Here is a 56,166-nt window from a genome sequence, read left to right as displayed (position 1 = left end):
GTACCGCAGACGTCCCACGGGGACGGCGACCACGAGCGCTTCGCGCACTACGTGAAGCGCGACAAGATCATGGACAGCGCGCTGTCCGGGTCCCCGGTGGTCGCGCTGTGCGGCAAGGTCTGGGTACCCGGGCGTGACCCGAAGAAGTACCCCGTCTGTCCGATGTGCAAGGAGATCTTCGAGGGGCTTGACGGGGGCGGGGACAAGGACAAGAAGTAGGGCGCAGCGGGGGCGGGGTCTGGTTCGGTCGGCGCTCTACCTTGGCGCGGGGCCGGCCGCGCAGTTCCCCGCGCCCCTGGCGGGGCCGGCCCGAAGTTTGGTCTGGACCAATGGGCGTGGGCGGGGCAGGATGATTCGTCATGGACCTCATACCTGCCCCGGTCAGCTTTGGCGCCGATGCCGATCAGTTCTTCCCGCTCGACGCCGGTACCGGGCTGGACGGCGGTCCCGGTACCGAGGGCGTGCAGCGCTGGCTGCGGGACACCGTCGGGGCGGCCACCGGACTGCCGCTGTCGTCGGGGCCCGGCGCGGCCGGGATCGCACTGGCCCTGGCGCCGGAGGAGCTCGAACCGGAGGCGTACCGCCTGCGGGTGTCGGCCACCGGGGTCGTGCTCACCGGTGGCGGCCCGGCCGGGCTGTTCTGGGGGGCGCAGACGCTGCGCCAGCTGCTGGGCGCCGAGGCCTTCCGGCGCGCCCCGCTGAAGCGCGAGGGCTGGCGGCTGCCCTGCCTGACCGTCGAGGACGCCCCCCGCTTCGGCTGGCGCGGGGTGCTGCTGGACGTCTCCCGGCACTTCCTGCCCAAGGCGGACGTGCTGCGCTACCTCGACCTGCTCGCGGCGCACAAGCTCAATGTGCTGCATCTGCACCTCACCGACGACCAGGGTTGGCGCGTCGAGATCAAGCGCTACCCGAAGCTGACCGAGGTCGGCGGCTGGCGCGACCGGTCCATGGTCGGCTACCGCTCCGCGGGGAACCGGGACAACCGTCCGCACGGCGGCTTCTACACCCAGGACGACCTGCGCGAGATCGTCGCCTACGCCGCCGAGCGGCAGATCACCGTCGTCCCCGAGATCGACATCCCCGGCCACGCCCAGGCAGCCATCGCCGCCTACCCCGAGCTGGGGAACCACGACGTCGTCGACACCGCCGCCCTGTCCACCTGGACGGACTGGGGGGTCAACGCCAATGTGCTGAACGTCGAGGACGGCACGCTGCGCTTCTACGAGAACGTCCTGGACGAGGTGCTGGAGATCTTCCCGTCCCGCTTCGTCCACCTGGGCGGCGACGAGTGCCCCAAGGAGCAGTGGAAGGCCAGCCCCTCCGCCCAGGCCCGGATCAAGGAGCAGGAGCTGGCCGACGAGGACGAGCTGCAGAGCTGGTTCCTGCGGCACTTCGACAGCTGGCTGGCCGCGCGCGGGCGTCGCCTGATCGGGTGGGACGAGATCCTCGAAGGGGGGCTCGCCCCCGGCGCCGCGGTCTCGTCCTGGCGCGGCTACGCGGGCGGCGTCGCCGCGGCCAAGGCCGGCCACGACGTGGTGATGTGCCCGGAGCAGTACGTCTACCTGGACCACCGGCAGGCCCCCGGCGACGACGAGCCGGCCCCGGTGGGCTGGGTGCGCACCCTGGAGGACGTCTACCGGTTCGAGCCGCTGCCCCCGGCGCTGCGTCAGGACCCGGAGGCCGCCGCCCATGTGATCGGGACTCAGGCCAACCTCTGGACCGAGTTCATGGACGACGTCCGCGAGGTGGACTACCACGCCTTCCCCAGGCTGGCGGCATTCGCCGAGGTCGCCTGGTCACGGCTGCCGCAGGAGCCGGCCGAGCGGGACTGGGCCGGGTTCGACGCCCGGATGGCCGTCCACCGCGCCCGGTTGGACGCGCTCGGGGTGGAGTACCGCCCGGAGGACGGCCCGCGGCCGTGGCAGCGGCGGCCCGGGGTGGCGGGGCGTCCGATCGAGGGCGCGCCGCCGGAGGCGTGACCGGGTCAGGGTGGGGCAGAGCGGTGCAGAGTGTGTCAGTGCGGAGTCGAACACCGAAGGATTGGAGCAATAAAAGGCATCAATTCGGGCAATAAGGGCGACTGGTGGGCTCCTTCGGCTGTCACCACGCGGTCGGGGGAGCGGGAGGGTGCGCCAGCCACCCGTTTGCACGTACCGTACGGGCGCAAGCTCTAAAAAAGCAGCGGCGTGTGCGGAACCCGAGCACGGTGGGACACAGGTGAACCAAACGATCATGCTCCCGGCCTCGCTGGACGAGGCCGTCACGGCGCTGGCGGCCTCCCCGGCGGCCGTCCCCGTGGCCGGCGGGACCGACCTCATGGGGGCGGTCAACGCAGGTCTGCTGCGCCCGATGGCGCTGATCGGCCTGGGGCGGATCAACGAGCTGCGCGGTTGGCAGTACCAGGACGGCACCGCCCAACTGGGTGCCGGTCTGACCCACGCCCGGATGGGCCGGCCCGACTTCGCGGCACTGATGCCCGCACTGGCCGAGGCCGCCCGCAGCGCCGGACCGCCGCAGGTGCGCAACGCCGGCACGCTGGGCGGCAACATCGTCACCGCCGACCCGGCCGGGGACACCCTGCCGGTGCTGGCCGCGCTGGAGGCCACGGTCACCCTGGTCGGCCCGGAGGGCGGCCGCGAGGTTCCGGTCAGCCATCTGCTCACCGGCCTGGACCCGATGCGCGGCGGCGAACTCCTCGGCTACGTCCGGGTACCGCTGCTGCACGCACCCCAGGTGTTCCTCAAGGCGACCGGGCGCACCGGCCCGTCCCGGGCCGTCGCCTCCGTCGCCCTGGTGCTCGACCCCGGTCGGCGCGCGGTGCGCTGCGCGGTCGGCGCGGTCGCCCCGGTGCCGCTGCGGCCGCTGGAGGCCGAGCAGTGGGTCTCGGGCTGCATCGACTGGGACGGCGACCGGGCCATAGACCCCGCGGCGGCAGCGGCCTTCGGCGAGTACGTTGCCGCGGCCTGCGTGCCCGAACCGCAGCCGGCGGGACTGCCGGACAGCCAGCCGGACGGGATGGAAGGGGGCCCGGCCGCGGCGGCGGCACGACTCCGTCGTACCGTTTCCGTACTGGCCCGCCGCGCACTCGGGAGGGCGTTGAAGTGACGGACGCTGTGACGACCAACGCTGTGACATCCAATGCCGTGACGTCCCCCTACGGCACCGACCCGCAGGAGCCGGGCTCCGAGCTGTCCGGCTTCGGCGGCGCGGACGGATCTCCGCGGGTCTCCTACCTGCTGCGGGTCAACGGGGTCGACCGCCCGGTGAACGGCGCCTGGATCGGCGAGAGCCTGCTGTACGTGCTGCGCGAGCGGCTCGGCCTGGCCGGCGCCAAGGGCGGCTGCGACCAGGGCGAGTGCGGAGCCTGCTCGGTGCAGCTGGACGGGCAGCTGACCGCGGCCTGCCTGGTCCCGGCAGCCCTGGCGGCCGACAGCGAGATCCGCACCGTCGAGGGGCTGGCCGCCGACGGCAGCGCCTCCGACGTGCAGCGGGCCTTGGCCGAGAGCGGTGCGGTGCAGTGCGGCTACTGCATCCCCGGCATGGCGATGGCCGTCCACGACCTGCTGGAGCGCAACCACCAGCCGACCGAGCTGCAGGCCCGGGAGGCGCTGTGCGGCAACCTGTGCCGCTGCACCGGGTACCAGGGCGCGCTGGCCGCGATCGAGAAGGTGGCCCAGTCCCGGGCCGAGGCGGCGGAAGCCGCGGAGGCGGCCGCTGAGGCAGCGGCGGAGGCGGCGGACGCGGCCGATGCGGCCGGCCCCGGGGAGCAGGCCGAGACGGCCGACGCAGCCGACCCGGACAGCCTGGCCGACGACAGCCTGGCCGACGACCTCGCGGGCGAGCAGTTCGGCCGGGACGAGTACCCGGGCGACGGGTACCCGGTGGACGAGTACCCGGTCTACTCCGACGTGGAGATCCCCGGCCAGCAGCAGGGCGAGGCCCAGCACATCGACCACCACCACCCCGACCACCACCACCCCGAGCCGCAGGCGGACCCGCTGTTCGGGCCGATGGACGGGCTGAACACCGAGCAGCCGCCCGCCGAGCAGCAGTACGCCTACCCGGTCTACGCCCAGCAGCCGCAGCCCGAGCCCTACCAGGCCGGCTTCCAGCCGCAGGCGTACCCGCAGGCCGAGTACCCGCTGCCGGGCACGCAGCCGCCCGGCGCGCCCGAGGGCGCCGAGCCCGGCGTCTACGTCCTGCCGCATCAGGGCACGCACCAGGGCACGCACCAGAACACCCACGCGCCGGAGGCCGGAGCATGACCCTGCCCTCCAGCTCCGGCGACGACAACAACCTGACCGCACCGGGCCCCGGCGTCCGGCAGGGCGATCCGGGCAGCGCCACCGGCGCGGCCCTGGGCGGGGGCACCGCCACGGCCGCGACCACCACCGCCACCACGGTCGGTGGCGGCACGCTCACCCAGCCGCGGATCCCCGCGCAGGTCGCCGAGCGCGGCGAGGGCGCCGACGGGACCGAGGCCGCCGAGCCGGTCGGACTCGGCACCTCGCCGATCCGCGCCGACGCGCTGGCGAAGGCCATGGGGACGTTCCCCTACGCCGCCGACCTCTGGGCCGAGGGCCTGCTCTGGGGCGCGGTCGCGCGTTCGCCGTACGCCCACGCCCGGATCCTCTCCATCGACTACGGCCCGGCCCTGGCGATCCCCGGGGTGTACGCCGTGGTCACCGCCGCCGACCTGCGGCTCGGCCCGACCGGGCAGCCGGACGGCGCGCCCAGCGGACCGATCGTGCAGGACCGCCCGGTGTTTGCCGCCGACGTGGTGCGGCACTTCGGCGAGCCGGTCGCGGCCGTCGCCGCCGACCACCCCGACACCGCCCGCCTCGCCGCCGCCGCGATCACCGTCGCCTACGAGCCGCTGGAGCCGCTGACCGACCCGGAGGCGGCGTTCACCGCCCCGCCGATCCACCCCGACGGCAACCTCTTCCGGCACCAGCCGGTGCGCTTCGGCGACCCCGAGGTGGTCGGCGACGTCGTCGTCGAGGGCCTCTACAAGGTCGGCCGGCAGGACCCCGCCCCGATCGGCGCCGAGGCCGGCCTCGCCGTGCCGCGCCCGGACGGCGGCGTGGAACTGCATGTCGCCAGCACCGACCCGCACGGCGACCGGGACCGCGCCGCGCACTGCCTCGGCCTGGAGCCCGACCGGGTCCGACTGGTCGTCAGCGGCGTCCCCGGCGCCACCGCGGACCGGGAGGACGTCGGTTTCCAGGTCGCCCTGGGGCTGCTGGCGATCCGCACTGGGCATCCGGTGAAGATGGCGCTGACCAGGGAGGAGTCCTTCCTGACGCACCCTCACCGGCACCCGGCGCTGCTCCGCTACCGGCACCACGCCGACGCCGAGGGCCGGCTGCTCAAGGTCGAGGCCCAGCTGCTGCTGGACGGCGGCGCCTACGCCGAGGTGTCCAGCGAGGCACTGGCGGCGGCCGCGGCGATGGCCGCGGGCCCCTATGTGGTCCCGCACGTCTTCGTGGACGCCTGGGCGGTGCGCACCAACAACCCGCCGGCCGGGCGGATGCGCGGCGAGGGCTCGCTGCAGACCTGCTTCGCCTACGAGTCCCAGCTGGACCGGCTGGCCGCGGCGCTGGACCTGGACCGGTTGGAGATTCGTCGACGCAACGCCATGTCGACCGGCGACCTGCTGCCCACCGGCCAGGCCGTCACCTGCCCGGCCCCGGTCAGCGAGCTGCTGGACGCGCTGGCCGCCGAGCCGCTGCCGCCGCTGCCGGTGGACCAGCCCGACGACGAGTGGCTGCTGCCCGGCGGCCCCGGCGGCGCGGGCGACCCGGCCGCGGTGCGGCGCGGCATCGGCTACGCCGTCGGCATGGTGCACATCCTGGGCGCCGAGGGCGCGGACGAGGTCTCCACGGCCTCGGTACGGGTCAGCGGCTCGCAGGCCTCGGTGATGTGCACGGCCGTGGACACCGGCACCGGCTTCTCCACCCTGGCCCGGCAGATCGTCCAGGACGTGCTGGGCATCACCGACGTCTACATCGCGCCGGTGGACACCGACCAGCCCCCGGCCGGTCCGTCCGCGCGCGGACGGCAGACCTGGGTCTCCGGCGGCGCGGTCGAGCGTGCGGCGCTGATGGTGCGGCACCAGCTGCTGCAGCCGCTGGCGATGCAGTTCGGGATGTCGCCGGAGCTGCTCACCATCAGCGACGGCAAGATCACCTCCTACGACGGGGTGCTGGGCATGCCGGTGCTCCAGGCCCTGGAGGGCAAGGACCTGTGGGCCACGGCGCAGTGCCGCCCGCACCCCACCGAGCCGCTGGACTCGGAGACCGGGCAGGGCGACGCCTTCGTCGGCCTGGCCTTCTGCGCGATGCGCGCCGTGGTGGACGTGGACGTGGAGCTGGGCACGGTCCGGGTGGTGGAACTGGCGGTGGCCCAGGACGTGGGCCGGGCGCTCAACCCCGAGCAGATCGAGGCCAGGATCGAGGCCGGTGCCACCCAGGGTCTCGGCCTGGCGCTGATGGAGGACCTGGTCAGCGAGGGCGGTCGGATCTCCAACGCCTCCTTCACCCGGTACCGGCTGCCCACCTCCCTGGACGCCCCCGCGATCAGGGTGGTGGCCCTGCTGGAGGAGCGCGACGTGGTCGCTCCCTTCGGCGCCAAGGCCGTCGGCGCGGCCCCGGCCACGGTCGCCCCGGCGGCGGTCGCCGCGGCGGTCAGGGCGGCCACCGGGCGGCAGGTCAACCGGCTGCCGATACCGGCGGAGGACGTCGCCCTCTGACAGGTGACTTCGCACCTGAGGGCGTGGGTCTCCGGTCGGCCAGGCCGGTCATTGTGCGATGAGGCCAGTCAGGTGCCGTGCCTCGCGCGTCGCACCTATGCGCTCCAGCGCTGTGATCGCTTCGGGCACGTGCGCATCGCGCGCGAAGGTCCGGGTGACTTCGCGTAGGTCGCAGATCTGTGCAAGTGCCGTCCTGACCAGGTGCATAGCCGGATCGTTTGTCAGTTCGCGCTCGGCCACACGTACGGCCTGCGCGAGAACGACCCACTGCACGCTGTCCCGCGCCGAGGACAGATTGAGTCGGATGGCTTCTGCGAGTGTGCGGGCGCCTTCCTCCCGCTGTTCGGAGGCGAGCAGGAGGCGGGCCTTGCGCTGCAGGGCGGTGAACCGGGCGGCGCCGACGCCTGCGATGTACGTGTCACTCCTGCGCCATCCGGCGACATCCTGCTCGAGTCTTCGATCGATAGTGGCGATCTCCTCGGGTATGTTCAGGTCCCGCAGGGTCGTCGGCGCCCTGCCCACCACCTCCGAGCTGCGGAAGGCGGGGTCCATCGGTTCGACGTCGTAGACAGCCCAGCCGTCGAGCAGGAGGTCGAGCGCGTTGTGCATGACCCAGTTCGGATTCCGGTAGTACTGATTGAGCTGGAACCGTCGGTAGGTCAGGTTCGTCCAGTCCGCCACCAGGAGCAGGATGGCGCTGTTCGCATCGACCTCCACGGTGATCTCGACGTCCACGGCCTCCTGCGTCGCTGGAAACCTGACCGTGCCGATCTCGACATCCTCGTCCGCCGTCTTCGACTTCTCGATGACAGGGATGACGACCTCCTCCCCCGGACCGCCCACGAACCGGAACCAATCGCTGCGTTTCGTCGGAATGGTGGTCAGGCGCTCCAAGACGACATGGGTCCTGGCATGCGAGTCCGGCGCTTTCCTCACCCGCCGTTCAAGGTAGGTAGCCTGGTCCGGTGCCTTGTGCGACGGGGCGGTGGCGTCCGAGCAGACGACCCCGATGCCGCGGTGGCTGAGGTCGAGCAGTAGCGGGACTGCCCCCTCCCGCGCGCTGCGGGCGCCTGCGAGTAGAGAGGAGTAGAGCGCCAGCCCGTATGCCACGGCGAAGTCCTGGTAGGCGGTGACGAACTCGACGCCGTCGAGCATGTCCTCAAGGGCCTCGCGCACGGTGAAGATCTTCCCGCCCTGGCCGCTGAGCAGCACCACGCCGACGGGTCCGCGGTCGCTGTCGTCCATGGCCGTTCTCACGATCTTTGCGAACCTCTCCGTGAGACCACGGCAGACCTCCCGGAACTCGGAGCGGTCGACCGTGAGGCTGAACGTCAGCACCTGCGGTCCGACCTCAATGTTCTGCAGCGAGGCCACGGCCGTCTCGTGGTCGGTAAGTACTTCCTTGGTGCGTTCCGCCTCACGCAGGATCCGGGCCTCCAATTCGGAGTCCAGTGCCACCGCGGGATTCCAGGCGAGCAGCCGCTCCTTGAAGACCTCGGCGAGGGCGATGTCGAAGTCAAGGCCGCCGAGATGGTTGTCGCCGAAGACGGAGATGATCTCGTGGACGTTGTCGCCGACTTCCGCGACCGCCACGTCGAGCGTCCCGCCGCCCAGATCGACCACGAGGGCGACGCCCTCCCACTCCGGGCGGTCGAGGTGCAGTAGCACGCAGGCGATGTTGGGCTCTCCCACCATCCGGTGCACACGCAGCCCGGTGAGTTCGAACGCCCGCAGCAGGCTGTTGGCCTGGCTGATGCTGAAATTCGCCGGATAGGCGATCATCGCCTCTGCCGGAAGCCGGCCGAGCACATCCTCGGCGTTGGTGCGCAGGCTCCTGATCACCAGTGAGGACAGCAGTTCGGCAGAGAGTTCCTTTCCATCAAGTTGGAAGGCGTATCCGGTCCCCAGCCGCCGCTTGACCGACCGGGCCGTGCGGCCCGGGCTGTAGCGATCGAGGTCCACCGCGCGCGAGCCCACCAGGTAGTCCAGGTCCGACACGAAGGTGATCACCGAAGGAACCAGACGGCGTCCGTCACCGGCCGGGATGAAGTGGACTTTCGAGTCGTCGTCCGCCACGGCGATGACCGAGTTGGTGGTCCCGAAGTCGATGGCAAAGAGCGCTCGGTCAGGGATCACGGCGTTGACGGCTCGGCTGACGGAGCGTTGCCGAAGCTCCTGGCCCACGCTCGCCGAGGCCCGCCACTCGTTCCGCTTGCGCGGTGACACGATCTCCAGTTCGGCGAGGGCCAGCGGTTCCACCCGCGAGTAGGGCTGCTGGGTCGGCTTCTCGAACTCCCTGGCCAGCTTGGGGACACAATGCGTGAGATAGGAGTCGAGGTCGGCGACGGTGACGCATCTGCCCTCGTCACTCAGGGCCCGGCAGAGGGCCTCAGAGAAGATACCGGACTGCAGCCGGGCGCTCTCGTAGGAGGTCGACTCCGGGGCACAGGAGCAGAAGGACACCATGCCCGGCGGGCAGAGGCGCTCGACATGAACCTTCGCTGGGGCGCCGAAGGTCTTGCCACCGCCGAGGGGCGTCCTGCAGGCGTCGAGCAGTAGCACGACATGCTTGGCCCCGGTCGCCCTAAGCATGCGCGCCAGGAGCTCGAACTCGAGGCTGGTGTGTTCGAGTTCCGAGGTGATCGAGTCCCTGGTGATCAGGTAGTCACTGCCGTCCGAGCTCGAGTGAAAGCCGTGTCCGCTGAAAAAGAAGAAAAGGCGGTCGATCTGCGCGCCGCTGGACTTGGCCAGGGCGGACAGGGTACGGATCACGTTGTGGCGGGTGGGTAGTTGGCCCGGAGGCAGTCCGTCGGCGAAAGTGAGCACCGCCTCCGGCGCCACATCGACTGAGGCGGTGAAGGCGTCGCCGACGCGCATCGCGTCGAGGTGGGCGAATCTGAGGTTCGCGATGTCCTCATCCTCGTAGTACGAGCAGCCGACGATCACTGCCACGTTCAAGACGAGGGCCCGACCTTCTTCTGGAAGATCAGCTTCATGCCCCCGCTGATCTCTGTGGAAGTGGCCCCGACGAGGCGGACCTCACCCTTGGCTGTGACCTGTACTTGTACCTCCAGCCCGGTCAGCTCAAGGGCGTCCGACGCCGTGGATGCCTGTTCGAACACCTTGCCCACGTACTGGCACAGGTGCGCTACGCTCAGGGCCAGTGTGTCGGAGCTGATGCGGGTTACCTGGGTCACAGCCGCCCGCGTGCGCGAGAATACGGACTTCTCGCCCTCCTCGGCGTCAAACTCGACGGTGATCACGGGCAGCTGTGTCGGGTCGGTCATGGGCTCCCCTGCGCTCATTCCAAGCCACTACGAGCAGCAATGTTCCGCTGTGATGCGAGCCTACGCGTGCGACTGGTCGGCCCGTGGTCGCTTCGCCTGATTACCCGCTCCCGACCCGATGCGGCACCAGTCCGCATCGGCCGCAGCGTATCAAGGAAAATAACGGGCCGATCACGGCGGAACGCTCAGGCGCAGCTCATAGCTCTCTCACAAATCCGCCGCAGGGTGGTGGACGACGGACCGAGGTCCGCACCATTCGAGCGAAGGGAGCAGCGTGATGGCACGGAAGGCAGGTCGTACCCCCGAAGCCGCGCGCAAGGGGGCGAACAGAACCACGGCGGTGAGCGCCGGCGTGGCGGTGGTGAGCGTGGCGGGGACGCTGGCGCTCATGGCGTCGATGCCGGCCAGTTCGACCACGGCGAGCACGAGCACCGCAAGCACCAGCACGACGACGACCACGACGCCGACCCCCACTGCGTCGGCGTCGTCCTCGTCGTCCGCAGCCTCGACGTCGACCTCGTCCGGTACGAGCGCGTTGTCCACGCCCAGCTCCAGCCCGACCGCGAGCAAGACCAGCGCGGCGAGCTCCAGCACCACTTCGAGCTCCAGCAGCAGCTCCCACTCCACCTCGGGCGGCTCCTGATGACCGCCGCCGCCGACTGGCGCGCCCTCGGCTGTGCCGTCCGGCTGGTGGTCACCGACCCGCTCCGGCTGGACGACTGCCGTGACGCGCTGGCGCACTGGCTCGACGAGGTCGACGCCGCCTGCAGCCGCTTCCGCGACGACTCCCACCTGGTCGGCCTGAACACCGCGGCCGGCTACGCCGACGGGCACCCGGTCCCGGTGGTCCCGCTGCTCGCCGAGGCCCTGGCCGCCGCGCTCCGGGCGGCCGAGCTCACCGACGGCGACGTCGACCCCACCGTCGGCTCGGCGATGGCTGCCATCGGCTACGACCGCGACTTCCAGCTGGTCGAACGCGACGGCCGGCCGGTGCGGCTGCTGGTTCGGCCGGTGCCGGGCTGGCGCAAGGTCGTGCTGGACCCGGACGCCTGCACCGTCGCCATGCCCCCGGGCGTGGAGCTCGACCTCGGCGCCACCGCCAAGGCCTGGGCCGCGGACCGGGCCGCCGCCCGGCTCGCCGCCGACGCCGGCTGCGGCGTCCTGGTCAGCCTGGGCGGCGACACCGCCGTGGCCGGGAGCGCCCCCGAGGGCGGCTGGCGAATACGGGTCCAGGACGCCACCGGACCCGTCGACGCGGCCGCCGAGGGCCCGCACGCGCTGGTCACCATCCGCGACGGCGGCCTGGCCAGCTCGGGCATCAGCGCCCGGCGCTGGCGGCGCGGCAGCCGTCCGATGCACCACCTGGTCGACCCGCGCACCGGCCTTCCGGCGGAGACGCCCTGGCGCACCGTCAGCGTCGCGGCCGGCACCTGCCTGGACGCCAACACCGCCAGCACCGCCGCGATGGTGCGCGGCACCTCGGCCCCGCAGTGGCTGGCCGACCACCGCCTCCCGGCCCGGCTGGTCGCCGCCGACGGCACCGTCACCGCGGTGGCCGACTGGCCCGCCGAGGCGGAAGTGCAGCAGGAGGTGGCGGCATGAGTTCGTCCTCCCCCGTGCTCTGGTACGCGGGACAGGCCACCGGCGTGGTCTCGCTGGTGCTGTTCTCCGCGGTCACCGTGCTGGGTGTGACGGTGCAGATGAGGGGTCGGCTCCCGGGCCTGCCCCGGTTCGGCACGGTCACCCTGCACCGCACCCTCTCCATGCTGGCGATGGTGTTCCTGGCGATCCACATCGTCACCGCCGTCGCCGACTCCTACGTCAACATCAGCCTGGTCGACAGCGTGGTGCCGTTCGTCAGCGACTTCCAGCCGCTCTGGCTCGGCCTGGGCACGGTCGGCTTCGACCTGCTGCTCGCCGTGATCGTCACCAGCGTGCTGCGGGCCAGGATCGGGCACCGGGTCTGGCGCGCGGTGCACTGGCTGGCCTACGCGTCCTGGCCGGTGGCCGTGGTGCACGGGCTCACGCTGGGCTCCGGCACCGGTGGGATGGCCTCCGGCGTGGCCCTGTGGCTGACCGTGGTCTGCGTGGCCGCCGTCCTGGCCGCCGTCGCGGTACGGATCCGGGTGGCGCTGCGGCCCTCGGCGCCGGACACCCCGGCCGCGCTGCTGGCGCGCTCCGAATCGGTCGACGCCGCGCACCGCACCGCGGCTGCCGCCCCGGCCCGCGAGTACGCCGACACCCGGAAGGGAGCCTGACGGCCATGACGACCATCCCTCAGCCCGCCGGCGCCGTCCTGCACGACGCCCTGCCCCGGCTGCTGCCGCGGACCCCGCTGGACCTGGCCGCCCACACTGCGCAGTACGGCCCCCGGGCCGGCACGCAGGGGCTGTCGGCGATGCTCGCCGAGGCCGGGCTGACCGGGCGCGGCGGTGCCGCCTTCCCGGTGCACCGCAAGCTGGAGGCCGTCGCCGCGGCGGCCGGACGCAGCGGACGGACCCCCGTCGCCGTGGCCAACGGCTGCGAGGGCGAACCCGCCAGCCACAAGGACGCGACGCTGCTGCGGCTGGCCCCGCACCTGGTCCTGGACGGGCTGCTGACCGCCGCCGAGGCGATCGGCGCCCGGACCGCGCACCTGGCCGTGGAGCAGGGCAGCGGCCTGCTGCCCGGGCTGCGCGCCGCACTGGCCGAGCGCGGCGGCGACCGGGTTGAGCTGACCGAGGTGCCGCGCCGGTTCCTCTCCGGCGAGTCCTCCGCGCTCACCGGCTACCTCTCCGGCGGCAGCGGTCTGCCCCGCTTCCCGCAGCCGCCGACCCGCGAACGCGGCGTCGGCGGGGCGCCCACCCTGGTGCAGAACGTGGAGACGCTGGCCCAGCTGGCACTGGTCTCCCGCTACGGCCCCGGCTGGTTCCGCACCGCGGGCACTGCGGCGGAGCCCGGCTCCATGCTGTGCACCGTCCACACCGCCGGGACGGCCCCCCGGGTTTTCGAGGCCTCCACCGGGACTCCGCTGCGGCGGCTGTTCGGTCCGCTCCCGTCGCCGGTCCAGGCGGTGCTGGTGGGCGGCTACCACGGCAGCTGGCTGCCGGCGGCCGCGCTGGACCGGCGCCTGGCTGCGGCCGACCTGGGCGTGCCGCTGGGCGCGGGCGTGCTGGCGGCGCTGCCGGCCGACCGCTGCGGGCTGGTCGAGACCGCCCGGGTGCTGCGCTACCTGGCGCTGGAGTCGGCCGGACAGTGCGGCCCCTGCCTCAACGGGCTGCCGCGGATCGCCGCGGCCTTCGCCGATCTGGCCTCGCCGCTGCGGGCCGTCGGCTCGCCCCGGCTGCTCGACGACCTGGCCCGCTGGTCCGGCCTGGTCGAGGGCCGCGGCGTGTGCCACCACCCGGACGGAACGGTGCGGCTGGTGCGCAGCGCCCTCACCGTCTTCGCCGCCGAGGCCTCCGCCCACCAGGTCGGCTACTGCACCGGCAGCAACCCGGCGCCGCTGCTGCCGGTCCCGTCCGACCCCGCACCGGAGGGCCTGCGATGAACACCGACCTGCGACTCGCCGTCGACTGGACCGCCTGCACCGCCCACGGCCTGTGCGCGGAACTGCTCCCGGAGCGGATCACCCTGGACGAGTGGGGCTACCCCCTGGTCGAGGGCACCCCGCTCCCACCCGAAGCCGTCCGCCGCGCCAAGCGGGCCGCCGCCGACTGCCCGGTACTGGCCCTGAAACTGCAGTGAGAATCCGTGCGTGAATGCGTCATGAATTCACGCACGGCAATAAAAACGCAATGGGAGGAAATCCCACGGAAGGACTGGAGGCCATGACCGGATTCGAACCGGCGTAAACCGCTTTGCAGGCGGTCCCCTCAACCACTCGGGCACACGGCCGTGACAGGGGTGACGCAGAGATCGGGCAGACAGTACTTCAGCAGACTCTGCTTCAGCTGACGGCGGGACAACAACACGCCGTACAGCGGCTCCGGGTGCGACAGGTGCCGATGCGAACCATGCTGCTGGTGTTCATCGGTCCTCCTTCGGGTCGCTATTCCGGTGCTGCTCGATGCATTTGACTCTACGGTATTCACCCCCGTGTCAGTCAACAGATTCTCGGAAAAGAATGCGGACCTAGGGCGGAAGGACCAGTGGCACTAGGTCGCACGACAGGGGTCAACCCAGCAGATGACCCTTACACTCGCTTCAGTGACCACCCACACCACCCACCCCGCCGCGACCGGAGCCGAGCCCGCCCAGGAGACCGTGCTGAGCGGTCCGTACCGGGCGCTGACCTTCGGCATCGTGTCCACCGTGCTGCTCGTGGCCTTCGAGGCGACGGCCGTGAACACCGCGATGCCGGTCGCCGCCCGGGCCCTGCACGGGCTCGGGCTCTACGCCTTCGCCTTCTCCGGCTTCTTCACCGCCAGCCTGCTCGCCATGGTGGTCTCGGGGGAGTGGTGCGACAAGCGCGGACCGCTGGGACCGCTCAGCGCCGGCATCGCCGCCTTCGGCGCCGGTCTGCTGGTCGCGGGCACCGCGCAGGACATGGGCGTCTTCGTCGCCGGCCGGGCCGTGCAGGGGCTGGGCGGCGGGCTGGTGATCGTGGCCCTGTACGTGGTCGTCGGCCGGGCCTACCCGGAGCGGCTGCGGCCCTCCGTCTTCGCGGCCTTCTCGGCGGCCTGGGTGCTCCCCTCGATCGTCGGCCCGGTGGTCTCCGGGACGGTCACCCAGCACCTGGGCTGGCGCTGGGTGTTCCTGTCCATCCCGGTGCTGGTGCTGCTGCCGGTCTCGCTGATGCTCCCTCAGCTGCGCCGGCTGCAGGCCGGCGACGGCTCAGGGCGCAGCTGGGCGCTGAACCGCGGCCGGCTGCTGTTCGCCCTGGCCCTGGCCGTCGGCGCGGGGCTGCTCCAGTACGCGGGGCAGCTGCTGGACGGCTACGCGCTGATCCCGGCGGCGGCCGGGCTGCTGCTGCTCGTCCCCGCCGTCCGCAGGCTGCTGCCGCACGGGACCTTCCGCGCCGCGCGCGGCCTGCCCACGGTGATCCTGCTGCGCGGCCTCGCGGCCGGCACCTTCTTCGCCGCCGAGTCCTTCATCCCGCTGATGCTGGTCACCCAGCGCGGCCTGTCGCCGACCCTGGCCGGGCTCTCGCTCACCAGCGGCGGGCTGAGCTGGGCGCTCGGCTCCTGGGTCCAGGGCCGCTCCTGGGCCGACCGGCACCGCGGGCTGCTGATCCGCACCGGCTTCCTGATGTCGGCCGCGGCCATCGCCGGCGCCGGGCTCGCCCTGGTCCCGGCCGTCCCGCCGTACGCCGTCGCGTTCGCCTGGGCGGTCGGCGGCATGGGCATGGGACTGACCATCGCCAGCGTCGGGGTGCTGATGCTGGGCCTCTCGGACCCCGACGACACCGGTGAGAACTCCGCCTCGCTCCAGGTCAGCGACGCGCTCGGGAACGTGCTCCTGGTCGGCTTCGCCGGCGTGCTCTTCTCGGTGGTGGGCACCGGGACCAAGGGCGGTTTCGCCGCCATCTTCGCCGTGATGGCGGCGATTGCGCTGGTCGGAGCGGTGGTGAGCGGACGCACCGCGAAACGGCACGGCTGAAGACGCGGGTACGACACATCGCCCCGGTAGGGTAGGCGGGTTGTCCGAAGACCCTCGAAGTACGTCCAGCCGAAGCTCGTCCAGCCGAAGTGCATCCTGCCGCCGACCCTGCCGGAGACCGTGAGTACTGCAACCGCCTCCCACCACCTGTCCCCTGCCTTCCCCGGCCGGGCCCCCTGGGGTACCGCGGGGAAGCTGCGCGCCTGGCAGCAGGCCGCCATGGAGCGCTACATCGAGGCGCAGCCGCGTGACTTCCTGGCCGTGGCGACGCCCGGCGCCGGGAAGACCACCTTCGCGCTGACGCTGGCGTCGTACCTGCTGCACAACCACGTGGTGCAGCAGATCACCGTGGTCGCGCCGACCGAGCACCTGAAGAAGCAGTGGGCGGAGGCGGCGGCGCGGATAGGGATCCGGCTGGATCCGACCTACAGCAGCGGCCGGCTGTCGCCCGACTACCAGGGCATCGTCATCACCTACGCCGGCGTGGGCGTCAACCCGATGCTGCACCGCAACCGGGTCGAGCAGCGCAAGACCCTGGTGATCCTGGACGAGATCCACCACGCCGGCGACTCCAAGTCCTGGGGCGAGGCCTGCGCCGAGGCCTTCGAGCCGGCGACCCGGCGGCTCGCGCTGACCGGGACGCCGTTCCGCTCCGACACCAACCCGATCCCCTTCGTCAGCTACGAGGCCGGCAACGACGGGGTCCGCAAGAGCGTCGCCGACTACACCTACGGCTACGGCCACGCGCTGGACGACCATGTGGTCCGGCCGGTGATCTTCCTCTCCTACAGCGGCAACATGCGCTGGCGCACCAAGGCCGGGGACGAGGTCGCGGCGCGGCTCGGCGAGCCGATGACCAAGGACGCCATCGCCCAGGCCTGGCGGACCGCACTGGCGCCGCAGGGCGAGTGGATGCCCAATGTGCTGCGGGCGGCCGACAAGCGGCTGACCGAGGTGCGCAAGGGGATCCCGGACGCCGGCGGGCTGGTGATCGCCACCGACCAGAACGTGGCCCGCGCCTACGCCAAGATGATCAGGGAGATCACCGGGGAGAAGGTCACCCTGGTGCTGTCCGACGAGGCCGAGGCCTCCCAGCGGATCTCCGACTTCTCCGAGGGCACCCAGCGCTGGATGGTCGCGGTGCGGATGGTGTCCGAGGGCGTGGACGTGCCGCGCCTGGCCGTCGGCGTCTACGCCACCTCGATCTCCACACCGCTGTTCTTCGCCCAGGCGGTGGGCCGCTTCGTCCGGGCCAGGAAGCGCGGCGAGACGGCCTCGGTCTTCCTGCCCTCGGTGCCGACCCTGCTGACCTTCGCCAACGAGATGGAACTGCAGCGCGACCACGTCCTGGACCGGAAGAAGAGCAAGGAGGACGGCCTCTTCGACGAGGAGGACGCGCTGCTCGCCGAGGCCGAGAAGACCAAGGACGAGGCCGACGGCGGCATGGACGAGCTGCCCTGGGAGGCGCTGGAGTCCGATGCGGTCTTCGACCGGGTGCTCTACGACGGCCATGAGTTCGGCATGCAGGCGCACGCCGGCTCGGAGGAGGAAGAGGAGTACCTCGGCATCCCCGGCCTGCTGGAACCGGACCAGGTGCAGATACTGCTGCAGAAGCGGCAGACCCGGCAGATCCAGCGCAGCAAGGCCAAGCCGGCCGAGGAGGCCGACCTGATCGAGCTGCCGGCCGAGAAGCGTCCGGTGGTCACCCACAAGCAGCTGCAGGAGCTGCGCAAGGAGCTGAACGGGCTGGTCGGCGCCTGGCACCACCGCACCGGCCAGCCGCACGGCACCATCCACAACGAGCTGCGGCGGGTCTGCGGCGGGCCGCTCACCGCGCAGGCGACGGCGGGTCAGCTGCAGGCGAGGATCAAGAAGATCCAGGAGTGGGCCACGAAGATCACCTGACGGCCGGTCGGCGGCCGGCCGGGGTGTCCGGTCAGGGCGCCGCCGGGCCGGTGATGTAGGTGCCCGAGGCGCTGTAGGGCCAGCCGTTGTCGACGCAGCCCTTCATCCCCTTGAGCTGCTGCATCATCACCGGCGCCGGATCCCCGACGCCGGCGCAGGTGACGTGGTTGTGGCCGAGCGAGTGGCCGACCTCGTGGTTGATCGCCAGTGCGTGGTAGAGGTCGGCCTGCCCCTTGTAGGCAGGGGTCAGGTCGATCCAGCGGGCCACGTTCTCGGCCACCTGGTTGCCGCTGTTGCTGCAGTTCACCCCGCCCTTCAGCACTTCGAAGATGGTGGTGATGCCGAAGGTCTGGCAGCGGCGGTCGGTGGTCTCCGGCGAGGCCAGGTAGATGGTGAAGGCCACCGGGCCGGAGTCCACCCGCTGGAACGACCACAGGCCGCCGGCGCTCCAGCCCTGCTTGGTGTTGTCCAGGACGGCGTCCACCTCGGAGGCGAACAGCGCGGCGCTGATCCCCAGGCCGTTCTCCACGGCGACCTTGTAGCGCTTGAGGGTGCCCGTCCCGTAGCGCTTGGTGGTGCCGGTCGCGTAGGTGTAGGTCCCCGGGCCCGAGGAGGGCCAGCTGGTCGGCAGCAGGGCGGCCGTGGAGGCTGACGCCGAGGTCGAAGCCGGGGTGGACTTCGAGGCCGAGGGCGAGGCCGCCGAGCGGGGGGCGCCGGGGGAGCTGCTGCCCGCCGTCGAAGCGCCGCCGCTGCCCGCGGCCGACGGGGTCGACGGGTTCGACTCGGCGGCGGTGGCCCTGGTGTTGCCCGAGCCGTTCAGCAGGTAGCCGCCGACCCCGAGCACCGCCACCAGTGCCATCGCGCCCAGGGCCTTGGGCGCGGAGCTCCGTCTCGGTCTGCGCCGCCCCCGCCCGGACGCGCGTCTGCGCCCGCCGCTCGGGGGAGCGGAGCGGGCTGACGCGCGACGGGAGCCAGGGGACATGGGTCAGGAACTCTCTGTGCGGGAAGGGAACCGAGGTGCACCAGCGAATACATCTGGGTCACGCGGATGGTTGCACACGTTCCTGAAGTCCCTGACAGCAAAATGGATTCGGTCACGGTTCGGTAAGGCGAGATGTCCGGTTGCCCCGCCTTGCCCCGATCGGTTCCTCGCTCAGCGATGAATCCTGACCGAATTCTGGACAACCCCTTCCGCTGGGCGGTATCGGCTCACTAGCGTCCACCCTCACCACACATCCGGCGGAAGAGGAGCACAGGCGGTGACCGCCGAGACTTCACAGACCCTGGACCGGGGTGTCCAGGTCCTCAAACTCCTCGCCGACTCCGAGCGGGGCCTCACCGTCACCGAGCTCGCCGGGCGCCTCGGGGTCAACCGCACCGTGGTCTACCGGCTGCTGGCGACCCTGGAGCAGCACGGTCTGGTCCGCCGGGACATCGGCGGCCGGGCCCGGGTCGGCCTCGGCGTGCTGCGGCTCGCCCACCGGGTGCACCCGCTGCTGCGCGAGGCCGCGCTGCCGGCGCTGCGGAGCCTGGCCGAGGACCTCGGCGCGACGGCGCACCTGACGCTGGTGGACGGGAACGACGCGCTGGTGGTCGCGGTGGTGGAGCCGAGCTGGACCGACTTCCACGTGGCCTACCGGACCGGGCTGCGGCACCAGCTGGACGAGAACGCCGCGGGCCGGGCGATCCTCGCTGCGCGGGCGCTGCCGTACGGGGCCCGGCCGGAGCCGCCGTTCGTCGCGACCGGGGCCGAGGAGCGGTCCGGGGCCTGCGGGGCGGCGGCGGCGTTGCTGGGGTTGAGCGGGATCGAGGGGTGTGTCGGGGTGGTGATGCTCGGGGGGATGGTGCCGGAGCGGGTCGGTCCCCGGGTGGTGGAGGCGGCGGCGGACGTGGCGGAAGCGCTCCGGTGAGGTGGTTGGGGTCTGTGGACGGCCCTACGTCGGTGGAGGGTTGGCCGCGCAGTTCCCCGCGCCCCTGACGGCTCGCTCCGCGAGCCGATGAGGGGTCGGCGACGGCGGTGTGTTTTGATGCGCGGTGTGCTGTTCACTCTGCCTTCGTCGATGTCCCGTCGTTCCGTCGTCCTGACGGTGTGCGCCGCTGTGGTGGTGGCGCTGCTCGGGGTGGCGGCGTTCGCGCCGTTGCCGTTCACGATCATGTATCCCGGGATCACCGCCAACACGCTGGGGAGCTACCCGGAGAAGGCGTCGGACGGGCAGCAGCCGCAGCAGGTGATCACCATCACCGGTGCGACGGTTCGGCAGACCAGCGGTGCGCTGCGGATGACCACGATCGAGGCGACCGCGCCGCAGGACTCGGTCAGCCTGCTGCAGGCGGTCCGGGCCTGGCCGAACCCGCGCGAGGCGGTCGTGCCGCACGACGCGGTGTATCCGGCCGGCCAGAACGTGCAGCAGGTCAATGCGACCAACCAGCAGGAGATGACCGAGTCGCAGTCGGACGCCACCACGGCCGCGCTGAGCTACCTGCACCTGGACGCGGCCAAGGTGAAGGTGACCATCAACCTCGCCAGCGTGGGCGGTCCCAGCGCCGGGCTGATGTTCACCCTGGGGATCGTCGACCTGCTCGACGGCAACGGCACCGGCAAGGCGGGTGCGGCCGGTGACCTGACCAACGGCGCGAACATCGCCGGTACCGGGGCGATCGACGGCGCGGGCAAGGTCTCCGAGGTCGGCGGGGTGGCGCTGAAGACCAAGGCGGCGGCCAGGGACGGCGCCACGGTGTTCCTGGTGCCCAGCTCCGAGTGCTCGGACGCGCGGGCGAACACCCCGGCCGGTCTGCGGCTGGTCCCGGTGGACACCCTGGGCCAGGCGGTCAACGCGCTGAAGGCGCTGCAGCAGGGGACCGGCACCGTCCCGTCCTGCTGACCGGCCGGACCGAACGGTCAGACGCGGCTCAGGGCTTGCGGTAGAAGGTGCCGGTCAGCGTGCCCTCGCCGATGGCGTGGGCGTGCAGTCCGGTCGGGTCGAAGGCGATGACCTTGCCGATCTTCGTGGGGGAGTAGCCCTTCGGCAGGGCGTAGACCGTGAAGACGTAGTCGTCCTCGGTGCCGCCCTCAGGGCACGGCGGCAGGTACGTGGTGACGATGTGCCCCTGCGGCTGCTGCCCCTCGGTGACCCCGGTGGTGCCCGCGGGTATCTCGACGGTGTACCAGTGCGTCAGGTCGGCGGCGCTGGTGTCCTCCATGTAGAGGGCCAGCCAGGCGGTGTCCTTGGGGACGCCGGTCCAGCTCAGCGGCGGGATGGTGCCGGTGCCCGAGCAGGTGTACTGGGTCGGGATGGTCTGCGAGTCGGCGAAGGCGCTGCTGGTCAGGGTGATCGCCGCCGGGGTGGAGCTCTGGGCCGGGGCGGAACTGCTGCCGCAGCCGGCCAGGGCCAGCAGCGGTGCGACGAGCGCGGCGGTGCGGACGGTGGTGCGGTGCACGGCGGATTCCCCCAGTGATGCGATCCGATGATGCGATCCGACAGGTATGGACCAGTGGCCTTGCTGTGAAGACCATAGGTACGGACCAATGATCGATCAAGGGTTGAGGGAGGATCAGCTCTTGGGCTTCACGAAGCCCTGGTCGATCAGCCACTGCCGGGCCACCGCCCGCGGGTCCTGGCCGTCCACGTCCACCTTGCCGTTGAGGCTCTGGGCGACGGTGTTGTCCAGCTTCGCCGAGAGCGGGTTCAGCAGCGCCGGGATCTGCGGGTACCTCTGCACCGTCCTGGTGGGCAGCACCGGGGCCGCGTTGTAGTTGGGGAAGAAGTGCTTGTCGTCGTCGAGCACCTTCAGCCCCAGCGCCGGGATCCGGCCGTCGGTGCTGTAGACGTCGCCGAGCAGGCAGGCGCTGCCGGCGGACAGGGTGGTGTAGACGATCCCGGCGTCCATCGTCCTGATGTTGGACTTGGGGATGCTCATGCCGTACGCCTTCTCCATGCCGGTGAGGCCGTCGTCGCGGACGGCGAACTCGTTGTCGACGCAGAGCGTCACCGCCGAGGGGTTGGAGTGGGACAGGGCGGCGACGTCGGACAGCGTCTTCAGGTGGTACTTGGCGATGTTGGTCGCGTTGCCGCCCAGTGCGTAGGTGTCGTTGAGCCGGGACTGGGGCAGCCAGGTGACGCCGTTCTTCAGGTCCGCGTCGTGGACCGCCTGCCACTGCTTCTGCGGGTCGGTGATCGGCTCGGTGTTGCCGAGGTAGGTGATCCACCCGGTGCCGGTGTACTCGTACATGGCGTCAGCGGTGCCGGAGACGATGGCCTGCCGGGCTCCGATGGAGCCGGAGATGTTGGTCTTGTCGATCACATGGGCCCCGGCGGCCGTCCAGACCAGCCCGATCATCTCGGCGAGGATGACGTTCTCGGTGAAGTTCTTGGACGCGATGGTCAGGTTGACGCCCTTGAGCGGCTGGCCCTGGCCCAGCGACCCCGGCACCAGGTCCTCGGGGATCTCGGTGCCGCTGTGCAGGCCGCAGCCGGAGAGGGCGAAGGGGAGCAGCAGCGCGAGCGGGAGGGCCAGGGTGCGGGGCCTCACTGGTGCACCTCCAGGCCGCGCGGGCTGAGCTGGAGCTCGGCGAGCGAGGCGAGCCAGTCCACCAGCAGGGCCAGACAGACCGTCAGCACCGCGCCGACGATCAGCACCCGGGTGCGCTGGGTGGTGATCCCGGCGGTGATCAGATTGCCCAGACCGCCGCCGCCGGCGAAGGCGGCCAGGGTGCCGGTGCCGACGTTGAGGATCAGCGCGGTGCGGACCCCGGCCAGGATCAGCGGCACCGCCAGCGGCAGCTCCACCCGGCCGAGCACCCCCACCGGGGACATCCCGATGCCCCGGGCGGCGTCCAGCAGGGTGGGGTCGATGGCCCGCAGTCCGGCCATGGTGTTGCTGAGCACCGGCAGCACCGCGTAGGCGACCATGCCGATCAGGGCGGTGCGCTGGCCGATGCCCAGCCAGAAGGTGAGCAGCGCCAGCAGGCCGATGGCGGGGGTGGCCTGGCCGAGGTTGGCCAGTGCGATGGCCACCGGGGCGGCCGGGCGGGCGAACCCGCGGCTCAGCAGGATGCCCAGCGGCAGCGCGATGACCAGCACGAAGAAGGTGGAGATCGCGGTCAGTTCGATCTGCTGCCAGAGGTAGAGCCGGACCTGGCCGCCGTTGAGCGAGTTCTTCTCGATGGAGTCCAGGCTGACGTTGGTGATCCACAGGTACAGCGCCAGCAGCAGCGCGAGCAGCACCAGCGGGGTGACCAGCAGCTTGCCCTTGGTGATCCGGTCCCACTTCACGGGTGCTCACCCCCCGCTCCGTCGGCCGCACCGCCCCCGGGCCCGCCCTCCAGGGCGGACCGCTGGTGCTGCTGCGACTCCTGGAGCTCGGCCAGCTCCTCGCGGTGCTCCAGGGCGGTGAGCCGGTCCGCCTCCAGCAGCTCGTGGACCGAGTTCAGCAGGGTCTCCATGTCGACCACGCCGACGTACTCGCCGCGCCGTCCGGTGATCGCGACCCGGCCGCCGTTGTCGGTGAGGACCGCCTCCAGCGCGTCGCGCAGCGTGGCGTCCGCGCTGACGGTGTGGCTGACCAGTGCGCCGGCCCGGGCCAGCGAGCCCCGGGCCCGCATCAGGTCGCCGCGGCGCAGCCACTTGTAGGGCCGGGATCTGCGGTCCAGCAGCAGGATCTCGTTGGAGCCGCCGCTGCGGAACCGGTCGAACAGGTCCTGCAGCGGCTCGTCCACGGTCACGGCGGGGAAGTCGACGATGCCGACGTCGCGCACCCGGGTGAGGTTGAGCCGTTTGAGCGCCGCGCCGGCGCCGACGAATCCGGAGACGAAGTCGTCGGCGGGGTTGGTGAGGATCGCCTCGGGGGTGTCGAACTGGGCGATGTGGGACTGCTCGCGCAGCACCGCGATGCGGTCGCCCAGCTTGATGGCCTCGTCGAAGTCATGGGTGACGAAGACGATGGTCTTGTGCAGTTCGTGCTGGAGCCGGATCAGCTCGTCCTGGAGGTGGTCCCTGGTGATCGGGTCCACCGCGCCGAAGGGCTCGTCCATCAGCAGCACCGGCGGGTCGGCGGCCAGGGCGCGGGCCACGCCGACGCGCTGCTGCTGGCCGCCGGAGAGCCGGCGCGGGTAGCGGTCGTGGAACTCCCGGGGGTCCAGACCGACCAGGTCCAGCATCTCCTCGACCCGGTCCTTGATCCGCTGCTTGCCCCAGCCAATCATCCGCGGCACCTGGGCGATGTTCTCGGCGACGGTGAGGTGCGGGAACAGTCCGGAGGACTGGATGGCGTAGCCGATCCGGCGGCGCAGCTTCACCGGGTCGATGTCGGTGACGTCCTCGCCGTTGATCCTGATCCGTCCGGAGCTGGGCTCGATCAGCCGGTTGATCATGCGCAGGGTGGTGCTCTTGCCGCAGCCGGACGGGCCGACCAGGATCACCGTCTCGCCGGCGCCGATCTCCATGCTGACCGAGTCCACCGAGGGGTTGGGGTTGCCCGGGTAGCGCTTGGTCAGGTTCTCCAGCTCGATGGTCGCCCCGGTGATCGGCGCGTCATTGGTGACCACGGGGGCGGCCGCGCGCTCGTTTGTCGAAGGGCGTGACGAGGCGTCAGGCACGGATACCCGCCGATACGGTCAGGCGCCCCAGCAGCACCAGGGCGGCGTCGAAGATGAACGCGAGCAGGACGATGCCCACCGTTCCGGCGACCACCTCGTTGAGTGCGTTGGCGCTGCCGAGGCTGGCGATCCCGCTGAAGATCTCGTTGCCGAGCCCCGGGCCCGAGGCGTAGGCGGCGATGGCCAGGATGCCCATGCTCATCTGGGTGGAGACCCGGATGCCGGTGAGGATGGTGGGCCAGGCGATCGGCAGTTCCACCCGGACCAGCCGGGCCAGCCCGGTCATCCCGATCCCGCGCGCGGCGTCCACCAGCGCCGGGTCCACCCCGCGCAGCCCGACCACCGAGTTGCGCACGATCGGCAGCAGCGCGTAGAGCACCAGGGCGGTGACGGTCGGCGGCACGCCGAGGCCCAGCACCGGGATCAGCAGGCCGAGCAGGGCGTAGGAGGGGATGGTGAGGATGGTGCCGGTGGCCAGTGTGGCGATCCGGCCGGCCCGGTCGCTGCGGTAGGTCAGCGCGCCGATGCCGACCCCGAGGACCACGGCGACGACCATGCACTGGAACACCGCGCTGGCGTGCTGGAAGGTGTCCGAGATCAGCTGGTCCTGGCGGCTGCTGACGTAGTCCCAGAAGTTCACTCGGCCCTCCCTCCCGTCTCTCTGCCGTGTCGTCAGTCCCCGGCGGCCTGTTCCACCAGTGGAAGCACGCGGAACGGAACCGGATTCTCCAGGGCAATCGCGGTGGAAGCCCGGACAATGCCATCAAACCCCACAACCCGGTCGATCACCCGCTGGAGATCGGCGTTGGAGCGGGCCACGATGCGGCAGAGCATGTCGCCCTGGCCGGTGATGGTGTGCAGTTCCAGCACCTCCGGCACGGAGGCCAGATGGGCCCGGACATCGGCGCCCTGACCTTGGGAGATCTCCAGGGTGGCGAAGGCGGTGACCGGGTAGCCGAGGGCGGCCGGGTCCAGCTGCGGGGCCGTGCTGCGGATCACCCCGTTGGCCCGCAGCCGATCGAGTCGGGCCTGGACGGTGCCGCGCGCGACCCCGAGCCGGCGCGAGCACTCCAGCACCCCGGGCCGGGGCTCCTCGGCGAGCAGCGCCAGCAGCGCGGCGTCCAGCGGGTCGATTCCGGGTGCGGTGGGCATGGGTGGCTCCAGGTGGGCAGAATGTACACAGAGAATGGGGTATAGCTGGCCCAGCTGTACAGCGTGTTCAGTGTTTCGCGGGACGGTTGCGCAGTCCCCACCGGGGCGAGACGGTACCGGCATCCGCACCCCACAGCTGGAGGACGCCATGACTGACGAGTTTCCCGTGAAGGGCATGGACGCGATCGTCTTCGCGGTCGGCAACGCCAAGCAGGCCGCGCACTACTACTCCACGGCCTTCGGCATGCGGCTGGTCGCCTACCAGGGGCCGGAGACCGGCGAGCGGGAGACCGCCTCGTACGTGCTGGAGTCGGGCTCGGCCCGTTTCGTCTTCACCTCGGTGGTGAAGGCGGCCACCGAGCGCGGGGTCTTCCTGGCCCAGCACGTCGCCGCGCACGGGGACGGCGTGGTCGACCTGGCCATCGAGGTCCCCGACGTCTACGCGGCCCACGCCTATGCCGTCGGCCACGGCGCGACCAGCCTGGCGGAGCCGTACGAGCTCAAGGACGACCACGGCACGGTGGTGCTGGCCGCCATCGCCACCTACGGCGAGACCCGGCACACCCTGGTCGACCGCAGCGGCTACGACGGCCCCTACCTGCCCGGCTTCTTGGGGCGCGGACCGCTGGTGGAGCCGCCGGCGCGAAGCGGGGGTTCGGGGGTGTCCCCCGAAGGGCGCTGGTTCCAGGCGGTGGACCACTGCGTGGGCAATGTGGAGCTGGGGCGGATGGACGAGTGGGTGTCCTTCTACAACCGGGTCATGGGCTTCACCAATATGAAGGAGTTCGTCGGCGACGACATCGCCACCGAGTACTCCGCGCTGATGTCCAAGGTGGTCGCGGACGGCAGCCGCAAGGTGAAGTTCCCGCTGAACGAGCCGGCCGCGGCCAAGAAGAAGTCGCAGATCGACGAGTACCTGGAGTTCTACGGCGGCCCCGGCGTCCAGCACCTGGCCCTGGCGACCAACGACATCGTGGCGACGGTACGGGCCATGCGCCTGGCCGGGGTGGAGTTCCTGGACACCCCGGACTCCTACTACGACACCCTGGGCGAGTGGGTCGGCGAGACCCGGGTGCCGCTGGCGCAGCTGCGCGAGCTGAAGATCCTGGCCGACCGGGACGAGGACGGCTACCTGCTGCAGATCTTCACCAAGCCGGTGCAGGACCGGCCGACGGTCTTCTTCGAGCTGATCGAGCGCCATGGCTCGATGGGCTTCGGCAAGGGCAACTTCAAGGCGCTGTTCGAGGCGATCGAGCGGGAGCAGGAGCGCCGCGGCAATCTGTGACGTCCCTTCAGGCGCGGCCGTTCAGAGGGTCATTCAGGTGAACCTGCGGGCGATGACAGATCATCAGTTCTAGGCTGCACAGATGATCGCTCGCCGCCTCCTCGCCCTCGCCGCGACTCCCGTGCTCGCCGCCCTCCTGGCAGGTGCCTCCCAGGGGGGCGGCGCCACGCCCGGCGCCCCCACCGCCGGGGATCCCTACTTCCCGCAGTCCGGGGACGGCGGCTACCACGTCGTCCACTACCGGATCGGCCTCGGATACACACCGGCGTCCCGGCACCTGGACGCGACGGCGGTGCTCACCTCCAGGGCCACCCAGAACCTGAGCTCCTTCGACCTGGACCTCTCCGGACTGACCGTCAGCAGCGTCCGGATCGACGGGCGGTCGGTGGCCTTCAGCCGCAGCGGAGTGAAGCTCAAGGTCACGCCGGCGCACGCGCTGCCCAAGGGCCGCACCTTCACGACCACGATCACGTATGCGGGGGTGCCGAAGGACGTCACCGACCCGGACGGCTCGGCCGACGGCTGGATCGTGCAGAAGGACGGCTCCGTGTTCGTCGCGAGCGAGCCGCAGGGCGCCATGACCTGGTTCCCCAGCAACAGCCACCCCCTCGACAAATCGACCTACCAGGTCTCGGTCACCGTCCCGGACGGCTGGACCGCCGTCTCCAACGGCCGCCTGCAGAACCGGCGCAGCAGCCACGGCCGCACCACCTTCGACTGGCGCGAGACCAGCCCGATGGCCGCTTACCTGGCCACCGCCAGCATCGGGAGGTTCCAGGTGCAGAGCTACCGGACCGCCTCCGGCCTCCCCGTCTACAACGCCGTCGACCCCGCCGAGGCCAAGGCGGCGGCCCCGGTGCTGGCCCAAATCCCGGCCGTCATCGCCTGGGAGAGCAAGCTGTTCGGGCCGTACCCCTTCGACGCGGCCGGCGCCATCGTCGAGCACGCCCACGGCGTGGGCTACGCCCTGGAGACCCAGACCAGGCCGGTCTACGACCGGGCGCCCGACATCGACACCCTGGTCCACGAGACCGCGCACCAGTGGTTCGGCGACTCGGTCAGCCTGGACCGCTGGAAGGACATCTGGCTGAACGAGGGCTTCGCCACCTACGCCGAATGGCTCTGGGACGCCCAGCACGGCGGCCCGAGCACCGCCCAGCGGCTCGCCACCGACTACGCCCTGCCGGCCGGCAACGACCTCTGGGCCTTCCCGGCCGGCGACCCGGGCGAGGCCGCCAACATCTTCGGCACGCCGCCCTACGAGCGCGGCGCGATGGTGCTGGAGAAGCTCCGCGAGCGCGTCGGCGACAGGGCCTTCTTCACCATCCTGCGGAGCTGGGCCGGCGACCGCCGCTACGGCCACGGCGACACCGCGCAGTTCATTGAGCTCAGCGAGAAGATCTCCGGCAGGAAGCTGGACTCGCTGTTCGCGACCTGGCTGTATGGGCAGGGCAAGCCCGCGACGCTGTAATCGGTAATCGTGCACCCAGCTGGGAGAACACAGCCATGAGTGACCTGGTCGACCTGCTCAGGGAGGGACTGCCGGAAGCGGCGGTCGTCACCGACCCCGAGGTGACCGCCGCCTACCGCCAGGACATGGCGGGGTTCTGCGCCAGCGGGAACCCGGCGGTGCTGGTGTTCCCGGACACGGTCGACCAGGTCAGGCATGTGATGCGGACCGCGACCGCGCTGCGGGTCCCGGTGGTCCCGCAGGGGGCGCGCACCGGGCTCTCCGGCGCGGCCAACGCGGTGGACGGCTGCATCCTGCTGTCCCTGGTGCGGATGAACCGGATCCTGGAGATCGACCCGGTGAACCGGATCGCGGTGGTCGAGCCCGGCGTCGTCAACGCGGCGCTGTCGCAGGCGGTGGGGGTGCACGGGCTGACCTACCCGCCGGACCCGTCCAGCTGGGAGAGCTGCACCATCGGCGGCAACATCGGCACCGCTTCGGGCGGCCTGTGCTGCGTCAAGTACGGCACCACCAGCGAGTACGTGCTGGGCCTGGACGTGGTGCTGGCCGACGGCGAACTGCTGCGGACCGGGCGCCGCACCGCCAAGGGCGTCGCCGGGTACGACCTCACCCGGCTGCTGGTCGGCTCCGAGGGCAGCCTGGGCATCGTCGTCGGCGCCACCCTGGCGCTGCGGCCCAGCCCGCCCCCGCAGCTGGCGCTCGCCGCCGAGTTCCCCAGCACAGCCGCCGCGTGTGCGGCGGTCTGCGCGGTGATGGAGGCCGGCTTCACCCCCTCGCTGATGGAACTGATGGACACGGTCTCGGTACGGGCCGTCAACTCCCTGGCCCAGATGGGCCTGCCGGACTCCACCGCGGCGCTGCTGCTGATCGCCTTCGACACCCTCGACCCGGTCGCCGACCTCGCCGCCGCCGGGGAGATCTGTACGGCGTACGGCGCGACCGAGGTCGTCCCGGCGGCCGACAGCGCGGAGTCGGAGCTGCTGCTCCAGGCCCGCAGGCTGTCGCTGACCGCGATGGACACCCTGGGCACCACCATGGTCGACGACGTGGCGGTACCCAGGTCGGAGCTGGCCGCGATGATCGACGGGGTGGCCGCGATCGCCGAGCAGTTCGACCTCACCATCGGGGTGGTCGCCCACGCGGGCGACGGGAACACGCACCCGGTGGTGGTCTTCGACGCGTCCGACCCGGAGGAGACCGCGCGGGCGCGGGAGTCGTTCGACGCGATCATGGCGCTGGGGCTGGAGCTGGGCGGGACGATCACCGGGGAGCACGGGGTGGGGCTGCTCAAGCGGGAGTGGCTTGCGCGGGAGATCGGGCCGGTGGGAGTTGCTCTGCAGCGGCGGATCAAGGCGGCGTTCGATCCGTTGGGGTTGTTGAACCCGGGGAAGGTTTTCTGAGCGGTGCACGCTGGTGGTGGGCTGGGCGCGCGCGCAGTAAAAGACACAGCCCCGCGCCCCTTTCGGGGCTCAGCTGGAGCCGGTTTGGACCAGTGGGGGGTGGCCGTTCCAGGTGACGTAGAAGATGGAGTCGGTGCCGGCGCCGCCGTCCTGCTGGAAGTCGACGCGGAGCCAGGTGTCGGTGACCCACTGGTGCCAGGACCAGCCGGGGTCGGGGGTGACCGAGACGATGCTGGCCGAGGTGGTGCCCATGTCGATGACGATGCGGCCGCCGGGGCGGGTGAAGGTCTGGATGGTGCCGGCGGCGCTCGCGGAGGGGCTCGGCGAGGGGCTGGCCGAGGGGGATGCGGAGGCCGTCGGGGTGTGCGACCGCGTCGCGGAGCGGCTCGGCCCGGCGGACGGCGTCGCGGACGGGCTCGGGGACGGGATGGTCACCGCCGAGCCGATGGAGGTCGGCAGCGGCGGGGGAGTGGGCGAGGCGCTGGAGGGGTCGGCCACCGCCACCAGTGCGCTGGGCTGCTCGTAGGTGCCGTCGCGCAGCACCCGGTGCACGCCGAACCAGGACACGGACACCGCCGCTGCGGTCGCTCCGGTCCATGCCGCTGCCCGTACCAGTCCTCTGCGCACGGGCATCAGTATGGCGGTTAACCCGAATGGGCTACCTTCACTGTTCATGGCAACTGTCCTGGTGGTCGAGGACGACCCGTTCGTGCGCTCCGCCCTGATCCGGCACCTGACCGGGGCGGGCCATGCCGTGCGCAGCGTCGGCACCGCGCTGGAGGCGCTGCGCGAGGTCGCCCAGGTCGGCTGCGACGTGGTGATCCTCGACCTCGGCCTGCCCGACCTGGACGGCAGCGAGGCGCTGAAGATGATCCGCGGCCTCACCGACGTCCCGGTGATCATCTCCACCGCGCGGGACGACGAGAACGAGATCGTCCGGCTGCTCAACGCCGGGGCCGACGACTACCTGGTCAAACCCTTCTCCGGGGAGCACCTCAGCGCCAGGATGGCCGCGGTGCTGCGCCGCTCCGGCGCGACCGCGGGCGCGGGGCAGCACCTTCAGGTCGGCGGGCTGCGGATCGACCTGCAGCGGCGCGAGGTGCTGCTGGACGGCGCCGCGCTCGACCTGACCCGGCGCGAGTTCGACCTGCTGGCCTTCCTGGCCGCCCGCCCCGGCGTGGTGGTCTCCCGGCGGGAGCTGCTCGCCGAGGTGTGGCGCCAGCCGTACGGGACCGACCAGACCATCGACGTGCACCTGTCCTGGCTGCGCCGCAAACTCGGTGAGACCGCGTCACGGCCGCGCTACCTGCACACCGTGCGTGGGGTGGGCGTCCGGCTGGACGTGCCCACCGGACCGAGACCGGGGTCGGCACCGTGAGGTGGGCGCTGGTGAAGGTCTGCGTCGCGGTCACCACCATGGTCGCGCTGGCCTTCCTGCTGCCGCTGGGCCTGATGGTCCGGGAGACCGCCCGCGACCGCGCCTTCAGCGGGGCCGAGCGGCAGGCGGCCGCCATCGGTCCGGCACTGGCGATCACCGGCGACCCCGGTGAGCTGACCCGGGCGCTGGCCAGCACCCAGGCCGGGGCGGCCGGGATGATGGCCGTGCACGTCCCCGGCCACACCGCGGTGGCCGACGGCAGCGGCACCCGGGTCACCGGGCTCACCACCATCGGCACGCCCCGCGCCACCAGCGACCAGATCCTCGGCGCCGCCGCCGCCGGACACCCGGTCAGCACCGGGGTCCCGGGCGGCTTCGCCTACCTCGAACCGGTCGCGGTCGGCAGCGGCGGCATCGCCGTGGTGGAGGTGTTCATCCCCAACGCGACGCTCAGTCAGGGAGTCGTCGCCGCCTGGCTGGTGCTGACCGGGGTGGCGGTGGTGCTGGTGCTGATCTCGGTGCTGGTCGCCGACCGGCTGGGCACCAGGATCGTCGGCTCGGCCCGCCGGCTGGCCGGCGCCGCGCGGGCGCTGGGCGCCGGCGACCTGGCGGTACGGGTCCCGCAGGCGGACGACTCCCCGCCGGAGCTGCGGGACGCGGCCGCCGCCTTCAACGCCATGGCCGACCGGGTGGTGCGGCTGGTCGCCGCCGAGCGCGAGCTCGCCGCCGACCTGTCGCACCGGCTGCGCACCCCGCTCACGGTGCTGCGGCTGAACGCCGCCGCACTGGGGCAGGGCGATGTCGCCGAGCAGACCCGGCACGCGGTGGACCAGCTGGAACGCGAGGTCGACCAGATCATCCACACCGCCCGCGGACGCAGCCAGGGGCTGATCCCCGGCGACGGAACCGGGGCGGGATCCGGGGCCGATGACGACGCCGCGCCGGCGCCGCTGTCCTGCGACGCCGCCGAGGCGATCAGGGACCGGGTGGCCTTCTGGTCCGCGCTCGCCGAGGACGAGGGCCGGGACTGGCGGCTGTCCGGCGCCGACTCCGACGCGCCGCCGGCCCTGGTGCCGGTGGCCACGGCCGATCTGGGCGCGGCCCTGGACTCGCTGCTGGGCAACATCTTCCGGCACACCCCCGAGGGCACCGCCTTCGCCGTCGACGTGCACCGGGCCGCCGACGCGGTCATCGTGATGGTCTCCGACGCCGGTCCCGGCATCGCCGACACCGAGGCGGCGCTGCGCCGCGGCCACGGCGCGGGCGGGGCCGGCTCCACCGGCCTCGGCCTGGACATCGTGCGCCGGGTCGCCGAGTCGACCGGCGGCGAGGTCGAGGTGGGGCGCTCGGCCATCCTGGGCGGGAGCGAGATCCGGATCCGGCTGCAGACGGCACCGACCGGGACCCGGTCCCCGGGGTCCCGCAGCCGCCGCCGGCCCGCACCCCGGGTGCGCCTGGTGCGGTAGCCGGGATTCCGTTCCGGGGCCTCAGGCCGGGCTCCGCTGCCGGTGATGCGGAGCGACGGGTTCCTTAACAGCGTCCTAAGGGACCTCTACCCCTGTCTGAGCAGCCGTTCTGGCGCGCCTTCGGCCGATAGCGTCGGCTTCGGCCGGGTCCGAGGACCGTCGGTGACGCCGTGTCAGGAAGGCGCCGCCACGCTGCCCTTCCCCCACGGGGCCCGGCCCCCCAGGTACTCCGACGGAGGTAGTTCCCGTATGTCGTCACATGCCAGGTCGTCCAAGCAGGCCAAGCCCGCAGGCTCGCGCCGGCGCCGTTCCCGCCGCTCCACCGTCATCGGCGCCTCCGCCGCGGCGGCGGCCCTCGTCGGCGGCAGCGTGATCGCCCTTGCGGCCAGTGCCAGCGCGGCGACCGTCGGGGCGGTGTACTCGACCACCAGCAACTGGGGCAGCGGCTACACCGGGCAGTACGACGTCGACAACAGCAGCTCCGGCACCATCAGCAACTGGAAGCTGAGCTTCGACCTGCCGGCCGGTGCGAAGATCAGCTCGCTCTGGAACGCCACCTACACGGCCAGCGGCCAGCACATCACGGTGACCCCGGCGAGCTGGGACAGCACCCTGACCGCCGGGCAGCACGCCGTCGTCGGCTTCGTCGTCAACGGGTCGGGCGCCCCGACCGGCTGCGCCATCAACGGCGCCGACTGCTCCACCGGCAGCGCCCCCACCCCCAGCGGGCAGCCGACCACGGCCGCCCCGAGCGCGACCGCCAGCGCCAAGCCCACGGCCAGCGCCAGTGCCAGCGCCACCGCGAAGCCCAGTGCCAGCGCCTCCGCGACGCCGACCAAGACCGCGACCGCGACGCCCACCCCCAGCGCCACCACCACCACCACCGGATCCGGTAGTGGCACGGCCGCCACCAGCGGCTTCTCCCCGTATGTCGACACCTCCCTGTACCCGGCGTTCGACACCGCCGCCGCCTCGGCGGCCGGCGGGGCGAAGAACTACAACCTCGCCTTCGTCCTGGCCGGCAGCGCCTGCACGCCGGAGTGGGGCGGCGTCAGCGCGCTGGACAGCACCGGGGTCCCCGGCCAGATAGCCGCGCTGCGCAAGGCCGGCGGCGACGTCCGGGTCTCCTTCGGCGGCGCCAACGGCACCGAGCTGGCCGAGTCGTGCACCTCGGTGTCCTCGCTGGCGGCCGCGTACCAGAAGGTCATCGACACCTACGGGCTGACGAAGATCGACTTCGACATCGAGGGCGGCGCGACCACCGACACCGCCGGGATCACCCGCCGCAACCAGGCCATCGCCCAACTGCAGGCGACCGCCAAGGCCGCCGGCAAGACCCTGGAGGTCTCCTACACCCTGCCGGTGCTGCCGTCCGGACTGGTCCAGTCCGGTACCGACATCCTGCAGAGCGCCAAGAGCAACGGCGTGGACGTCGCGGCCGTCAACATCATGGCCATGGACTACGGCGACGGTGCCGCCCCCAGCCCCAGCGGCCGGATGGGCACCTACGCCATCGACGCGGCCACGGCCACCCAGGCCCAGGTCAAGAGCATCTTCGGGCTCTCCGACGCGGACGCCTGGAAGCACGTCGCGGTGACCCCGATGATCGGCGTCAACGACACCAGCACCGAGGTCTTCACCGTCGCCGACGCCCAGCAGCTGGCGACCTTCGCCTCGACCAAGCACCTCGCCTGGCTGTCCATGTGGTCCGCCACCCGTGACAAGCAGTGCGCCGGCGGCGCCCAGACCTGGGCCGACGCCAGCTGCAGCAGCATCGTGCAGTCCACGTACGCCTTCGCCAAGGCGTTCGGTGCTTACACCGGCTGACGTCGGGTAGGCGATGCGGGGCCCCCGGGGAACCACCCCGGGGGCCCCGCCCGTCTTTCCTGGGGTGACCCGCCGGGGGTGGGATGGGTTCGTCCACAAACTGGCATGATTACCTGATGGGCCCGTCGGGCGGGAGCGGCGATCCGCTAGGGTCACGCAGGGTTGGTGACAAGGAGAAGCTGCGTGACGAGTCTCGGTTGGGACACGGGAAAGGTGCGCGAGGGCGGCAGGACGTCAGCCCCCCGGGCGGCCGTCGAGGGTGTCCTGAGGGCGCTGCGGGAGGCGCCGCGCCGGGAGACCCGGATCGCCTTCTGCGTCGGCCTGGCCTCACTGGTCGTCTACGCCCTGGTCCGGCACCTGGTCGGGGTGAGCATGGTGGACATGGTCGTCTACCGCGCCGAGGGGTCCGCGGTGGCCCACGGCGGGAACCTCTACGACATCCGGGTCAGCGAGTGGAAGCTCCCGGCCACCTATCCGCCGTTCGCCGCGATGCTGTTCACCCCCACCGCCTGGCTGCCGGTAGGCCCGCTGCGGATCCTGGTCACCGCGGGCAATCTGGTCGTCCTGGGAGCCTTCGGCTACCTCTCCGCGGTGCTGGCCGACTGGCCGCGCAAGGCCATGCGTCCGGCCCTGGTCTTCCTCGTCGTCGGCCTGGGCGTCTGGCTGGAACCGGTGTTCACCACGCTGCGCTACGGCCAGATCAACCTGGTGCTCGGCGTCCTGGTGCTCTACGACCTCACCCGGCCCGACTCCCGGCGCAGCAAGGGCGTCGCCATCGGCCTGGCCGCCGCGATCAAGCTCACCCCCGGGCTGTTCGCCGTGTACCTGCTGCTCAGCGGCAGGATCAGGGCGGCCGTCACAGCCGGGCTGACCTGCCTGGCGACGATGCTGCTGGGCTTCCTGCTGCTGCCCGACGCCTCCAGGTCCTTCTGGACCACCTACGTCTTCGACACCAGCCGGGTCGGCAAGGAGTACATCGTCGACAACCAGTCCCTGCGCGGGCTGGTCGAACGTGCGATGCACACCCCGGACGGCGGGATCGTCGCGCTGCTGCTGACCGCGGTCGTCGGCATCGGCGGGCTCGCCGTCGCTGTCGGGATCCACCGCAACGCGGTCGGCTTCCCCCGCGCCCGGGCCTGGTCGGTGCTGTGCGTCGCCGTCACCGCCGTGCTGGTCTCCCCGATCAGCTGGACCCACCACTGGGTCTGGTGCGTGCCGATGATGGTGCTGCTGGCGGCCGAGGCCTCCGAGGAGCGGTCCAGGGCCAGGGCGCGGGCCCGGGCCGGGACGCCCCGGCGGCGCCGGGTCTGGCGCGGCACCCTGATCGCGACCGGGCTGGCGTTCTGCTCCTTCGCCATGTGGCTGGTCCCGCACAAGGGCCTCAGCAACCTGCACATCTCGTACCTGCTGCAGCCCTTCGCGGCGCTCTACCCGCTGGTCGGCCTGGCCTTCCTGGCGCTGGCGGGGGAGCGGCTGCGCCGCCACCTGCTGCGCGGGAAGCCGGCCGGTCCGCCGTCCGGTCCGCAGCACCCCGGCGGCCGGGTCCCCGGGCAGGCGCGGTCGTCCTCGCAGGACGTGCTGGCCGGCTGACGCGACCGCGCGGCGGGGCAGGACGGGGCGCCGGGGGCGGGCCGGGGGCGCGCGGGCGGGAACACGCATCAATGGCCAGCCAGCAGGGCGGCCAGGGCCCCGTCCATGTCCAGGCCCGCGTCCTCCCGCCCCGGCGGCACCAGTCGCAGCGCGCTCTCCAGCCAGTAGGCCACCGCACCCGCCGGGGCCTCGATCAGCGCGTCGCCGGCCGGTGAGCTGAGCGCCAGGCAGATGACGTTGCGGCCGCCCTGCCGGGTCGGCCAGATCCGCACGTCGCCGTGGCCGCAGGCCCTGAACATCCCCTCCACCAGCAGGTCCCGGGCGAACACCCAGGTCACCGGGGAGTCCTGGCCCAGGTGGAAGGTGATGTGCACGGCGTACGGGTCGTCGGCGAGGTAGCGGAACCGGGCCGGCACCGGAACGCTCCGCTCCGGCGAGAGGATCAGGTTCACCCTGACCTCCTCCCTGACCTCCCTGACGTCCTGGCCCTCCGCGTCCTCGGCATCGCCCGCGGTTCCCGCGCTTCCCGGGTTCTCCCTGTCCATGGCACTTCCCTCTTCTCCGCGGATCCGGCGGCGGCCGTTCCGTCGCCCGGTACTGGAGGAGAGCGGTGCGCGGCCGGACTCTTACACCACTCCGTGCGCCTCTTTCGCGGTTTGTCGGACATCTCGCCCTTACCGGGCCACGGTGGTACTACGCTTTGTCACTGCTCGACGACGTGGCGTGCCTGGTGCCTGCACCGCCGCCGCCCGGCAACCCGGACGAAGACGGAGCAGGTCGCATCCGATGACGGCTGTCCCACCCAGCGCTGACCCCGAGACCGACGGTCCCTCGGCCGGCTACTACCCCGACCCCTCCATCCCGGGTTTCGTCCGCTACTGGGACGGGCTGGGCTGGCTCCCGGGGACCAGCCGCCCGGCGCCCGGGCCGGACGAGGTGCTGCCGCCGCCGAGGGCCGCGGCGCGGCAGAACGGACCCTCGATGCGGTTCGTACCGCCGCCGGTCCGCAGCGGACGCCCGGAGCCGGAGCAGGAAGCGGTGGTGGACGTCCCTGCCGTTGAGCCCGAGCCCGAGCCTGAGCCGTTCGTGCCGCAGCGGGCGCTGCCGCCGCTGCTCCCGTTGGGCGGTGCCGGTGCCGTCGAGCAGTCCGGGCCGATCTTCCTGGACGAGACCGGGGTGTTGCCGGAACCCCGGGCGGCGGCGCCGGCGGCGGTCGTGGCCGAGGAGTCGGCCAGCCGGTGGATCGCGGACGCGGCGCAGCAGCGCGGCCTGATGGAGACCGGGGCGGCTCCGCGCTGGGTCTCCTGGGGCGTCGCCGAGCCGCAGGACGCCCCGCAGGGGGTCGTGGCGGCGGCTGCCGCTGCGGCTCCTGCTGCACCTACGGCCCCTGAAGCGCCGGCTCCAGCCCCCGCCCCCGTCCCCGTGCCGCCGGCCCCCAGCCCCGCCCCCGCGCCCCGGCGGCCCGCCCCCGCTGCGGCGGTGCCGGTCCGGACGCTGGGGCCGGTGCCGAGCGGTTCGAGCGCCGCCACCGGTGGCGGAGCGGGGGCTGGGGCGCGCGCCGGGGCCGCCGCGGCGTCCCGTGCGGGTGTCGGTGCGGGTGTCGGTGCGGGCGCCGGTACGGCTGCGGTTCGGGCCCGTCCGCCGGAGCCGCGACCCGCGCCGCTGGTCCGGCGCCTGGGCGCCCGGCTGCTGGACACCGCCGTGCTCGCGGCGGCCGTCTCGGTGGTCGGGGTGCCGCTGGTGCGGCAGGCGGTGACGCATCTTCAGGACAAGATCGACGCGGCCCGCGAGCTGACCGGGCAGACCCGGATCTGGCTGGTGGATCCCACCGTGCTGCGGGATGCCGGGCTGCTGCTGGTCGCGCTGCTGGTGGTCGGATTCGTCTGCGAGGCGCTGCCCACCGCGGCCTGGGGCCGCACCCTCGGCAAGGCGCTGTTCGGGCTGCGGGTGGTGGACCGGCGTTCCAAGCGGGCGCCGGCGCTGGGCCGGTCGCTGGTGCGCTGGCTCAGCCAGCTGCTCTCGATGCTGCTGCTGGTCGGCGTGTTCGGCCTGCTGGGCGCGCTGACGGACCGTCCGTGGCGGCGCGGCTGGCACGACCGGGCCGGGCGCACGCTGGTGGTCTCCGGGAAGGCCAGGGCCGCCAGGAGGAACTGATGTACCCCATTTGGCGCGACACGCCCGGGTAGGGCACAGTCTGATGAGATATCAGATGATCTACTCGTGCTATGACCACACCCGAGCCGCCCGGCGAGCCGACTCCGCCGTCGTTCGAGAAGCCCGCCGCAGGCGGCTCACCGTCCGACCAGCCGCCGCTGTACAACCCCGACCCCGCGTCGCCGCCACCGCCGCAGTCGCCGTACGACAGCAACCCCTATGAGAACAACCCCTACGGCAACGCCCAGCCCTACTACAACCCCGACGGCGGGGAGCCCGGCGGGGCGGTGCCGGGTGCGATGCCGCCGCTGGGCGGGATCTGGATCCGGCTGGTCGCCAGGATCATCGACGGGGTCCTGCTGGCGATCGTCGCGGTGCCGCTGTCCTTCGTCGCGGCCGCCGCCAGGAACAACGAGCGGACCACGGCCACCTTCGTGGTCGAGACCGGGATCCTGCTGCTCTACTTCGTCTACGAGGGCCTGATGCTGACCCTGGCGGGCGGTCAGACCGTCGGCAAGAAGGTCATGGGCATCCGGGTGGCCATGCTCGCCGACGGCTCGCCCCCGGTCGGCAGCGCCGGGTGGATCAGGGCGGCGGTGTACTCGCTGCCGAACATCATCTGCTGCGTCTGGCAGCTGGTGAACGTCCTGTGGTGCACCTGGGACCGGCCGTATCAGCAGTGCCTGCACGACAAGGCGGCGAAGACCGTGGTGGTCAAGGCCGTGCGGACGGTCTGACCCCGGCGCCCACATGCCTGGAGCGCCCGCCCCGATACCGGGCGGGCGCTCCAGGCATGTGGCGTCGACCGGTCAGTGGCGGGCGCCCTCACGCTCGCGCGCGATCGACTCCACCGGCGGGGCGGAGGCGGGACGGCCGCCGGCCACCAGCCGGCTCCGGGCCGGCTTGGCCCCGCGCCGGGCGGGCGCGGTTATCGCCAGGGCGACGGCGATGGTGCCGAGGGTGAGCCCGAGGATCATCAGCAGGCTGATGGTGAGCAGGCTGTGGGTGCCGGAGGCGGCGAGGAGCGCTACCGTCGCGACGACCACCGCGAGCGTGCCGTAGCAGATCTGGGCCGGTGTCAGACGTGGCATGGCTGTTCCGTCCTTGGGCTTCGGGGCTGCGGGCCGGGGGGTCGACTCCGCTGAAGGGGGCCTGTCGTGCTTCCGGTTGGCCTTCCGGGCTCCATCTCGTCTGACCTCTTCGGCAGGGAGTCGGGACCGGAAAGTTGGAGCCAGGTTCATCAGCTGAAATACCCGGGCCGTTGACCCGTGACGCCCAGCCTAACCTCACCAAGGGAGGCATAGGGGGCGCATCGACTCATCGAAAGGGCGGAAGGTTACCTCTGGCACATGCCGCGGGCGCCCCCGCGCGCCCCACCCGTCGCAGTGCGCCCCTCCCCGCTCAAACGCCGCTCCCGCAGGGTCAGTTGGCGAGCACCACCGGCGTGCCGGTCAGGGTCACCCCGGCGTCCTGGAGCTGCTTGAGCGCCGTCTCGGTGGACTCCTTGCCCACCCCGGCGGTCAGGTCCAGCAGCACCCGGGTGGTGAAGCCCTCCCGGGCCGCGTCCAGGGCCGTGGCGCGGACACAGTGGTCGGTGGCGATGCCGACCACGTCCACCTCGGTCACCCCGCGCTGCCGCAGCCAGTCGCCCAGCGACACCCCGTGCTCGTCGGCCCCCTCGAAGCCGCTGTAGGCGGCGGCGTGCGCGCCCTTGTCGAACACCGCCTCGATGGCGCCGGAGGTGACCGTGGGCGCGAAGTTGGGGTGGAAGCCGACGCCCTCGGTCCCGGCCACGCAGTGCACCGGCCAGCTGGTGGCGAAGTCGGGGGTGGCCGAGAAGTGGCTGCCCGGGTCGATGTGGTGGTCGCGGGTGGCCACCACATGGGCGTACCCGGCGGTGGACTCGGCCACCAGGTCGGTGATCGAGGCGGCGACCTCGGATCCTCCGGCGACCGGGAGGCTGCCGCCCTCGCAGAAGTCGTTCTGCACGTCGACGACGATCAGTGCGCGGTGCATGGCTCTCCTTGGAGCTGTGCCGGGAGGGTGCGGGGTGCCGGACGGTGACCGGGGTGGAGCGCGAGTCCGGTACAGAGAGAGTAGGGAGCGGCGCGCGTTCTCGCGAGAGGGGGGCACCGTCAGGCTCGCCCCGGGTTACAGAGCCGGTTCCGCCGGGATCAGGTAGTCGGTCGGGATGACCGGTTCGCCCTTGGACAACTGGGTCGCGGAGATCGGCAGTTGGGCCCGCGAGCGCAGGTGCCGCTCGCGCGCGGCGAGCAGCGGCTCGCGGCCGACCACGGTGCCGCCGGTGATCAGCGGGAGCTGCAGCAGCCGGTCGGCCAGGTCGGCCGGCACCGGCCCGGTGCCGACGACCTCGGCCTCGGCCACGCCGTCCTGGTCCAGCCGGCGTGCGCCCCACTTGCGCCCCCCGCGGCTGGCCTTGCCCCCGGCGGACCGCTTGGCCACCGGCACCAGCGGCGCGTCCGGGTCGTCCGAGGCGGCCCTGGCGACCAGCTTGTAGACCATCGCGCAGGTCGGCTGCCCGCTGCCGGTGACCAGCGAGGTGCCCACCCCGTAGCCGTCCACCGGTGCGCTGCCGAGCGCCGCGATGGCGTACTCGTCCAGGTCGCTGGTGACGGTGATCCTGGTCTTCTCCGCCCCCAGCTCGTCCAGCTGCCGGCGCACCCGGTGGGCCAGCATCAGCAGGTCGCCGGAGTCGATCCGGACCGCGCCCAGCTCGGGGCCGGCCACCTCGATCGCGGTGCGGACCGCCTCGGCCAGGTCGTAGGTGTCGATGAGCAGGGTGGTGCCGCGTCCCATGCTGGCGATCTGGGCGGTGAAGGCGTCCCGCTCGCTGTCGTGCAGCAGGGTGAAGGCGTGCGCGCTGGTGCCGGTGGTGGGCAGGCCGTACCGGAACCCGGCCTGCAGGTCCGAGGTGGCCGAGAAGCCCGCCACGTAGGCGGCGCGGGCCGCCGACACCGCCGCCTGCTCGTGGGCCCTGCGCGCGCCCATCTCGATCAGCGGGCGGCCGCCGGCGGCCGCGGACATCCGGGAGGCGGCCGCGGCGATGGCCGAGTCGTAGTTGAGGATCGAGAGGATCACCGTCTCCAGGATCACCGCCTCGGCGAAGCTGCCCTCGACCACCATCAGCGGCGACCCCGGGAAGTAGCACTCGCCCTCGCCGTAGCCGCGGACGTCGCCGCCGAAGCGGTAGTCGGCCAGCCAGGCCAGCGTGGTGTCGTCGACGACGCCCTGGTCGGAGAGCCAGTCCAGCTGGGGGGTGTCGAAGCGGAAGGCCTCGATCGCGTCCAGCACCCGGCCGGTGCCGGCCGTCACGCCGTAGCGGCGGCCCTCGGGCAGCCGGCGGGTGAAGACCTCGAACACCGAGCGGCGCCGCGCGGCTCCGCTCTGCAGCGCGGCCTGCAGCATGGTGAGCTCGTACCGGTCGGTGAGCAGCGCGGTGGACTGCGCTGGCGCAGTCAGTTGGGCGGCGTCCATACGATGATGCTAGCGCCATCTCGTCAGTTTGACGATTTCTCAGCAGCGACCGGCCCCGGATCGCTTGTGATTCCCCCGGATGGCAGCATTGGGGGTGTCCCGAAAAGTCGTAGCAGGACCCGCGTCGCACCCCCACCCCGCTGGACGGCGCGCGGGACCGAAGAGGAGCCACATCGTGAGCGTCGCGCCGGTCGAGATCGAGCGCACCGAGTGGGACACGTCCTCGCAGGAGACGCCGTCCCCGGACACCCCCTGGGTCACCATCGTCCACAACGACCCGGTCAACCTGATGAGTTACGTCGAGTACGTCTTCCAGTCCTACTTCGGCTACCCCAAGGACAAGGCCCGCAGGCTGATGATGGACGTGCACCACAAGGGGCGAGCCTCGGTCTCCAGCGGCAGCCGCGAGGAGATGGAGCGGGACGTCCAGGCGATGCACGGCTACGGCCTCTGGGCCACGCTGCAGCACGACAGGTGACGTACGCTCAGCCCGCTCGGCATTCCTCCCCCCGCTCGAACCTGCTCGAAAGGCGCCACGGACCCCTCATGGCCGGACTGTTCAAACCCGCTCGCCACGGTGGCGCGTCACTCACCCTCGACCCGGTCGAGGTGTCCATCCTGCGCAACCTCTCGGTCCAGATGCTGGAACTCCTCGGTCCGGGGGACGAACCGGCCGCCGACGAGGACCCGCTGGCCAGGCTGTTCGCCGAGGGTCCCAGCAAGGCGCCGGAGGACCCGGCCCTGGCCCGGCTGTTCCCGGACGCCTACGGGGAGGGCGAGGACGCCGCCGAGCTCTCCGCCGAGTTCCGCCGCTTCACCGAGAACGACCTGCGCGACCGCAAGCGCGAGGACGCCCTGGCCGTGGTGCGCAGCCTGGACGCGGCCGGCGCCGACCGCAAGGGCCGCAGCCAGGTCCAGCTCGACAAGGACGGCTGCGCGCACTGGCTCGGCGCGCTGAACGACCTGCGGCTCACCCTCGGCAGCCGGCTGGAGGTCAGCGACGACCCGGACGAGGCCGAAGGGATGTACCGGCTCGCCGACGACGACCCGCGCAAGCCGCTGGTGATGGCCTACCTCTGGCTCGGCGGGCTGCAGGAGACGCTGATCGAAGTGATCACGCGCTGACGCCTGCTTATCCTGGCGCCATGCTGACCATCACCCGAGCCCTGCACGACGCGATCGTCGCCCACGCCCGCGCCGACCACCCCGACGAGGCCTGCGGCGTCGTCGCCGGCCCCGCCGGGACCGACCGGCCCGAGCGCTTCATCCCCATGCTGAACGCCGCCCGCTCGCCCACCTTCTACGAGTTCGACTCGGGTGACCTGCTCAAGCTCTACCGCGAGATGGACGACCGGGACGAGGAGCCGGTCGTCGTCTACCACTCGCACACCGCCACCGAGGCCTACCCCTCGCGCACCGACGTCTCCTACGCCTCCGAGCCCGGGGCCCACTACGTCCTGGTGTCCACGGCGGACAGCGGCAACGACGAGGGCCCGTTCCAGTTCCGCTCGTTCCGCATTGTGGACGGCGAGATCACAGAGGAAGACGTCGAGGTCGTCGAGAGCCATGCCTGAACGGGTCGCCAGCCGCCCCCGGACCGGGCCGGGGGCGCGCCCGCATCGGTCGGGTCCCGGATGATGGGATGCGACCATCCGAGGAGTGGGACGCCCATCCCTTTCCGGGGTCGGGAATCTATACGATGAGCCCATGCGTTCCCTCGATGTGAGCACACCCGCCCCAGGCATCCGCCTCGTGGCGCGGCTGCACGTCGACCTGTGCCGCCTCGCCAGCGCGATCTGTCGCCCCAGCTGAGCCCGCGCAGTACCCCCGACTCCCGCTTTCCCGGGCTGCGTCACCGCGCCCGCAGCCAGCCCCACTCCACTCACTCCCACTCCTCAGGAGCGCAGCAGCCATGGCCATCGAGGTCCGCATCCCCACCATCCTCCGCACCTACACCGACGGCGCCAAGGCGGTCGAGGGCAACGGCGCCACCCTGGACGCGCTCTTCGCCGACCTGGACGCCCGCCACCCCGGCATCCGCGCCCGCCTGGTGGACGCCGGGCAGCTGCGCCGCTTCGTCAACGTCTACCTGAACGACGAGGACGTGCGCTTCCTGGACGGGATCAACACCGCCCTGGGCGAGAACGACGCCGTCACCATCCTCCCCGCCGTGGCCGGCGGTTCCGTCTGATGAAGTACGACACCCCCCTCGAAGCCGTCGGCAACACCCCCCTCGTCGGCCTGCCCCGCCTCTCCGCGAGCATCGACGGCAACGAGGCGGGGGCCGTACGCCTCTGGGCCAAGCTGGAGGACCGCAACCCCACCGGCTCGATCAAGGACCGCCCCGCGCTGCACATGATCGAGCAGGCCGAGGCCGACGGACGGCTCACCCCGGGCTGCACCGTCCTGGAGCCGACCAGCGGCAACACCGGCATCTCGCTCGCCATGGCGGCCAAGCTCAAGGGCTACCGGATGGTCTGCGTGATGCCGGAGAACACCAGCGAGGAGCGGCGCGAGCTGCTGCGGATGTGGGGCGCCGAGGTGATCCCCTCCCCGGCCGCCGGCGGCTCCAACACCGCGGTCCGGGTCGCCAAGGAGCTCGCCGCCGAGCACCCCGACTGGGTGATGCTCTACCAGTACGGCAATCCCGACAACGCCGGCGCGCACTACGCCGGCACCGGCCCGGAGATCCTCGCCGACCTGCCCAGCGTCACCCACTTCGTGGCCGGCCTCGGCACCACCGGCACCCTGATGGGCGTCGGCCGGTTCCTGCGCGAGAAGGTCCCCGGCATCACCATCGTGGCCGCCGAGCCCCGCTACGACGACCTGGTCTACGGGCTGCGCAACCTCGACGAGGGCTTCGTCCCCGAGCTCTACGACGCGTCCGTGCTCTCCACCCGCTTCTCGGTCGGCTCGGCCGACGCCGTCCGGGGCACCCGCGACCTGCTGCAGCAGGAGGGCATCTTCGCCGGGGTCTCCACCGGCGCCATCCTGCACGCCGCCCTCGGGGTGGGCCGCAAGGCCGCGAAGGCGGGCGAGCGCGCCGACATCGTCTTCGTCGTCGCGGACGGCGGCTGGAAGTACCTCTCCACCGGTATCTACACCGCGGCCAGCACCGAGGACGCGGTCGAGGCGCTGCAGGGCCAGCTCTGGGCCTGACCGACCGGCAGGCTGACCGACCGGCGGGCGTACCGGCCCCCACCTGTGTGACACGGGTGGGGGCGTTTTATTTGTCTGTTTCCTGATCCGGAACGGTCACAGAACGTCGACAGGGAACGATCAGTGAGCTTCTGCCTCGTTGGGCCCGGAAAAGGTTGAGAACAGTTCAGCCGACCAGTTGGTGACAACGCATCAGACCTGGTCACGCGTCCAGCCGCAGGAGGTACCGGGATGAGTCCTCGTAACGGAGAGCTCTGGTCCTACACCGAGATCGCCGCCCATATCGGCGTCAAGCCGGAGACAGTGAAGTCGTACCGGCGTCACGGAATGCTGCCCGATCCCGACGTCGTCACCGTCCTCGGCCAGCCGCGCTGGTACGCCGCCACGATCAGGGCCTGGAGCGCCCGACGCCCGCACAGCCGAGACAGATAGGACACCGGAGCAGGACACCGGACCAGGACGCCGGAGGACGGCGTACACGAGTACGGGGGGAGCGCGTAGCTCCCCCCGTACTGGTGATTCCGACCACAACCGGCCCCGCGCACAGCAGCGAAGCCTTTACGCCGCCTTACCCTCGACTCTCAGTGGTGGGGGACGCTGACTTCGCGAGGAGAGGCTGAATGGAACTGACCGTGGTGGGAAGCTCGGGGAGCTTCCCGTCAGCCGACTCTCCCTGCTCCTGCTACCTGGTCGAGGCCGAGGGCTACCGGCTGGTGATCGACCTGGGCAACGGAGCGCTCGGCGCGCTGCAGAAGTACACCGGCCTCTACGACGTGGACGCCATCCTGCTCAGCCATCTGCACGCGGACCACTGCGTGGACATGTGCGCCTACTACGTGGCCAGGAACTACCGGGTCGGCGGCTGCCCCGACCCGCTCCCCGTCTACGGCCCGCACGGCACCCCCGAGCGGCTGGCCCGGGCCTACGACATGGACGAGCACCCGGGGATGAAGGAGGTCTTCGACTTCCGCACGCTGCGGAACGGCAGCTTCACCCTGGGACCCTTCACCGTCACCGCCACCCGGGTCGCGCACCCGGTCGAGGCCTACGCCTTCCGGGTCGAGCAGGGCGGCCGCGCTTTCGTCTACAGCGGCGACACCGGGCCCTGCGAGGAACTGGTCGCGCTGTCCCGGGGAGCGGACCTGCTGCTCAGCGAGGCCGCCTTCACCGACGGCAAGGAGGACATCCCGGACCTCCACCTCAACGGCCGCGAGGCCGGCGAGCACGCCGCTAGGGCCGGGGTCGGCCGGCTGGTGCTCACCCACATCCCGCCGTGGACCGACCCGGAGCGCAACCGCAGCGATGCGGCCGCGGCCTTCGGCCACCCGGTCGAGCTGGCCCTGCCGGGGGACGTGTACTCCGTCTGAAGTCCTCTGAAGTTCCGTGAAGCCCGCACGGCGAAGGGCCGGTCCGCACCTGGGGGTGCGGGCCGGCCCTTCGCCCGGTTCTGCCGGGGTCACGCCTTGGTGATGTCCTCGATCTCCTCCTCGGGCTCGCGGCCCGGGGTGGCCAGGTTGAACCTGGTGATCGCGAAGCGGAACAGGACGTAGTACAGCGCCGCGAAGACCAGCCCGATCGGGATGATCAGCCACGGCTTGGTGGCCAGGTTCCAGTTCAGCAGGAAGTCCAGCAGGCCGGCGGAGAAGGTGAAGCCGGCGTGCACGCCCAGCATCCAGGTCACCGCCATCGAGACACCGGTGAGCAGCGCGTGGATCCCGTAGAGGACCGGGGCGATGAACATGAAGGAGAACTCGATGGGCTCGGTCACCCCGGTGACGAACGCGGTCAGGCCGACCGAGAGCATCATGCCGGCGACGGCCTTGCGGCGCTCCGGGCGGGCGGTGTGCACGATGGCCAGCGCGGCGGCCGGGAGGCCGAACATCATGATCGGGAAGAAGCCCGACATGAACTGGCCGGCGGTCGGGTCGCCCGCGAAGAAGCGGTTCAGGTCGCCGTGGACGCCGTGGTAGGTGCCGACCTGCTGCCAGAAGAAGGTGTTGACGAACTGGTGCATGCCGATCGGCAGCAGCAGGCGGTTGACGACACCGAAGATGCCCGCGCCGAGGCCGCCGAGGCTGATCAGCCAGTTGCTGAAGTGGTCCAGGCCGGTGCCGACCGGACCCCAGGTCAGACCGAAGAAGACGCCGACCAGGGTGCCGATGAAGGCCATCTGGATCGGGACCAGGCGGCGGCCGTTGAAGAAGCCGAGCCAGTCCACCAGCTTGGTGCGGTGGAACTTCTGCCACATGACGGCGCTGAGCAGGCCGATCACGATGCCGCCGAGGACGCCCGGGTCCTGCGGGCTGCCGGCCGGGTTGGCGGCGGTGACCGAGCCGGAGGCGGGGAAGGCCGTCAGCACGTTGTGGTAGACGAGGAAGCCGACGATCGCGGCGAGCGCGGTGGAGCCGTCGGCCTTCTTGGCGAAGCCGATGGCGACGCCGATGCAGAAGAGCAGCGCCATGTTCGAGAACACGCCCTGGCCGGCGGCGGCGAAGACGGCCGCGACCTTGCCCCAGTGCAGGCCCTTGTCGCCGAAGACGTCGGGCTGGCCGAGGCGCAGCAGGATGCCGGCTGCGGGGAGGACGGCGATGGGCAGCTGCAGGCTTCGGCCGACCTTCTGGAGGCCCTGGAAGAAGCCTGAGCCCCGCTTCTTTGCGGGGGCCACCGGGACGGCGGTGGTCGAGCTCATAGGGTGTTCCTTCGCGCTAAGTGGTCTACACCACTGGGTGGTGTAGACCATTTTTAGCACGCGCTTACCGGCATGTGGAGTCTCGTGTTCCAGTTGTGATGTTCGGCATCAGGGCACGTCGAAGGCCCCCGGCGGGTCGCGCCGGGGGCCTTCGGGACGGACGTCCGGGTGCTGGTGCTACTTGGTGACTTCCGCTTCCAGCTCGTCCGCGTCGTCCTCGCGCCCGGGGGTCTTCAGGTTGAACTTGGTGATCACGAATCTGAAGACCGTGTAGTAGATCACCGCGAACACCAGGCCGATCGGGATGATCAGCCAGGGTTTGGTGGCCAGGCTCCAGTTGATGGCGTAGTCGATCAGGCCGGCCGAGAAGCTGAAGCCGTCATGGACGCCCAGGCCCCAGGTCACCGCCATGGACACACCGGTGAGGACGGCGTGGATGCCGTAGAGCACCGGGGCGATGTAGAGGAAGGAGTACTCGATCGGCTCGGTGACGCCGGTGACGAAGGAGGTCAGGCCGACGGAGATCATCAGGCCCATCACCTCCTTGCGGCGGTGCGGCTTGGCGCAGTGCGCGATCGCGATGGCGGCGGCGGGGAGCGCGAACATCATGATCGGGAAGAAGCCGGAGGTGAACTGGCCGGCCGTCGGGTCGCCCGCCAGGAAGCGGTTGATGTCACCGTGGACCACCGTGCCGTCGGGCTTGGTGTAGTCCCCGAACTGGAACCAGAAGAAGACGTTCAGGAACTGGTGCAGGCCGAAGACCAGCAGCACGCGGTTGGCCACACCGAAGATGCCGGAGCCGGTGGCCCCCAGGTCGGTGATGCTGTTGGCGAAGCTGTCCAGCCCGCGTCCGACCGGCGGCCACACCCAGAGGCAGAGCACCGCGAAGATCAGGGCGACACCGGCCATGATGATCGGCACCAGCCGGCGGCCGTTGAAGAAGCCGAGCCAGTCGACCAGCTTCACCCGGTGGAAGCGCTGCCAGAAGTAGGCCGACAGCAGGCCGATGACGATACCGCCGAAGACCCCGGGGTTCTGGTACGTCGGCTCGGTGTAGACACCGTTGGTGACGACGCCCTGGGTGGCCGGGAACTTGTGCAGCACGCCGTAGTAGACCAGGAAGCCCGCCACCGCGGCCAGAGCGGTCGAACCGTCGGCCTTCTTGGCCATGCCGATCGCGACACCGACCGCGAACAGCAGCGGCAGGCCGAGCGAACCGTCGAGGAGCGCCCCGCCCGCGCCGCCGAAGACCTTCACCACGTTCTCCGGGAAGCCCCAGCTGGTGTGGATGTCGTCCTGGCCCAGGCGGTTGAGGATGCCGGCTGCGGGGAGGACCGCGATCGGCAGCTGCAGGCTGCGCCCCATCTTCTGCAGGCCGCTGATCAGGCCCTGCCACCATGGCGCCTTGGGGGCGGCGACGTTCGCCGAGCTCATGCACTCTCCTCGTCGGGCTCGCTGTTCCACTACGGACTGACGCGGGTCCGCCCCCGACGCCCTTTTGGCGGACACCCTCGAAGTGGTGTAGACCAGTTGTGCGCGAGCTCGCCCGTAACGACAGCAGGGACGACCAAAGTCCCGTTGTCGTCATCCTCGGTGAGCAGGGTGATCTTCGCGCGCGAAGTTGGGCCAACCGTGCGTTACCGTGTCAATGCGGACCAAGAGGGCGCTCCGTGCCGGAGCTCGCCCATAGGTCGGGCACACGGCCCACGGCCGAGAACAGGAGAACAACGATGGCCACGAAGGCTGAGAAGATCGTCGCGGGGCTCGGCGGCATCGACAACATCGAAGAGGTCGAAGGCTGCATCACCCGGCTGCGCACCGAGGTCAAGGACGCCTCCCTCATCGACGAGGCCGCCCTCAAGGCCGCCGGCGCACACGGCGTCGTGAAGATGGGCACCGCGATCCAGGTCGTCATCGGCACCGACGCCGACCCGATCGCGGCCGACATCGAGGACATGATGGAGTAACGCTCCGTCATCCGGGCCCTACCGGGCCCACCTGGACTGCCCTCGCGAGGGGCACAGCCGGCGGCCCGCGCCGTCCGTCCGTCCGACCGCACGACCGGTCGGTCCGGAGGGGGCGCGGGCCGTCGGCGTCTGCTTGGTCTTCCGGCCACAGCAGCGGATAGGGTCGGAACCATGACACGCAACGACGGCCGCAGCCTCGACCAGCTCCGCCCCATCACCATCGAGCGGGGCTGGAGCAAGCACGCCGAGGGCTCGGTCCTGGTCTCGTTCGGGGACACCCGGGTGCTCTGCACCGCCAGCGTCACCGAGGGCGTCCCGCGCTGGCGCCGCGGCAGCGGCGAGGGCTGGGTCACCGGCGAGTACGCGATGCTGCCCCGCGCCACCAACACCCGCAACGACCGCGAGTCCGTCCGCGGCAAGATCGGCGGACGCACCCATGAGATCAGCCGCCTGATCGGCCGTTCGCTGCGCGGCGTGGTCGACACCCGTGCTCTGTCCGAGAACACCATCGCCATCGACTGCGACGTCCTCCAGGCCGACGGCGGGACCCGGACGGCCGCCATCACCGGCGCCTACGTGGCCCTGGTCGACGCGGTGCGCTGGGCCCAGGAGAAGAAGATCACCCGGGCCAAGGCCGAGCCGATCGTCGGATCGGTGAGCGCGGTCAGCGTCGGCATCGTGGGCGGGCTGCCGATGCTCGACCTCAACTACGAGGAGGACGTGCGCGCCGAGACGGACATGAACATCGTCTGCACCGGCGACGGCAAGTTCGTCGAGGTCCAGGGCACGGCGGAGGGCGCACCGTTCGACCGCGACCTGCTGAACCAGCTGCTGGACCTGGGACAGCTGGGCTGCGCCGAGCTGGACGAGATCCAGCGCAAGGTCCTGGAGGGGTGACCGGCATGACTGACCGTCTGATCCTCGCCACCCGCAACGCGGGCAAGGTGGTTGAACTCCGGACCATCCTCGGCGACGCCGGGCTGGGCGTCGAGCTGGTGGGCGCCGACGCCTATCCGGAGATCCCCGACGTCGTCGAGACCGGGGTCACCTTCGCCGAGAACGCCCTGCTCAAGGCGCATGCGCTGGCGCAGGCCACCGGGTTCCCGGCAGTGGCTGACGACTCCGGCCTCTGCGTGGACGTCCTCGGCGGCGCCCCCGGCATCTTCTCGGCCCGCTGGGCCGGCCGTCACGGCGACGACAAGGCCAACCTCGATCTGCTGCTCGCGCAGCTCGGCGACATCGCCGCCCCCCACCGCGCCGCCTACTTCGCCTGCGCCGCGGCGCTCGCCCTCCCGGACGGCACCGAACGCGTCGTCATGGGCCGCCTGCGGGGCACCCTCCGGTTCGAGCCGGTGGGGACGAACGGCTTCGGCTACGACCCGATCCTGCAGCCGGACGGGTACGAGGTCACCTGCGCGGAGCTGTCGCCGGAGGAGAAGAACGCGATCAGTCATCGTGGCGAGGCCTTCCGCGGGCTCGTCCCGGTGGTGCGGGAACTGGTGACGGCGGGCTGACGGTCCGGGTCATTCCGCCTGGCCCGGCCCCACCGACGGTGTTGGATGGCCGGATGGATGAGCAGATCGTGAACCGGCTGCACGAGGCGGTGCGGCGGACGGCGGAACTTACCAGCGGACGGGTGGCCAGCGGGCGGGGCCACGACGAGGCCGATGACTCCGTCGGCACCATCGGCACCGACGACGCCTGCGGCTTCGACCCGTTTCCGCTGCTGCGGTCGCTGCACCGGGCCGGAGCCCGGGCGGTGGTGATCGGTCAGGTTGCCGGGATCCTGCACGGCTCGAACGAGCTGACGGGTGATCTGGACCTGCTCTGGAGCGGGGATCCGGCCCAGGCCGGAGGGTTGGTGGCGGCCCTCTCGGCGGTGGGCGGCTCTCTGAGCGACGACGACGGCGCGCCGATCGCCCTGGAGCCGGGCGCCTTCCTGTGCCCCAAGGTCCAGTTCTCCTCGCCGGGCGCCAGCGGCGACTGCTGCACGCCGGCACTGCCCTGGGGCACACTCACCGTCGCCGACTACCTGGACCGCGCCCTGACCGCCACCGACCGCGACGGCTTCGAGATCCACTACCTCCGCCGCGAGGACCTGATCAGCATGCGCAGAGCAGTCGGCCGCCCCAAGGACCTCCGCCGAGCAGCCGAACTCGAAGCCCTCTGAGGGCCGCCTGCTCGTGAAGGCGGGCGGCCCCTTGGACAGTGCGCTCGGTGGGATTCGAACCCACAACCCCGGCCACCTAAAGACCGTCTCTCTTGCCAATTGGAGTACGAGCGCATTGCGTGACTACCGCGTCTCGCCACTGCGGTAGCTGCCTAGATTATGGCATCCGGTCGGTCACTCGATCACCAGGATCCGCCGGTTGCGGCCGCGATAGGTGGGCGTCTGGCTGTGGCAGCAGGGGCACAGGTAGCGCAGATTCTCGGCTCGGCTGTCGAGCCAATTACCGTCGATGTGGTCGATCTCCAGGACCAGAGGCTTCCCGTTCCAGATCTGCCCCACTCCGCAGTCGGTGCAGAGGTACGATCTGCCGATCTCGTCCAAGGCGCGCCGCAGGCGCGTGTTGGAGACGCGAGTGGAGCCGGGTGGGTATTCGACCAGGATCTCTGCTGCTGAGCGGCGCTGGGGAGAGGGCAGATTCTTGAGGTGCCCCTGGCCGGTGAAGTGGGACGTATCCAGGTTGTGCACCTCGATGCTGTGCATGGTCAGGCTGCGGGATGCGCCACCGTAGTTGAGGTCCAACAGGCGGATCACGCCGGTGATGCTCCCGGAGTCCGCAACGGCCGGCTCCAGTACCTGCCGGGGGATGAGTCCCCCGAACTTCCGTACCGGCGAACGACCGGTTGCCGTTGCCGCGGCGAAGTGCGACGTGTCGATGCCGAAGTGGGTCAGTCGGCTGGTCAGATACGAGTAGGCGCTGTTGTAGGGCGCGATGCCCAGATACCGCATGACGTCGCCCACACTCCGGGAATGCACTGCTGCTTCGGCCAGTGCTTCTCTCGTGTACGTACGGCGCGCCTGCGTGGGCCTATTGAGATCGGTGAAGTGTGACGTGTCGATGCCGTAGTGCCTGAGCCGTCTGCTCAGGTAGCTGTGAGTGCCGCCGGCCAAGGGCACATCGAGGCGGCGCATCATCTCGGTGATGCTCTTCGATGCGGCGGCAACCTCGGTGAGCAGGTCCTGGGTGTACTTCAGGGTCGGCATCTGGATCTCCTCCAGGCGGCCGACGAAGCGTCGCGGACCGGAGGGCGTGCACGAGCATCCACCTGGCCGGGTCGCGGGGGCGTCGTCTGCCGAGTGGGCGGTGGTTTGGGTTCGTATGGGTCAACGAGGGGGGAACTGGTGGGTTACGCCGTTCGAGGTGTGAGGTGGATCACATGCCGTGGGAGGTGTGGGTGGCGTGAGCATGGTTGTGGTTGAGACCAATAGGACTAGGCCACTTTGGATGGCTGGGGCTCTGAGCTGGCCATCTGTTGAACCTTAAGGGAACTTAAGTGATGTGTTGCTGAATGGGGTCTTGACGGGCGGGGATGGTCCAGGCCAATTTATCCGTCAACAACGGTGGTTACCCGGGAGTCGTGTGGGGGTCTCGGATCCGACTGCCGCAGCAGGTCCGCAGGTGTCAGTCACGGATGGTTCATGTTGCGGAGGCAGAGATGGTCGGTAGGCCCACACAGACGGGGGCCCGGCGGGTACTGGTGGCGGCGTGTTGCGGCGCGCTGCTGGCGGCCGGCGGCTTGCTCACCGTCGGCGGGAGTGCCCAGGCGAGTACGGCACAGTTGCTGGTCAACCCCGGGTTCGAGAGCGGGAGCCTGAGCGGTTGGACCTGTTCGACGGCGGACAAGGTGGTGACGAGCCCGGTTGCGGCGGGCTCGTACGCGCTGTCCGGTACGCCGGCCGGGTCGGACTTCGCGCAGTGCGCGCAGACGGTCGCGGTCGCGCCCAACTCGACGTACACGCTGAGCGGGCAGGTGGAGGGGAGCTACGTCTACCTCGGGGCCACCGGGACGGGCGTTACCGCGAGCAACTGGACGCCCAGCGCCACGAGTTGGCAGACGCTGTCGACGACGTTCACCACCGGTGCCAGCACCACCTCGGTGCAGGTGTACGTGCACGGGTGGTACGGGCAGGCGGCCTTCGGGGCCGACGAGCTCTCCTTGAGCGGGCCACCGGCCGGCGGGACGACCTCCACGCCCACGGCGACGGCCAGTTCCAGCCCCACGGCGAGCTCCAGCCCGACGGCCAGCGCCAGCCCCACCGCCAGCGCGAGCCCCACCGCGACGGCGACCACGCCGCCCACCGACACCGGGTTCCGGCACCCGGTCTACATGATGCCGCTGGACAACAGCCCGCAGTCGATCTCCGACGTGATCACCAACTCCGGTGAGAACGAGTTCCTGTTCGCCTTCGTGCTGGACTCCGGCGGCTGCACCCCGGCCTGGGACGGCAGCGCCTCCTCCACCGTCGCCTCCGACACCGCCGTGCTGGCGGACGTGAACGCCGCCCGCGCGGCCGGCGGCGATGTCGCGGTGTCCTTCGGCGGCTACAACGGCACCGAGCTGGGCACCAGCTGCGGCAGCTCGTCCGCGCTGGCCGCGGCGTACCAGCAGGTGATCAACAAGTACAAGCTCACCCGGATCGACCTGGACTGGGAGAACGGCAGCCTGGACGCCAACATGGCGGTCCGCTGGGGCGCCATCAAGCAGCTCGAGGCGGCCAACCCCAGCCTGAAGGTGACGCTGACGATCCCGATGACCACCATCGGGCTCCCGGACACCGGCCGGGACGAGATCCAGCAGGCGATCAACGACGGGGCCCGGATCGACCGGGTCAACATCATGGACTTCGACTTCGGACTGAGCGCCGGCACCGAGACCGCCGCCGCCGAGACCGTGGCCAACGACGTGGTCGCGCAGCTGGAGAAGCTCTACGGCTGGGACGCCGCCACCGCGTGGGCGCACCTCAGCGTGCAGCTGATGAACGGTCACACCGACCAGCCCAGCGAGCTGTTCACCCAGTCGACCTTCACCGACCTGCTCGGCTTCGTGCAGGCCAACCACGCCGCGGCGTTCTCCTACTGGGACGTCAACCGGGACCGCGCCTGCGACCCGAGCGTGGTGCACAACTGGGCCGACGGGGCGTGCAGCAGCGTGACCCAGAACGCCTACGACTTCACGAAGATCCTCACCCAGTTCAACGGCTGAGAAGCGGTTCGACGGCTGACTCCACGTCAGCCGTCCGTCCGTCAGCCCCCATGTTCCACCCGCGCCGGGCCGCGTCATGCACCCCCACAACGCTCTGCGCATGTCGTGCTCACAGTCCGGCGCGGGTGTTCCCCCACAACCCATCTCCTCCAGGAGCCCTTTCATGCCAGAACGCGTCCCGTCCACCCCCCGCGCCGGAAGGCGAGGGATGAGGCGCGGCACCGCGCTCGCCACTGCGACGGTGCTGATAGCCGGTTCCGCCGCGCTCGCCACGACCGTCACCGGGGCCAGTGCCGCATCCACCAATCTGCTGACCAACGGCGACTTCGAGACCGGCAGCCTCAGCGGCTGGACCTGTTCGCTGGGCAGCGTGGTGACCTCGCCGGTGCACGCCGGCTCGTACTCGCTGCTCGGTGCGGCGTCCAGCTCGGACGACGCGCAGTGCACGCAGACCGTGACGGTGCTCCCCAACACCACGTACAGCCTGTCCGGCTACGTCGAGGGCGCCTACGTCTACCTCGGTGCCACCGGCACCGGCGTGACCGCGAGCAACTGGACGCCGAGCGCGACCAGTTGGCAGCAGCTGTCGACCTCGTTCACCACCGGTTCGGCGACCACCTCGGTGCAGGTGTACGTGCACGGCTGGTACGGGCAGGGCTCTTACCACGCCGACGACGTGACGCTGACCGGCCCGGGCGGGACCAGCACCAGCAGCCCCTCGGCCAGTGCGTCGGCCAGTGCTTCGGCTTCCGCCTCGGCGTCCGCCAGTGCCTCCTCCTCGCCGTCGGCGAGCGCCAGCCCGAGTGCCAGCGCGAGCGCCTCCGCGTCCGCCTCGGCCAGCGCCTCGGCGTCGCCGAGCAGCACCGCCACCACCGGCACCGGCAGCGGTCCGACCGGCGACGGCCTGGTGAGCACCCCGACCGGGGTCACCGCGAAGGTCACCAACACCGCGGTGACCCTCTCCTGGGCGGCGTCCACGGACAACTCCCAGACCGGGGACACCCCCGGCTACTACGTCTACTCGGGCTCCAACCTGGTGGCGACCTCGATGGGCACCTCGGTGACCGTCAGCTCGCTGCTGCCGAACACCGCCTACTCCTTCACCGTCCAGGGCTACGACAAGGACGGCCACTCCTCGGCGCAGTCCGGTGCGGTCTCGGCGACCACGGCCGGCGCGGCGACGGGTGCGATGAAGTCGGCGTACTTCGACCAGTGGTCGATCTACGGCAACGCCTACTACCCGAAGAACGTGGGGACCTCGGGCGCGGCGGCGAACACCAAGGTGATCACCTACGCGTTCGAGAACATCGACCCCACCGCGCACACCTGCTTCGAGGCGGTCAAGGCCAGCGACTCCACCAACGAGTCCGACGCCAGCGCGGGTGACGGTGCGGGCGACGCCTTCGCCGACTACCAGAAGTCCTACACCAGCGACATCAGCGTCGACGGTTCGTCGGACACCTGGTCGCAGCCGATCAAGGGCAACTTCAACCAGCTGCGGGAACTGAAGGCGAAGTACCCCAACCTGCGGTTCACCCTCTCCATCGGTGGCTGGACCTACTCCAAGTACTTCTCGGACGCGGCGGCCACCGACGCCTCCAGGAAGGCCTTCGTCTCCTCCTGCATCAACATGTTCATCAAGGGCAACCTGCCGACCGGTGTCTCCGGTGACGCCTCCGGCGGCACCGCCGCCATCGCGGGGCTGTTCGACGGCATCGACATCGACTGGGAGTACCCGGCCTCGGCGGGCGGCCACACCGGCAACCACACCTCGGCCGCCGACACCGCCAACTACACGGCGCTG

At 71.4% G+C, this 56,166-nt stretch carries 54 protein-coding genes and 2 tRNA genes (2 of these 56 cut by a window edge); 36 read left to right on the top strand and 20 right to left on the bottom strand.

Translation table 11 applies throughout. From position 1 onward, the window contains the following. The 5 genes from IF29_RS0128110 to IF29_RS0128090 form a co-directional block, all read left to right on the top strand. Window positions 1-219: the 3' portion of a DUF3039 domain-containing protein gene (locus IF29_RS0128110; protein WP_030260591.1), read on the top strand. 60 nt of this gene lie to the left of the window's left edge; only the last 219 of its 279 coding nucleotides appear in the window; its start codon lies beyond the left edge, outside the window; its stop codon occupies window positions 217-219. Between the two features lie 140 nt (window positions 220-359). Then, entirely contained in the window at window positions 360-1,979 is a 1,620-nt protein-coding gene (locus tag IF29_RS0128105) for a beta-N-acetylhexosaminidase (RefSeq protein WP_030260590.1), read from the top strand. A gap of 253 nt (window positions 1,980-2,232) precedes the next feature. Continuing rightward, complete coding sequence (locus IF29_RS0128100) at window positions 2,233-3,105, top strand: FAD binding domain-containing protein (RefSeq protein ID WP_084715097.1); 873 nt, start codon at window positions 2,233-2,235, stop codon at window positions 3,103-3,105. Window positions 3,106-3,143: 38 nt separating this feature from the next. Continuing rightward, window positions 3,144-4,265: a (2Fe-2S)-binding protein gene (locus tag IF29_RS49080; RefSeq protein ID WP_380520402.1), complete on the top strand. Its 1,122-nt coding sequence runs from the start codon at window positions 3,144-3,146 to the stop codon at window positions 4,263-4,265. A 92-nt stretch (window positions 4,266-4,357) separates the two neighbouring features. Beyond that, window positions 4,358-6,751 carry a xanthine dehydrogenase family protein molybdopterin-binding subunit gene (locus tag IF29_RS0128090; RefSeq protein WP_037596980.1) on the top strand — a complete coding sequence of 798 codons (2,394 nt, stop codon included), beginning with the start codon at window positions 4,358-4,360 and terminating at the stop codon, window positions 6,749-6,751. 48 nt (window positions 6,752-6,799) lie between these two features. On the opposite strand, the gene IF29_RS0128085 is transcribed toward IF29_RS0128090, so the two are convergent. From IF29_RS0128085 to IF29_RS0128075, 3 genes are all read right to left on the bottom strand, one after another. Then, window positions 6,800-9,703 carry an Hsp70 family protein gene (locus IF29_RS0128085; RefSeq protein ID WP_030260581.1) on the bottom strand — a complete coding sequence of 968 codons (2,904 nt, stop codon included), beginning with the start codon at window positions 9,701-9,703 and terminating at the stop codon, window positions 6,800-6,802. Window positions 9,704-9,705: 2 nt separating this feature from the next. After that, window positions 9,706-10,038, bottom strand: a complete 333-nt coding sequence (locus tag IF29_RS0128080) for a Pepco domain-containing protein (RefSeq protein WP_030260579.1) — start codon at window positions 10,036-10,038, stop codon at window positions 9,706-9,708. Between the two features lie 207 nt (window positions 10,039-10,245). Then, the gene (locus IF29_RS0128075) at window positions 10,246-10,665 is read right to left on the bottom strand and encodes a hypothetical protein (RefSeq protein ID WP_030260577.1); all 420 of its coding nucleotides are present in this window, start codon (window positions 10,663-10,665) and stop codon (window positions 10,246-10,248) included. 15 nt (window positions 10,666-10,680) lie between these two features. Between IF29_RS0128075 and IF29_RS0128070 the strand changes: the two genes are divergently transcribed. Genes IF29_RS0128070 through IF29_RS0128055 form a run of 4 tightly spaced genes read left to right on the top strand, consistent with a single transcriptional unit; the run spans window position 10,681 to window position 13,764 of the window. Next, the gene (locus tag IF29_RS0128070; protein WP_030260575.1) at window positions 10,681-11,640 is read left to right on the top strand and encodes an FAD:protein FMN transferase; all 960 of its coding nucleotides are present in this window, start codon (window positions 10,681-10,683) and stop codon (window positions 11,638-11,640) included. After that, the gene (locus tag IF29_RS0128065; RefSeq protein WP_063757625.1) at window positions 11,637-12,296 is read left to right on the top strand and encodes a ferric reductase-like transmembrane domain-containing protein; all 660 of its coding nucleotides are present in this window, start codon (window positions 11,637-11,639) and stop codon (window positions 12,294-12,296) included. The genes IF29_RS0128070 and IF29_RS0128065 overlap by 4 nt, the downstream gene beginning before the upstream one ends. Before the next feature lie 5 nt (window positions 12,297-12,301). Then, window positions 12,302-13,567 carry an NADH-ubiquinone oxidoreductase-F iron-sulfur binding region domain-containing protein gene (locus IF29_RS0128060; protein ID WP_037596936.1) on the top strand — a complete coding sequence of 422 codons (1,266 nt, stop codon included), beginning with the start codon at window positions 12,302-12,304 and terminating at the stop codon, window positions 13,565-13,567. Further along, window positions 13,564-13,764 (top strand): ferredoxin, encoded by a 201-nt coding sequence (locus IF29_RS0128055; protein WP_030260570.1) that lies wholly within the window; start codon window positions 13,564-13,566, stop codon window positions 13,762-13,764. Before IF29_RS0128060 ends, IF29_RS0128055 begins: the two co-directional genes overlap by 4 nt. 75 nt (window positions 13,765-13,839) lie before the next feature. On the opposite strand, the gene IF29_RS0128050 is transcribed toward IF29_RS0128055, so the two are convergent. Further along, a tRNA-Cys gene (locus IF29_RS0128050) sits at window positions 13,840-13,914 on the bottom strand. A gap of 291 nt (window positions 13,915-14,205) precedes the next feature. On the opposite strand from IF29_RS0128050, the gene IF29_RS0128045 reads away from it, so the two are divergent. Next, a complete protein-coding gene (locus tag IF29_RS0128045; RefSeq protein WP_084715089.1) occupies window positions 14,206-15,618 on the top strand; it encodes an MFS transporter in 1,413 nt (470 codons plus the stop codon). A 120-nt stretch (window positions 15,619-15,738) separates the two neighbouring features. Beyond that, window positions 15,739-17,523, top strand: coding sequence for a DEAD/DEAH box helicase (locus IF29_RS0128040; RefSeq protein ID WP_084715087.1), 1,785 nt, complete (start codon window positions 15,739-15,741; stop codon window positions 17,521-17,523). Between the two features lie 31 nt (window positions 17,524-17,554). On the opposite strand, the gene IF29_RS0128035 is transcribed toward IF29_RS0128040, so the two are convergent. Next, the gene (locus IF29_RS0128035) at window positions 17,555-18,382 is read right to left on the bottom strand and encodes a DUF3152 domain-containing protein (RefSeq protein WP_051726110.1); all 828 of its coding nucleotides are present in this window, start codon (window positions 18,380-18,382) and stop codon (window positions 17,555-17,557) included. 400 nt (window positions 18,383-18,782) lie between these two features. Here IF29_RS0128035 and IF29_RS0128030 point away from each other — a divergent pair, with 400 nt between their 5' ends. Together IF29_RS0128030 and IF29_RS0128025 are read left to right on the top strand one after the other, a co-directional pair. Beyond that, window positions 18,783-19,433, top strand: a complete 651-nt coding sequence (locus IF29_RS0128030) for an IclR family transcriptional regulator (RefSeq protein ID WP_030260563.1) — start codon at window positions 18,783-18,785, stop codon at window positions 19,431-19,433. Between the two features lie 150 nt (window positions 19,434-19,583). Then, window positions 19,584-20,405 (top strand): S16 family serine protease, encoded by an 822-nt coding sequence (locus IF29_RS0128025; protein ID WP_037596977.1) that lies wholly within the window; start codon window positions 19,584-19,586, stop codon window positions 20,403-20,405. 28 nt (window positions 20,406-20,433) lie between these two features. On the opposite strand, the gene IF29_RS43925 is transcribed toward IF29_RS0128025, so the two are convergent. The 6 genes from IF29_RS43925 to IF29_RS0127995 form a co-directional block, all read right to left on the bottom strand. Next, window positions 20,434-20,961 (bottom strand): YbhB/YbcL family Raf kinase inhibitor-like protein, encoded by a 528-nt coding sequence (locus IF29_RS43925; RefSeq protein WP_051726109.1) that lies wholly within the window; start codon window positions 20,959-20,961, stop codon window positions 20,434-20,436. Between the two features lie 114 nt (window positions 20,962-21,075). Beyond that, window positions 21,076-22,053, bottom strand: a complete 978-nt coding sequence (locus IF29_RS0128015) for a glycine betaine ABC transporter substrate-binding protein (protein ID WP_037596933.1) — start codon at window positions 22,051-22,053, stop codon at window positions 21,076-21,078. Then, a complete protein-coding gene (locus IF29_RS0128010; protein ID WP_051726108.1) occupies window positions 22,050-22,796 on the bottom strand; it encodes an ABC transporter permease in 747 nt (248 codons plus the stop codon). Before IF29_RS0128010 ends, IF29_RS0128015 begins: the two co-directional genes overlap by 4 nt. Beyond that, on the bottom strand, window positions 22,793-24,067 hold the full coding sequence (locus tag IF29_RS0128005) for a betaine/proline/choline family ABC transporter ATP-binding protein (protein WP_030260555.1): 1,275 nt from the start codon (window positions 24,065-24,067) through the stop codon (window positions 22,793-22,795). The genes IF29_RS0128010 and IF29_RS0128005 overlap by 4 nt, the downstream gene beginning before the upstream one ends. A gap of 43 nt (window positions 24,068-24,110) precedes the next feature. After that, window positions 24,111-24,758, bottom strand: coding sequence for an ABC transporter permease (locus IF29_RS0128000; RefSeq protein WP_030260553.1), 648 nt, complete (start codon window positions 24,756-24,758; stop codon window positions 24,111-24,113). A gap of 32 nt (window positions 24,759-24,790) precedes the next feature. Then, window positions 24,791-25,270, bottom strand: a complete 480-nt coding sequence (locus IF29_RS0127995) for an Lrp/AsnC family transcriptional regulator (RefSeq protein WP_030260551.1) — start codon at window positions 25,268-25,270, stop codon at window positions 24,791-24,793. A gap of 148 nt (window positions 25,271-25,418) precedes the next feature. Here IF29_RS0127995 and hppD point away from each other — a divergent pair, with 148 nt between their 5' ends. The 3 genes from hppD (at window position 25,419) to IF29_RS0127980 (ending at window position 29,426) form a co-directional block, all read left to right on the top strand. Then, window positions 25,419-26,555, top strand: a complete 1,137-nt coding sequence (gene hppD / locus IF29_RS0127990) for a 4-hydroxyphenylpyruvate dioxygenase (RefSeq protein ID WP_051726107.1) — start codon at window positions 25,419-25,421, stop codon at window positions 26,553-26,555. A gap of 82 nt (window positions 26,556-26,637) precedes the next feature. Beyond that, window positions 26,638-28,026 (top strand): M1 family metallopeptidase, encoded by a 1,389-nt coding sequence (locus IF29_RS0127985; RefSeq protein WP_030260546.1) that lies wholly within the window; start codon window positions 26,638-26,640, stop codon window positions 28,024-28,026. 35 nt (window positions 28,027-28,061) lie between these two features. Next, window positions 28,062-29,426 carry an FAD-binding oxidoreductase gene (locus tag IF29_RS0127980; RefSeq protein WP_030260543.1) on the top strand — a complete coding sequence of 455 codons (1,365 nt, stop codon included), beginning with the start codon at window positions 28,062-28,064 and terminating at the stop codon, window positions 29,424-29,426. Between the two features lie 69 nt (window positions 29,427-29,495). On the opposite strand, the gene IF29_RS0127975 is transcribed toward IF29_RS0127980, so the two are convergent. Beyond that, complete coding sequence (locus IF29_RS0127975; protein WP_030260541.1) at window positions 29,496-30,053, bottom strand: hypothetical protein; 558 nt, start codon at window positions 30,051-30,053, stop codon at window positions 29,496-29,498. Between the two features lie 46 nt (window positions 30,054-30,099). Here IF29_RS0127975 and IF29_RS0127970 point away from each other — a divergent pair, with 46 nt between their 5' ends. From IF29_RS0127970 to IF29_RS0127955, 4 genes are all read left to right on the top strand, one after another. After that, window positions 30,100-30,804, top strand: a complete 705-nt coding sequence (locus IF29_RS0127970; RefSeq protein ID WP_030260540.1) for a response regulator transcription factor — start codon at window positions 30,100-30,102, stop codon at window positions 30,802-30,804. Next, on the top strand, window positions 30,801-32,270 hold the full coding sequence (locus tag IF29_RS0127965; RefSeq protein WP_030260537.1) for a sensor histidine kinase: 1,470 nt from the start codon (window positions 30,801-30,803) through the stop codon (window positions 32,268-32,270). Before IF29_RS0127970 ends, IF29_RS0127965 begins: the two co-directional genes overlap by 4 nt. A gap of 249 nt (window positions 32,271-32,519) precedes the next feature. Beyond that, entirely contained in the window at window positions 32,520-34,097 is a 1,578-nt protein-coding gene (locus IF29_RS0127960; protein ID WP_051726105.1) for a cellulose binding domain-containing protein, read from the top strand. A gap of 183 nt (window positions 34,098-34,280) precedes the next feature. After that, complete coding sequence (locus tag IF29_RS0127955; protein ID WP_051726104.1) at window positions 34,281-35,687, top strand: glycosyltransferase 87 family protein; 1,407 nt, start codon at window positions 34,281-34,283, stop codon at window positions 35,685-35,687. 68 nt (window positions 35,688-35,755) lie between these two features. Here the strand turns inward: IF29_RS0127955 and IF29_RS0127950 are convergent, their stop codons facing one another. Next, window positions 35,756-36,232 carry an SsgA family sporulation/cell division regulator gene (locus tag IF29_RS0127950; RefSeq protein WP_084715079.1) on the bottom strand — a complete coding sequence of 159 codons (477 nt, stop codon included), beginning with the start codon at window positions 36,230-36,232 and terminating at the stop codon, window positions 35,756-35,758. 241 nt (window positions 36,233-36,473) lie between these two features. On the opposite strand from IF29_RS0127950, the gene IF29_RS0127945 reads away from it, so the two are divergent. Together IF29_RS0127945 and IF29_RS0127940 are read left to right on the top strand one after the other, a co-directional pair. Beyond that, entirely contained in the window at window positions 36,474-37,841 is a 1,368-nt protein-coding gene (locus IF29_RS0127945) for an RDD family protein (protein WP_030260526.1), read from the top strand. A 71-nt stretch (window positions 37,842-37,912) separates the two neighbouring features. Further along, window positions 37,913-38,578: an RDD family protein gene (locus IF29_RS0127940; RefSeq protein WP_037596930.1), complete on the top strand. Its 666-nt coding sequence runs from the start codon at window positions 37,913-37,915 to the stop codon at window positions 38,576-38,578. A 72-nt stretch (window positions 38,579-38,650) separates the two neighbouring features. Here the strand turns inward: IF29_RS0127940 and IF29_RS46305 are convergent, their stop codons facing one another. From IF29_RS46305 to IF29_RS0127925, 3 genes are all read right to left on the bottom strand, one after another. Further along, complete coding sequence (locus IF29_RS46305) at window positions 38,651-38,932, bottom strand: hypothetical protein (RefSeq protein ID WP_037596928.1); 282 nt, start codon at window positions 38,930-38,932, stop codon at window positions 38,651-38,653. A 331-nt stretch (window positions 38,933-39,263) separates the two neighbouring features. After that, complete coding sequence (locus tag IF29_RS0127930; protein WP_030260518.1) at window positions 39,264-39,857, bottom strand: nicotinamidase; 594 nt, start codon at window positions 39,855-39,857, stop codon at window positions 39,264-39,266. Between the two features lie 135 nt (window positions 39,858-39,992). Beyond that, on the bottom strand, window positions 39,993-41,336 hold the full coding sequence (locus tag IF29_RS0127925) for a nicotinate phosphoribosyltransferase (RefSeq protein WP_030260516.1): 1,344 nt from the start codon (window positions 41,334-41,336) through the stop codon (window positions 39,993-39,995). 175 nt (window positions 41,337-41,511) lie between these two features. Between IF29_RS0127925 and clpS the strand changes: the two genes are divergently transcribed. The 8 genes from clpS (at window position 41,512) to IF29_RS0127890 (ending at window position 45,862) form a co-directional block, all read left to right on the top strand. Further along, window positions 41,512-41,814, top strand: coding sequence for an ATP-dependent Clp protease adapter ClpS (gene clpS, locus IF29_RS0127920; RefSeq protein WP_030260512.1), 303 nt, complete (start codon window positions 41,512-41,514; stop codon window positions 41,812-41,814). Window positions 41,815-41,882: 68 nt separating this feature from the next. Beyond that, window positions 41,883-42,461 carry a DUF2017 domain-containing protein gene (locus tag IF29_RS0127915; protein ID WP_030260509.1) on the top strand — a complete coding sequence of 193 codons (579 nt, stop codon included), beginning with the start codon at window positions 41,883-41,885 and terminating at the stop codon, window positions 42,459-42,461. A 20-nt stretch (window positions 42,462-42,481) separates the two neighbouring features. After that, on the top strand, window positions 42,482-42,910 hold the full coding sequence (locus IF29_RS0127910; protein ID WP_030260506.1) for a M67 family metallopeptidase: 429 nt from the start codon (window positions 42,482-42,484) through the stop codon (window positions 42,908-42,910). 133 nt (window positions 42,911-43,043) lie between these two features. Further along, on the top strand, window positions 43,044-43,148 hold the full coding sequence (locus IF29_RS48825; RefSeq protein ID WP_332262562.1) for a putative leader peptide: 105 nt from the start codon (window positions 43,044-43,046) through the stop codon (window positions 43,146-43,148). Between the two features lie 100 nt (window positions 43,149-43,248). Then, window positions 43,249-43,527 carry a MoaD/ThiS family protein gene (locus tag IF29_RS0127905; protein WP_030260503.1) on the top strand — a complete coding sequence of 93 codons (279 nt, stop codon included), beginning with the start codon at window positions 43,249-43,251 and terminating at the stop codon, window positions 43,525-43,527. Further along, window positions 43,527-44,495 (top strand): PLP-dependent cysteine synthase family protein, encoded by a 969-nt coding sequence (locus tag IF29_RS0127900; protein ID WP_030260501.1) that lies wholly within the window; start codon window positions 43,527-43,529, stop codon window positions 44,493-44,495. The genes IF29_RS0127905 and IF29_RS0127900 overlap by 1 nt, the downstream gene beginning before the upstream one ends. A gap of 231 nt (window positions 44,496-44,726) precedes the next feature. After that, window positions 44,727-44,927, top strand: coding sequence for a MarR family transcriptional regulator (locus IF29_RS0127895; protein ID WP_030260499.1), 201 nt, complete (start codon window positions 44,727-44,729; stop codon window positions 44,925-44,927). 188 nt (window positions 44,928-45,115) lie between these two features. Beyond that, entirely contained in the window at window positions 45,116-45,862 is a 747-nt protein-coding gene (locus IF29_RS0127890) for an MBL fold metallo-hydrolase (RefSeq protein ID WP_030260496.1), read from the top strand. An 89-nt stretch (window positions 45,863-45,951) separates the two neighbouring features. Here the strand turns inward: IF29_RS0127890 and IF29_RS0127885 are convergent, their stop codons facing one another. After that, the gene (locus IF29_RS0127885) at window positions 45,952-47,184 is read right to left on the bottom strand and encodes a PTS transporter subunit EIIC (RefSeq protein ID WP_030260494.1); all 1,233 of its coding nucleotides are present in this window, start codon (window positions 47,182-47,184) and stop codon (window positions 45,952-45,954) included. A gap of 177 nt (window positions 47,185-47,361) precedes the next feature. Continuing rightward, window positions 47,362-48,618, bottom strand: coding sequence for a PTS transporter subunit EIIC (locus IF29_RS0127880; RefSeq protein ID WP_030260491.1), 1,257 nt, complete (start codon window positions 48,616-48,618; stop codon window positions 47,362-47,364). A 296-nt stretch (window positions 48,619-48,914) separates the two neighbouring features. On the opposite strand from IF29_RS0127880, the gene IF29_RS0127875 reads away from it, so the two are divergent. From IF29_RS0127875 to IF29_RS0127860, 4 genes are all read left to right on the top strand, one after another. Next, window positions 48,915-49,151: a PTS sugar transporter subunit IIB gene (locus IF29_RS0127875; protein WP_030260490.1), complete on the top strand. Its 237-nt coding sequence runs from the start codon at window positions 48,915-48,917 to the stop codon at window positions 49,149-49,151. Between the two features lie 171 nt (window positions 49,152-49,322). Next, window positions 49,323-50,048, top strand: a complete 726-nt coding sequence (rph, locus tag IF29_RS0127870; protein ID WP_030260485.1) for a ribonuclease PH — start codon at window positions 49,323-49,325, stop codon at window positions 50,046-50,048. A gap of 5 nt (window positions 50,049-50,053) precedes the next feature. After that, entirely contained in the window at window positions 50,054-50,665 is a 612-nt protein-coding gene (gene rdgB / locus IF29_RS0127865) for an RdgB/HAM1 family non-canonical purine NTP pyrophosphatase (RefSeq protein ID WP_030260483.1), read from the top strand. A gap of 53 nt (window positions 50,666-50,718) precedes the next feature. Beyond that, window positions 50,719-51,321 carry a hypothetical protein gene (locus IF29_RS0127860; protein ID WP_030260481.1) on the top strand — a complete coding sequence of 201 codons (603 nt, stop codon included), beginning with the start codon at window positions 50,719-50,721 and terminating at the stop codon, window positions 51,319-51,321. A gap of 39 nt (window positions 51,322-51,360) precedes the next feature. Here IF29_RS0127860 and IF29_RS0127855 read toward each other — a convergent pair. After that, window positions 51,361-51,435 (bottom strand) — tRNA-Leu (locus IF29_RS0127855). Window positions 51,436-51,495: 60 nt separating this feature from the next. Beyond that, the gene (locus IF29_RS0127850; protein ID WP_030260478.1) at window positions 51,496-52,362 is read right to left on the bottom strand and encodes an HNH endonuclease signature motif containing protein; all 867 of its coding nucleotides are present in this window, start codon (window positions 52,360-52,362) and stop codon (window positions 51,496-51,498) included. Window positions 52,363-52,814: 452 nt separating this feature from the next. On the opposite strand from IF29_RS0127850, the gene IF29_RS45285 reads away from it, so the two are divergent. Continuing rightward, window positions 52,815-54,362 (top strand): carbohydrate binding domain-containing protein, encoded by a 1,548-nt coding sequence (locus IF29_RS45285; protein WP_084715073.1) that lies wholly within the window; start codon window positions 52,815-52,817, stop codon window positions 54,360-54,362. Between the two features lie 208 nt (window positions 54,363-54,570). Continuing rightward, window positions 54,571-56,166, top strand: the 5' portion of a protein-coding gene (locus IF29_RS0127840; RefSeq protein WP_157623959.1) for a glycosyl hydrolase family 18 protein. 714 nt of this gene lie beyond the right edge of the window; 1,596 of the gene's 2,310 nt are visible here — the first part of the coding sequence; it begins with the start codon at window positions 54,571-54,573; its stop codon lies beyond the right edge, outside the window.

It is taken from the genome of Streptacidiphilus jeojiense (genome assembly GCF_000719095.1).
Taxonomy (GTDB): Bacteria; Actinomycetota; Actinomycetes; order Streptomycetales; family Streptomycetaceae; genus Streptacidiphilus; species Streptacidiphilus jeojiensis.
This window is presented reverse-complemented; position numbering and strand designations above follow the sequence as displayed.

Bases quoted from the DNA above. Each gene is read 5' to 3' on its own strand.
- IF29_RS0127905 (WP_030260503.1), top strand. From the start codon at position 43,249: ATGGCCATCGAGGTCCGCATCCCCACCATCCTCCGCACCTACACCGAC.
- IF29_RS0128070 (WP_030260575.1), top strand. From the start codon at position 10,681: ATGACCGCCGCCGCCGACTGGCGCGCCCTCGGCTGTGCCGTCCGGCTG.
- IF29_RS48825 (WP_332262562.1), top strand. From the start codon at position 43,044: ATGCGTTCCCTCGATGTGAGCACACCCGCCCCAGGCATCCGCCTCGTG.
- IF29_RS0128025 (WP_037596977.1), top strand. From the start codon at position 19,584: ATGTCCCGTCGTTCCGTCGTCCTGACGGTGTGCGCCGCTGTGGTGGTG.
- IF29_RS0127915 (WP_030260509.1), top strand. From the start codon at position 41,883: ATGGCCGGACTGTTCAAACCCGCTCGCCACGGTGGCGCGTCACTCACC.
- IF29_RS0128045 (WP_084715089.1), top strand. From the start codon at position 14,206: ATGACCCTTACACTCGCTTCAGTGACCACCCACACCACCCACCCCGCC.
- IF29_RS0128080 (WP_030260579.1), bottom strand. From the start codon at position 10,038: ATGACCGACCCGACACAGCTGCCCGTGATCACCGTCGAGTTTGACGCC.
- IF29_RS0127885 (WP_030260494.1), bottom strand. From the start codon at position 47,184: ATGAGCTCGACCACCGCCGTCCCGGTGGCCCCCGCAAAGAAGCGGGGC.
- IF29_RS0127940 (WP_037596930.1), top strand. From the start codon at position 37,913: ATGACCACACCCGAGCCGCCCGGCGAGCCGACTCCGCCGTCGTTCGAG.
- IF29_RS0127900 (WP_030260501.1), top strand. From the start codon at position 43,527: ATGAAGTACGACACCCCCCTCGAAGCCGTCGGCAACACCCCCCTCGTC.
- IF29_RS0128060 (WP_037596936.1), top strand. From the start codon at position 12,302: ATGACGACCATCCCTCAGCCCGCCGGCGCCGTCCTGCACGACGCCCTG.
- IF29_RS0127985 (WP_030260546.1), top strand. From the start codon at position 26,638: ATGATCGCTCGCCGCCTCCTCGCCCTCGCCGCGACTCCCGTGCTCGCC.
- rph (WP_030260485.1), top strand. From the start codon at position 49,323: ATGACACGCAACGACGGCCGCAGCCTCGACCAGCTCCGCCCCATCACC.
- IF29_RS0127910 (WP_030260506.1), top strand. From the start codon at position 42,482: ATGCTGACCATCACCCGAGCCCTGCACGACGCGATCGTCGCCCACGCC.
- IF29_RS0127980 (WP_030260543.1), top strand. From the start codon at position 28,062: ATGAGTGACCTGGTCGACCTGCTCAGGGAGGGACTGCCGGAAGCGGCG.
- IF29_RS46305 (WP_037596928.1), bottom strand. From the start codon at position 38,932: ATGCCACGTCTGACACCGGCCCAGATCTGCTACGGCACGCTCGCGGTG.
- IF29_RS0128065 (WP_063757625.1), top strand. From the start codon at position 11,637: ATGAGTTCGTCCTCCCCCGTGCTCTGGTACGCGGGACAGGCCACCGGC.
- IF29_RS0127875 (WP_030260490.1), top strand. From the start codon at position 48,915: ATGGCCACGAAGGCTGAGAAGATCGTCGCGGGGCTCGGCGGCATCGAC.
- IF29_RS0127950 (WP_084715079.1), bottom strand. From the start codon at position 36,232: ATGGACAGGGAGAACCCGGGAAGCGCGGGAACCGCGGGCGATGCCGAG.
- IF29_RS0128055 (WP_030260570.1), top strand. From the start codon at position 13,564: ATGAACACCGACCTGCGACTCGCCGTCGACTGGACCGCCTGCACCGCC.
- IF29_RS0127850 (WP_030260478.1), bottom strand. From the start codon at position 52,362: ATGCCGACCCTGAAGTACACCCAGGACCTGCTCACCGAGGTTGCCGCC.
- IF29_RS0127930 (WP_030260518.1), bottom strand. From the start codon at position 39,857: ATGCACCGCGCACTGATCGTCGTCGACGTGCAGAACGACTTCTGCGAG.
- IF29_RS0127890 (WP_030260496.1), top strand. From the start codon at position 45,116: ATGGAACTGACCGTGGTGGGAAGCTCGGGGAGCTTCCCGTCAGCCGAC.
- hppD (WP_051726107.1), top strand. From the start codon at position 25,419: ATGACTGACGAGTTTCCCGTGAAGGGCATGGACGCGATCGTCTTCGCG.
- IF29_RS0127925 (WP_030260516.1), bottom strand. From the start codon at position 41,336: ATGGACGCCGCCCAACTGACTGCGCCAGCGCAGTCCACCGCGCTGCTC.
- IF29_RS0128035 (WP_051726110.1), bottom strand. From the start codon at position 18,382: ATGGCACTGGTGGCGGTGCTCGGGGTCGGCGGCTACCTGCTGAACGGC.
- IF29_RS0127880 (WP_030260491.1), bottom strand. From the start codon at position 48,618: ATGAGCTCGGCGAACGTCGCCGCCCCCAAGGCGCCATGGTGGCAGGGC.
- IF29_RS0127945 (WP_030260526.1), top strand. From the start codon at position 36,474: ATGACGGCTGTCCCACCCAGCGCTGACCCCGAGACCGACGGTCCCTCG.
- IF29_RS0127970 (WP_030260540.1), top strand. From the start codon at position 30,100: ATGGCAACTGTCCTGGTGGTCGAGGACGACCCGTTCGTGCGCTCCGCC.
- rdgB (WP_030260483.1), top strand. From the start codon at position 50,054: ATGACTGACCGTCTGATCCTCGCCACCCGCAACGCGGGCAAGGTGGTT.
- IF29_RS0127995 (WP_030260551.1), bottom strand. From the start codon at position 25,270: ATGCCCACCGCACCCGGAATCGACCCGCTGGACGCCGCGCTGCTGGCG.
- IF29_RS45285 (WP_084715073.1), top strand. From the start codon at position 52,815: ATGGTCGGTAGGCCCACACAGACGGGGGCCCGGCGGGTACTGGTGGCG.
- IF29_RS0128105 (WP_030260590.1), top strand. From the start codon at position 360: ATGGACCTCATACCTGCCCCGGTCAGCTTTGGCGCCGATGCCGATCAG.
- IF29_RS0127960 (WP_051726105.1), top strand. From the start codon at position 32,520: ATGTCGTCACATGCCAGGTCGTCCAAGCAGGCCAAGCCCGCAGGCTCG.
- IF29_RS0128100 (WP_084715097.1), top strand. From the start codon at position 2,233: ATGCTCCCGGCCTCGCTGGACGAGGCCGTCACGGCGCTGGCGGCCTCC.
- IF29_RS0127895 (WP_030260499.1), top strand. From the start codon at position 44,727: ATGAGTCCTCGTAACGGAGAGCTCTGGTCCTACACCGAGATCGCCGCC.
- IF29_RS0127860 (WP_030260481.1), top strand. From the start codon at position 50,719: ATGGATGAGCAGATCGTGAACCGGCTGCACGAGGCGGTGCGGCGGACG.